The following is a 51,354-nucleotide window of genomic DNA, read 5'->3' on the forward strand; positions in this document are numbered from 1 at the left end:
ACCGTCTTCGCCCGCGACCGGGCGCTGTTGGAAGGGTGAGGGAAGATTAATGCATTGAATAGGAATTCAAAGGGTTTCGATTGAGAGGATGATTTTCCTATGGTTGCAATTGTTCTTGCCGCCATTGATTGCCCTTAATACTATCCTTCTGGGAAGGTGGGGGGATTTAGGAATAAGATTTACAGGAAATTAACTGCGTCATTTTTGCTTTAGATAGTATTATGCGTTGCTCCCGCTATTAATATTGGATTTTGATTCTAGAGTGTAGATCTAGTAAGAATCTAATTGATTGATGCACAAATAGTTTTGCATAGTGCTCAGGTAATTCAACAGATTTTGAATCGTGCTTCGCTGATCTGGAGAACATTATGGACATGGCTGCTGTCGGTTCTGCTCTTAAAGATGCAATCTCTGTGGCAAGAGATGGAGTTGATGTTGTTGCTAATATACTTAGGGTTGGTAGAAATATTCCTGGGTTAATACCAGAAAACTTAATTAATAGAATCGGAGGGGGAGGAGAAATAGATACACATGAAGCTGGAGTAAGTTTTGCTGACACATTGGCAATGGATTCTTATACATTTTTATTAAGAGCCGGCTGGAAGTTTTCTCTTCCTGCCGATTATAGCGTTGTTGATATGGCTATACTTAAATCCAATGTCTGGGATTGGACTTATGCAATGTGTCCACCTGGAAGTCGACATTTGACCGAGGAGACCCGATCAGGGCTAAAGGAGCAATACTGCGATCAAGAAAACAAAAAGATTGTCAAAGGTGGAGTCAATACAAGTGCGCTAAGATTCCTTTGGAGCCCGCTTTCCATTGACTATAATGTTAATTCCGCAGAATTTGATGCAGTATATATTGTTGGGACAATATTAACTGATAAAAAATTCGCCGATATTAACAAATATTCAAAAGTTGTGTTTAGCCCAAGAATCGCACTGATGGTCTCAAAGAATGTTGTAACTCCTGTCCGCGACTACGCAAATGTTGCATCTATATTTGGCGGATTAATGAATGTAATTGATAAAGATAGCAGAGATTCCGGAAGAACCGCACCTGGATTTTGCTATGACGGGGAACCAAAAACAATTGAGGAAAGAATGCTAAGTATAGAGACGCAGGCTCTATTAGGTATACGCTGAGATAAAATGTATAGTGAGTTTTCATCTTGTATGTGCGGTCCAATTAATATTTTTTATTGAGACTGAACTCCGTTGCCAAGCGGGGGAGGAATTCGCACGTTTCTTATCAAAAGCGTTGAGCCGGACCGGCGCATCGTCCATTCTCCGGCCTTTCCGAGGGGGCCGAGGCGGCTCCCGTGATTCCATCGGTCAGGTCAGGCGGCGATGACGGGCGAACGCATTTATCTGTACGACACCACCCTGCGCGACGGGGCGCAGACCCAGGACGTGGATTTCTCGGTCACGGACAAGATCGCGATTGCGCAGGATCTCGACCGGTTGGGTGTCGATTACGTCGAAGGCGGTTGGCCCGGCGCCAACCCCACCGACGACCAGTTTTTCGCCGAGGCCCCGGAGCTGACCCGCGCCACCTTCACCGCTTTTGGCATGACCCGGCGTCCGGGCCGCAGCGCGGCCAACGACCCGCAGCTGACCGCCCTGGTGCAGTCGCGCGCCAAGGCCGTCTGCATGGTCGGCAAGACGTGGGATTTCCACGTCGATGTCGCGTTGGGCATCCCGCGCGACGAGAATCTGGAGCTGATCCGCGACAGCGTCGCCGCCCTCCACGCCGCCAAGGGCGAAGCGCTGTTCGACGCCGAGCATTTCTTTGACGGTTACAAGCGCAACCCGGCCTACGCCGTCCAATGCATCCGCGCCGCGTTCGAGGCGGGGGCGCGCTGGATCGTGCTGTGCGACACCAACGGCGGGACTCTGCCGCACGAGATCGACGCCATCGTCCGCGCCGTGATCGCCGAGCATGGCATCCCCGGCGACCGGCTGGGCATCCATTGCCACAACGACACCGAAAACGCGGTCGCCAACTCGCTGGCCGCCGTGCGGGCGGGGGCGCGCATGGTGCAGGGGACCATCAACGGTCTGGGCGAGCGCTGTGGCAACGCCAACCTCGTGTCCCTGATCCCGTCGCTGATGCTGAAAATGGGCTTCGAAACCGGCATCAAGCCGGAGGATTTGCCCCGTCTGACCCAGTTGAGCCGCTCCTTTGACGAGCGGTTGAACCGCGCGCCCAACCGCCACGCCCCCTATGTCGGGGCCAGCGCCTTCGCCCACAAGGGCGGGCTGCATGTGTCGGCGGTGGAGAAGGACCCGGCCTCCTACGAGCATGTCACGCCGGAGGCCATCGGCAACCGGCGGCAGATCGTCATGTCCGATCAGGCCGGGCGCTCCAACATCATCGCCCGCCTGCGCGACATCGGGCTGGACATCGACCCCAAGGACGAGCGGCTGGCCCGCCTGCTCGATCTGGTCAAGCAGCGCGACGGTGACGGCTACGCCTATGACACCGCCGAGGCCAGCTTTGAACTGCTGGTCCGCCGCGAGCTGGACGGCGTGCCGCGCTTCTTCGAGCTGCTGCGCTTCCACGTCACCGACGAACGCCGCTACAACGCGGTCGGCAAGCTGGTGGTGGAATCCGAAGCGGTGGTGCGCGTGCGCGTCGGCAACGAAATCCGGTTGGAGGTCGCCGATGGCAACGGCCCGGTGCACGCGCTCGACGTCGCCATGCGCAAGGCGCTGGAGCCGGTCTATCCGGCGCTGAAGGGCGTCAGCCTGTCCGATTACCGCGTCCGCATCCTGGCGGCCAAGGAAGGGACCGGGGCGATGCCGCGCGTGCTGATCCGCTCCACCGAACGCGACGGCAGCGAAATGTCCACGCTGGGCGTGTCCACCAACATCATCGAGGCGTCGATGGAGGCGCTGGTGGACAGCTATGTGTTCACCCTGCTGAAGAGCGGGGCGGCCCCGGTGGCGCGAAGCGCTGGTTGACGCACCCGACCGACCAGGAGCCGTGGTCCGCGCGGCCCCCGGTTGGGGCGTGGTGGTCGATCCGGGTCAGCGACCAGTGATCCACCCGCAGCCGCAGCGCGGCGGCGGGGGACAGGTCGAGCGCCAATGCCACCGCCGCGCGGATCGGCCCGCCATGCACCACCGCCACCAGATCGCGCCCGGCGTGGGCGGCGGTCCACCGGGTCAACGCCCCGGCCACCCGGATTGACAGGGCGCTGAAGCTCTCGCCGCCCGGCGGGGCGTTGGTCGCCGGGTCGGCCCAGAAGCGCGCGGCGGCGTCGGGATCGGCGGCGGCGATGGCGTCGTGCGTTTGCCCCTCCCACATGCCGAAATCCTGTTCGGCCAAATCCTGTTCGGCCAAGTCGGGTTCCGTTCCATCAGCGGCGCGCGGCGGGATGCTCTCAGGCCGAAGCGCCCGCGCGGTCTGGCGGCTGCGGCGCAGCGGGCTGGTCAGCCACAGCGCCCCGGTGGGCAGTGCCCCGGCCAGGGCCTGCGCGGTCGCGGCATCGCCGGTGTCGGCCGCCGCGTCGGTCGATCCGATGATGACGCCCGCCGGGTTAACAACAGGGGCGTGGCGGATCAGCCACCAGCGGGTTGTCACCCACTCGGTTGTCACCCTCTTCACGCTCACGCCCCCGTCATCCAGGCGGTCAGGGTCAGCAGGGCGGCGATCTCCGCCACCTGCTGGGCCGCGCCGAACACGTCGCCGGTGTGGCCGCCGATCTGCCGCCGGGCCAGCGCGCCCATCAGCGCCGTCGCCCCGGCGGCGGCCAGCGCGGCGGGCAGAGCGAGCCAACCCACGCCAACAAAGGCCACCCCCAACCCCAGCCCGGCGGCCAGACGCACGGTGGCGCGCGCCGGAGTCCCTTGCGCGGCGGCCAGACCATCGCGGCGGGCGGGGGGCAGATGGGCGGCCAGCGCCGCCAGCCCGGCCCGCGACAGCGCCCCCGCCGCGACCAGCGCGGCAATGGCCGTCCCACCGCCCGCCGCCAGCAGCGCGGCGATGGCCGCCGCCCGCAGCCCGACCGAGAAGACCAGCGCCAGCACGCCATAGCTGCCGACCCGGCTGTCGCGCATGATCTCCAGCTTGCGCGCGGTGTCGCGCCCGCCGCCGAAGCCGTCGGCGACGTCGGCCCCGCCATCCTCGTGCAGCCCGCCGGTCACGGCCACCATCGCCGCCAACCCAAGCAGCGCGGCGGCCAGCGGCGGCAGATGCGCCAGCCCGGCCAGCGCGGCGATCCCCCCGCCGATCCCCCCGACCAGCCCGCCGGCCAGCGGAAACCAGCCCATGGCCCGCGCCGCCGCCCCATCGGCCAGCGGCCCGGCGATGGGCAGCGGCAGGCGGGTGAGGAAGACCAGCGCCAGCGCGGCGTCCTGCCGATGCTGGGCCAGGGACACGGGCGGGACGAAGCGGGGCGGACGGGGCGTGTTCATGGCAACCGACCTACCCCCAACCGGCGCAAACGGCAATGGGTCCGGTGTGGGTTGCGCGGGTGTGGGGGCGATTGGCGCTTGACCCTGGTTATCCACATTGCTGTGGATAATTTTGTGCATAATCCTGTTGAACCACCGGCACCGCCTGTCCGAAACCGTCACAATCGCCGCCGTCCCGGATTCGCGGCCCCGCCACGCTGTTGAGCTTTCATGGTGGCTGGGTCATAGATCGGGGTGTGTTGGCCTCCTGGGGATAAGCATGACCGGACGATGGACCGCCACAGGCCGCCCACGCCGTTCCATCCTGTTGCGGCTCCTGCTGGTCATTCTGATCGCGCTGGCGCTGGCGGTGCTGGCCGAGCGGGTCGGGCTGTTGCCGGCGGGCAGCGTCGAAGCGGTGCTGGGGCAGGAAACCAAGCGCCACCGTTCCACCCGCGCGCCCTCCACCGCCGTGGCGGTGGCCCCGCCCGCCGTTGCCCGCCCGACCGACCGCATCGACGTCGACCACACGCAACGCCTGCTCGACGCCATCCGGGTGGAGCCGGAGAAGCGGCGCGGCTACGCGCGGGAGGATTGGCCGCATTGGCTTTCCACCGACCATTCCTGCCTGAACACCCGCGAACGGGTGCTGATCCGCGATTCGGTCAGCCCGGCGAAGCTGTCGGCGGACGGCTGCACCGTGCGCAAGGGCGAGTGGATCGACCCCTACACCGGGGAGCGGATCACCAACCCCAAGGACATCGACATCGACCACCGGGTGCCGTTGGAGGAAGCCTATGGCAGCGGCGGCCACGGCTGGACCCGCGAGCGGCGCGCGGCCTACGCCAACGATCTGACCGACCCGCGCACCCTGTTGGCGGTCAGCGCCTCGGCAAACCGGGCCAAGGGGGCGAAGGGGCCGGAAGAGTGGTTGCCGCCCAAGCGTGACGGGGTTTGCCTGTACGTCGCCGAATGGATCGCGGTGAAGGCGCGCTGGTCGCTGAGCATGGACGAGCGCGAGCGCGTGACCGTCGGCAACATCCTGTCCGACTGCCGCCCGTCCGCCCGCTGACGCTTTGGCCTTTGGACGCTTTGACTTGGGGGGCGGATGGGTGCAAGGTCGCGCCGAATTTCCGTGCCTTTGTCAGGACCAAACCCCATGAGCAGCCCGCAGCCCGCCGTCACCTTCGAGGAAATCCGCGCCCTCATCCGCAATCTGCCGGGGCCGGATCTCGACGCCGCCACCGCCGCCATGCAGCGCGAACGGCAGCTCACCAAACCGGCGGGGGCGCTGGGGCGGCTGGAGGAGCTGGCGCAGTGGGTCGCCACCTGGCAGGGCCAGCACCCGCCGGAGATCCGCCGCCCGCGCGTGGCGGTGTTCGCCGGAAACCACGGGGTGGCAGCGCGCGGCGTTTCGGCCTATCCGGCGGCGGTGACGGCGCAGATGGTCGCCAATTTCCAGAACGGCGGGGCCGCCGTGAACCAGCTCTGCGAGTCGGCGGACGCCGATCTGCGCGTGTATGAACTGGATCTGGAAAACCCGACCGCCGATTTCACCCAAGGCCCGGCGATGGGCGAGGAGGAATGCTGCCGCACCATGGCCTATGGCATGATGGCGGTGGAAATGGGCGTGCAGTTGATGGCGCTGGGCGAGATGGGGATCGGCAATTCGACCGCCGCCGCCGCGCTGTGTCTGGCCCTGTTCGGTGGCGAGGCCGCCGACTGGACCGGGCGCGGCACCGGGGTGGACGACGAGGGGCTGGCCCGCAAGATCGCGGCGGTGGAGGCCGGTGTCGCCGCCAACCCGCAGGCCAAGGACGACCCGCTGGAGGCGCTGCGCTGCCTGGGCGGTTACGAGCTGGCGGCCATTGCCGGGGCGATCCTGGCGGCGCGGGTGGCCCGCGTGCCGGTGCTGCTCGACGGCTTCGCCTGCACGGCGGCGGCGGCGGTGCTGTACAAGGCCGACCGCCGGGCGCTCGACCATTGCGTCGTTGCCCACCGGTCGGTCGAGCCGGGCCACACCCGCCTGTTGCAGGCGATCGGCAAGGAACCGCTGCTCGATCTGGGCATGCGGTTGGGCGAAGGCTCCGGGGCCGCGCTCGCCATCACCATCGTCAAGTCGGCGGTCGCCTGCCACACCGGCATGGCCACCTTCGCCGACGCGGGCGTCAGCACCCGCGAAGGCTGACCGTCACCCACAACCAAGGCCCCCGCGCGCGGGAAAAGCGCGCGGGGTGTCGGTCAGCGTTGGGTGGCCAGCGCGTGGATCAGGATGGCGGCGGTGGCGGCGACGTTCAGCGATTGCACCCGCCCGCTGCCGGGAATGGTCAGCACCGCTTCGCAGGCGGCCAGCGTCGCCGGGGCCACGCCCTCTTCCTCGTTGCCCAGGATCACGGCGGGCGGGCGCGGGTCGCGCGCGTCGGCCGCCAGCCCCGCCGTGTCGATGGTCGGTCGGCTGGCGTCCAGCGCGGTGCCGATGATGCGGTGCGTGGCCCGCAGCCGCTTCAGGGCCAGCGGCAGCGGATCGGCGCGCAACAGCTCGACCCATTCGAACCCGCCTTCGGCCACGCGATAGGCGGCCTCCGACGGCAGGGCCTGGCCCGGATGGCCGGAGATCAGCACGCGCGGCAGGCCGAAAAAGGCGGCGGTGCGCAGGATGGCCCCCAGATTGTGCGGGTTGCCCACCCCGTCCAGGATCAGCAGCGGCTCGCGCCAGCGGCGGGCGGCGTCGCTGTCAAAGGCCGCGACCGTGCGCGGGGCCATCAGGGCGACCACGCCGCCGTGCAGCACCGTGCCCGCCACCTTCGCCAGCTCCTCCGCCTCCACCATGCGGTAGGGCTTGCGGGCGGCGGCCATGGTCTTGCAGAACGCACCGACCGCCGGTTTCAGCCGTTCGTCGAAGAACAGCCGCTCCACCCGCTGTGGCGCGTTGGTGAACAGCGCCGACACGGCGGACAGACCGGCGACCCGGAACAGCTTGCGCGAGTCCTCCGGCGCGGAAGGGGCGCTGTGGGGCGTGGCCTTGTGCGGGGCGCTGGTTGCCGGGCCGGGTCGTTGACCGCCGCGCGCGGGCGGCTGGCCGGATGGGGCGCGGGGTGTGCGGGGCGGGCGACCGGAGGGCGGCATGGCGGGGGTCCGAACGGCGGGTCAGATCAGCTTGACGACAAGGAAGCCACCGACTAGCAGCACCGCCACCACGCTGGTGACGAGGGTCAGGCGTTCCTCGATGAAGCGGCGGATCGGCTCGCCAAACACCCGCAGCAGCCCGGCAACCAGAAAGAACCGCATGGCCCGTGACAGGATCGACGCCCCGATGAACACCCAGATGTTGAGCTGCGCCACCCCGGCGGTGATGGTCAGCAGCTTGTAGGGGATTGGCGTCATGCCCTTGATGATGAGGATCTCCGCGCCATAGTCCAAAAAGGTCTGGCGCATCGCCTCGAACTTGTCGGTCAGATGGTAGAAATCGATGACCCAGCGGCCGAGCGTCTCGTACAGGAAATAGCCGATGGCGTAGCCGAAGACGCCGCCCAGCACCGACGCCAGCGTGCAGATCGCCGCCAACCGCCACGCCGCCGCGCGGTTGGCGATGACCATGGGAACCAGCAACAGATCGGGCGGCAGCGGGAAAAAGGAGCTTTCGGCGAAGGACACCCCGGCCAGCCAGGCGGTGGCGTTCTTCGACGCCGCCTTGTCCATCGTCCAGTCATACACACGCTTCAACATCGCTGGGCCGCCCTACGGTCACGGGGATAGGATTATGCGCGTGCGGGGGAAATGCCCCCCGCACGCGCACGCTTGTACCCGCAAGCGGGGCGTTTTCGCCAGTGACCTTGCGTGACGGTGATCTCAGCGCGGCGGTGATCGGCAAGGACGGGGGCGGAGACTCAGGCGGCCAGCGCGGTCGGGGCGTCGTTGCCGTTGATCGCCGCGCGGGCGGCGGCGCGGCGGGCGGCGCAGCGCTCACCAATCAGGCGGGCGATGTTCCCGACGGCGGAGCAGACGTCCGACGCGATGGCGAAGGGCGACATCACAAGGATGTTGTGGCTGATCCAGAACAGCCCGGCCCCCAGCAGGAACAGGCGCATCCGCGTGGTGTTGGATTGCCAGCGGGCGGCGGTGGACAGGCTGATGCCGATGCTCGACAGGGCGGAGGGCAGCCCGGCCCAGGTCGCGGCGGCGACCGCCGCGATGCCGGGCAGGGTGGCGGTGAACAGCAGCGACTGCCAGCGCGACCGCTGTTCCGGCAACGACATCAGCACCTGCGTCACCACCAGCCCGCACAGCGCGGCGGCGGTGTAGGCCCCCAGCAGCACATAATGGGTGATGAACAGCAGGTTGGTGATGGCCTGGCCCCACAGCAGCCCCCGGCGTTGCTTCATCAGCGGCCACAGGCAGGACCCGGCGAAGGCGGCGGCCCCAAAGGCGTCGGCGGCGGTGATGGACAGCGAAGACAGGATCATGGTGGGCAACTCGGACGGCGGATGATCAAAACGGGAGGCGCACGAAACCGCGCCCGGACACGGAGGAACCGGGAAGGGGCAGGGTGCGGGGGATGGGGTGTGTGTCGCCAATCGGCAACGCTGCTGCCCAGCGGCAACAGAACGAAAATCTACGCCGCTCCCCAGCGCCGCACCAGAGAAGCTGCCGTCACGCAGGGCTGCGCGGCGCGCATGGACGAAAACACAAACCTGTCGCAAAAAGGAAAGTGTCGCAAAAAGACAGGTGCGCAGCGCCCCTCCCGCCCAGCCCTCCCGCCCAGTCCTCCCACTTGGTCACGCCGCCGGATCCTCCCCGGCGGGCGTGGCGTCCGTTGCGTCGGCGGGCGGCTCTTCGGGCGGCGCGTCGTCGGTCAGCACGCTGTCCAGCCAGACCAGATGCGGCGCGGCGGCGCGGCGCGCCTCCTCCTGCATCGCGCGGTAGCGGGCGACCACCTCCTGCCCCAGCGGGGTCAGCCCGGCCCCGCCGCCCTCGCGCCCGCCGACGTTGGCGCGCACCACCGGCTCGCGGAAGGCGCTGTTCATGGTTTCCACCAGGAACCAGGCGCGGCGGAAGGTCATGCCCAGCGCCCGCGCGGCGGCGGAGATCGACCCGCAGCGGTCAATCGCCTCCAGCAGCGCGATCTTGCCGGGACCGATGGCCCCCGACGGGTGCAGAAAGCGGACGCGGATGTCGGACGCCATGAATGGACTCGCTGTCGGCGGAACGCGCCATTGGAGCGCGGCCCGCGCCGATCCGTCAATTCCGATCCCGCGAGCGCCGTGCTCCACTCAGGACGCGGCGGCCTGAAGGATCAGCCAGCCATTGACCGCCAGATAGGCGATCATGGTCCCGAACCCCATCGCCGCGTTGAACAGGCGGCTGAGGCGGGGAGAGGATTTGTGCAGCCCCTGCAACACCACCACGGTGAAGGCGGCCAGGAAGATGGACGCGAAGCTGGTGGCCTGGATGCCGTCGGCCAGCGTGAAGCTCGACGCCGGGGGCAGCATGTTGTCCACCACATATTTGTTGCCGATGGCCGCGAACACCGCCGCCGCGCACAGCCCGATGCGCGATCCGCCCATCGATTCGAAATTGAGCGGAAAGGTCAGCATCGCCAGCAGGAAGGCCACGCCGAAGCCGATGAAGGTGCTCAACAGCAACCGCAGCCCGTGGCGCTTCATGGTGATGGTGGCGACCACGCGGGAATAGGCGCTGGTCCCCTGCAGGGTGGGGTCGCCATAGCTGGTGTTGTAGACGACTTCGACGTCGCGGACCGCCAGCCCTTCGATGGTCCAGCCCGGCACCTCGACCGACGAATCGATCCGGCTGTTGGCGCTGTCGGCCAGCAGCTTCACCGCGCTGGCGTCGGACTGCGCGTCCTCCAGAACGATGCTCAACTCCTGCCGGTCAAAGGGGAAATGGGTGATGTTCCACGCCTCTTGGATCGTGGCGTTGTATTTCACCTGCTGCCAGTTCACGCCCTTGCTGGTGTCCAGCCCGGCGAATTTTCCTTGGGAGGTTTTGGCGTTGGTGATTTCGATGGTCTGGGTCGGGGCGTATTTCTCGTCATTGTGCAGGAACCACGCCCAGAAGGTGGTCGTGAAACTGCGCTTGGCCATGTCGAAATCATAAAGCTGGGTGATGAACAGCCCGGTTTTGACGGTGATCGGCCCGGCGGGGGCGGGCGGCTCGCTGGGGGCTGCCGCAGACGCGGGCGCGGCCGTTGGGTCCACGGTCGGGGCCGGTGTTGCGGCTTGTGTGGCGGCTTTTGTGGCGTCTGGCGCGGTGGTGGCCGCCTCTGTGGCGCCAGGGGGCGCCGCCTCGGTGGATGCTGTGGCGGGTGGTGCAGCCGGTGCGGCGGGCGGTTCCGTCGTCGGTTGGGCCACGGGGCTGGCGGTTTCGGTGGCTGTTGGCGCTGCTTCGGTCGGGACCGGTGCGGCGGCGGGTGGGATGACCACCGGCAATGGCGACAGACCCGGTTCGCTTTCTGCCTGGGCTGCGTTGCCCAGGCCAAGAACGGCGGGACCGCCGAGACCAAGAACAAGGGCCAACACCAGCGCCCGCAGCCGGTGCCGCAGGCCAAGGGATGGAAAACGGGGTGCAGTGGCCATGGGATGCCTTTCGGACGGCGGGCATGTCCATGCTTGTCGTGGGGGCGTTGTCCGTCAATCAGGACTTCTCCGGGTCTGTGCCCGAATCGCGGGAATCACGGGGGCGGGGGCGCGGTCCTCGCCGGTTCCGGACATTCCGGTGCGAAGACAAGGCGAGTCCTCGCTTGAATGGATGGAAGTCGCCGCGCTGCCGGTGATGCAACGCCAACAGCGCAACGGCGTGAAATTCCCCTGCGGGATCTTGGCCGACAAATGGAAATTGTGACGAAGCCGGGCGTTGACAGGTGGGGGACGCCGCACTATGGTGCGCGCCTTCGATCGAGCCGCCAGAGCGTCCAGGAACCGTATCATGAAAATCGTCAATTCTCTGAAGTCGATGAAGACGCGTCACAAGGCCTGCCGGGTCATCCGCCGCAAGGGCCGCGTCTACGTCATCAACAAGCAGAACCCGCGTTTCAAGGCCCGTCAGGGCTGATCCGGCTGGGCGGCCTGGGAGGGTCCTCCCCGGTCGCTTCGCAAACGGGTTTCTCGCAAGAGCCGCGCCTTCGGGTGCGGCTCTTGCGTTTTGGGGCGGTTTTTCAGCGTCTTGTGTCCCGGTGCGCGCGGATGGTACGTCTTACGGACGGATTGTCAGCCATGGCCCCGATGACAGGAAGGACGCCCGCCGATGAAGATGCCGGTCCCCGACAGCGGTGTCATCGCCCGCCGCCGCGCCATCGTGGACGCCCTGCGCGCCATCGTCCCCGGCGAGGGGGTGATCATCGACGAGGCCGAGCTGCGCGCCTATGAGTGCGACGGGCTGACCGCCTACCGCCAGCTTCCCCTGGTCGCCGTGCTGCCCGAAACGGTGGAGCAAGTGGCGCGCATCCTGAAGACCTGCCAGGAGATGGGGGTCAAGGTCGTGCCGCGCGGGGCCGGAACCTCGCTGTCCGGCGGGGCGCTGCCGCTGGCCGACGGCGTGCTGCTGGGCATGGGCAAGTTCAAGCGCATCCTGGACATCGATTACGCCAACCGCTGCGTCGTCGTGCAGCCCGGCGTCACCAATCTGGGCATTTCCAACGCGGTGGCGGCGGAGGGCTTTTATTACGCCCCCGACCCCAGCAGCCAGATCGCCTGCACCATCGGCGGCAACATCGCCGAAAATTCCGGTGGCGTGCATTGCCTGAAATACGGCCTGACCACCAACAATGTGTTGGGGGTGGAACTGGTGCTGATGGACGGGACCATCGTCCGGCTGGGCGGCAAGCATCTGGACGCGGGCGGCTATGACCTGATGGGGGTTGTCACCGGGTCCGAAGGGCTGCTGGGCGTCGTCACCGAAGTCACCGTCCGGATCCTGAAAAAACCCGCCACGGCGCGGGCGGTGCTGATCGGCTTTCCCACCAGCGAACAGGGGGGCGATTGCGTCGCCGCCATCATCGCGGCGGGCATCATCCCCGGCGGGATGGAGATGATGGACCGCCCGGCCATCCACGCCGCCGAAGCCTTCGTCCACGCCGGATACCCGCTGGACGTCGAGGCGCTGCTGATCGTCGAGCTGGACGGCCCGGCGGCGGAGGTCGATCACCTGATCGGGCGCGTCGCCGCCATCGCCGCCGACAAGGGGGCCGTCTGCACCCGCGTTTCAACCTCCGAAGAGGAGCGTTTGGCCTTTTGGGCCGGGCGCAAGGCCGCCTTCCCGGCGGTGGGGCGCATCAGCCCCGATTACTACTGCATGGACGGGACCATCCCGCGCAAGGCGCTGCCCCTGGTGCTGACGCGGATGACGGAGCTGTCGGCGCGCTATGGCCTGCGCGTGGCCAACGTCTTCCACGCCGGTGACGGCAATCTCCACCCACTCATCCTGTACGACGCCAACCAGCCGGGCGAACTGGAGCGCGCCGAGTCCTTCGGCAACGACATCCTGCGCCTGTGCGTCGAGGTCGGCGGCGTGCTGACCGGCGAACACGGCGTCGGGGTGGAAAAGCGCGACCTGATGACCGACCAGTTCGACGCGGCGGATCTGGAGCAGCAGCAGCGGCTGAAATGCGCCTTCGATCCCGATGGCCTGCTCAACCCCGGCAAGGTCTTTCCCACCCTGCACCGCTGCGCCGAGCTGGGGCGTCTGCACGTCCACAAGGGCGAGCTGCGCTTTCCCGACATCCCGCGTTTTTGAAAGGCGCTCCCGGCCATGACCACCACCATCCTGAAGCCGGAGACCGACGCGCAACTGGTCGACGCCGTGCGCTGGGCGCTGTCGGCGGACGAGCCGTTGGAGTTGCTGGGGCAGGGAACCCGGCGCGGGTTGGGCCGCCCGGTGCGCACCGCCCACGCGCTCGACCTGTCCGGCCTGTCGGGCGTGCTCGCCTATGAACCGGAGGAGCTGGTTTTGACCGCGCGCGCGGGCACGCCGATGGCGGAGATCACCGCGCTGCTGGGCGAACGGGCGCAGCATCTCGCCTTCGAACCGCCCGACGGCGGCACGCTGGGCGGTCTGATCGCCTGCGGTCTGGCCGGTCCCCGCCGGATTGCGGCGGGATCGGCGCGCGACCACACGCTGGGCATCGCCGGGGTCAGCGGCCGGGGGGAACGCTACAAGGGCGGCGGCAAGGTGGTGAAGAACGTCACCGGCTATGACCTGCCCAAGCTGATGGCGGGTTCCTTCGGCACGCTCACCGCCTTCACCGAACTGACGGTCAAGGTGCTGCCCGCGCCCGAGGACACCGCCACCCTGCTGCTGTTCGGCCTGGACGACGCGGCGGCGGTCGGCGTGCTGGACCAGGCGTTGCGCAGCCCCTACGACGTGTCGGGGGCGGCCCATCTGCCCGATGGTCTGGCCGCGCGGTCGGTCGTGCCGACCGTGGCAAGGGCCGGTGGGGCGGTGACGCTGGTGCGGCTGGAGGGCTTCGGCCCGTCGGTCGCCGCGCGGGTGGCGGCGCTGCGGGCCGATCTGCGCGCCGACGCCGTGCTGGACGCCGCCGAGTCGCGCGCCGTCTGGCGGGAACTGCGCGACGCGGCCTGTCTTGGCGGTGTCACCGCGCCGCCCTCTCCCACGCCGCTGTCTCCGGCACCGGATGCGGAGGGGTGGGCTGGTGGCAACGCCAACAAGCTGTGGAAACTGTCGGTTCCCCCGGCCTCCGGCCCGTCGGTGGTGTCGGCGATCCGCCACGCGCTGGGGCCAGCCGGGGCGGCGGTGGAGGCGTTTTACGATTGGGGCGGCGGGCTGGTCTGGCTGCTTGCCCCGCCCGAATCGGCCACGGCCATCCGCCGGGCGGTGGGAACACAGGGTCACGCCACCCTGATCCGTGCCTCGCAGGAGGTGCGGGCGACGGTGGAGGTCTTCCAGCCGCTGCCCGATCCGCTGATGGCGCTGACCCGCCGGGTGAAAAGCAGCTTCGACCCCATGGGAATCCTGAACCCCGGCCGCCTCTATCCGGGCGTGTGAGGAGACGGCACGGATGCAAACGAATTTCACCCTGGCCCAACTGGCCGACCCGGCGATCCGCGACAGCGAAGCGATCCTGCGCGCCTGCGTCCATTGCGGCTTCTGCACCGCCACCTGTCCGACCTACACCATTCTGGGCGACGAGCTGGACAGCCCGCGCGGCCGCATCTACCAGATCAAGGCGATGCTGGAGCAGGGCGGCCCGCCGCCCGCCGCGACGGTCAAGCACATCGACCGCTGCCTGTCCTGCCTGTCCTGCATGACGACCTGTCCGTCGGGCGTCCATTACATGCATCTGGTCGATCACGCCCGCGCCCACATCGAACACACCCACCGCCGCCCGCTGGCCGACCGCGCCACCCGCGCCCTGCTGGCCCGTTTGCTGACCCGCCCGGCGACGCTGCGGGTGGCGATGCTGGGGGCGACCGCCGCCCGACCCTTCCGCGCGCTGCTGCCCAAGCGGCTGCGCGCCATGCTGGCGCTCGCCCCGTCCCATGTGCCCAACCCCAGCGCCAGCGACCGGCCCGGCACCCACACCGTGGCCGGTCCCCGACGCAAACGGGTGGCGCTGCTGCTGGGCTGCGCCCAACGGGTGCTGGCCCCCGCGATCAACGAGGCCACCATCCGCCTGCTGACCCGCCACGGGGTGGAGGTGGTGGTGTCGCGCGCGGCCACCTGCTGCGGCGCGCTGCCCCACCATATGGGGCAGGAGGAGATGGCGCGCGCCCTGGCCAAGGCCACCATCGATGCCTGGATCGCCGAGGTGGCGGGGGAGGGGCTGGACGCGGTCATCGTCAACGCGTCGGGCTGCGGAACCAGCGTGAAGGATTACGGCCATCTCTTCCGCGACGATCCGGCCTACGCCGCCAAGGCCGCCCACATCGCCGGGCTGGCGCGCGACGTCACCGAACTGCTGGCCGAACTGGGCTTGGCCGCCCCGGTGATCCCGACCGGGCAGGCGGTGGCCTATCACGCCGCCTGTTCGATGCAGCACGGGCAAAAGCTGAAGGAGCCGCCGCGCGCCCTGCTGCGCGCCGCCGGATTCGCGGTGAGGGAGATTCCCGACGGGCATCTCTGCTGCGGGTCGGCGGGGACCTACAACATGCTGCAACCCGATCTGGCCGACGAGTTGCGCGCCCGCAAGGTCGCGGCCATCGCCAGCACCGGGGCGGCCATCGTCGCGGCGGGCAATCTCGGTTGCATCACCCAGATCGCCGCCGGGGCCAACCTGCCGGTGGTGCACACGGTGGAGTTGCTGGACTGGGCCACCGGCGGGCCGCCGCCGCAGGCGCTGGCCGGAACCGGGGCGGACAGCGCCGCGCCCGGCGCATAGGCGATTTCCGTCAGCACACGGCATGAGGGATTCCGCAACGCCACAAATCTGTGTTTAACTGCGCGCGTTTGTGTCAAAAAACCGTCTTGCTCCCGCTCCCGACCGCCCGCCGAAACGGAAATCCCGCATGAGTGCCTACGGAATCACCCATCGCCTGTCGGCCTGGGGCGTCCATGTCTTCACCGCCAGCGGGGCGGTGCTGGGGTTGCTGGGGTTGCTGGCCACGGCGGCGGGCGACGCAAAGCTGTGTCTGGCGTGGCTGGGCGTGGCGCTGGTGGTCGATGGCGTCGACGGCACGCTGGCCCGCCGCGCTTCGGTCAAGCAGGTGTTGCCGGGCATCGACGGATCGGTGCTGGATCTGGTGATCGATTACCTGACCTACGTTGTGGTTCCGGCGGTGTTCATGCACCGCTTCGGCCTGTTGCCGGAGGGGCTGGTCAGCGTCGGTCTGGCCGCCTGGGTGCTGCTGACCTCGCTCTACTGCTTTGCCAACGTGCAGATGAAGAGCGGCGACAATTATTTCGTCGGCTTTCCGGCGATCTGGAACGTGGTGGCGCTCTATCTCTGGCTGCTGGGGCTGAATCCCTGGATCAACGCGGCGGTGGTGGTGGCGCTGGGGCTGTTGACCTTCACCACGGTGAAGTTCCTGCACCCGTTCCGCGTCCGCGCCCTGATGCCGCTGAACATCGCTGTCACCACCGTGTGGCTGCTGTGCTGCGGCGCGCTGGTGGTGCTGTCGCCCGATCATCCGGCCTGGCTGTTCGGCCTGTGGCTGGCGTCCTCGGCCTATTACGGCGCGGTGTGCCTGTGGCGGACCTTCCGGGGTCCGTAAGGCCCGGATTTCCTTTTAAAGACAAGCCGTGTGTGCGTTGTTATGCTCGGTCGCCGGATGAAACGGCGATTGGGGCGGCGTCACCATGGAATTCATTGCGCTGATTGTGGTGATCGCGGCGGTCTTCCACCGCGTGGATCGCCGGTTGCGCGATCAGGCCAAAACCATCGCCGACCTGCAACAGGCCGTGGCCCGGCTGAGCGCGCAGACGCTGACCGCCCCGCCGCCGTTGCAGGAACACGCCGCCCAAGCCGCGCCGCCGGACGGCGTTGCGGCCGACACGGTCCCGGCGGACGCGGTTCCCCCTCCCTTTCTCCACGCCCCGGCTGATCTGGTTTTGCCGGACGCCCCCGAATCCGCCGCCGCCCCTGCCGGGCCTCCCGAACCGCCGCCGCCGTCCCGCTCCTTCTGGCGCGATCTGGAGGAGTCCTTTGCCTCGCGCTGGTTGATGTGGCTGGGCGGTGGCACGATGGCGCTGGCGGCGGTCTTCTTCATCAAGCTGTCGATCGAACATGGCTGGCTCGGGGCCGGGGTGCGGGTCACGCTGGGCTTGCTGTCCGGCCTGGGCCTGATCGTGGGCGGGGAGTGGTTGCGCCGCCAGCCCCTGCAACGCGCCATCGCCGCGATCCACCCCCACCACGCGCCGGTTGCCCTGACCGGGGCCGGTCTGTTCGCCGCCTTCGCCAGTGTTTATGGCGGCTACGCCCTGTTCGGGCTGTTCGATCCGCTGATCGCCTTCGCCCTGCTGGCCGGGCTGGCGCTGGGCGGGGTGGCGCTGTCGCTGTTGCAAGGGCCGTTCATCGCCGCACTGGGGCTGCTGGCGGGCTACGTCACGCCGATCCTGGTGTCGTCGGGCAACCCGATGGCCTGGGGGCTGTTTCCCTATCTGCTGGCGCTGAACGGTGCCACCGCCGCGCTGGTGCTGTGGCGCGGCTGGGGCTGGCTGGCCTGGGGGGCCTTGGTCGGTGCGGTGCTGTGGCCGTTCCTGTGGTTCATCGACGCCTGGCGGTTGGACGACACGCTGGTCGTCGGCCTGTACACCGTGCTGTCCGCCGCCCTGTTCCTCTGGCCCGCCCTGGTCAGCCGCTGGATCGACGACACCCCGGACGGCAACTCTGACACTCCGGCACAGGGCTGGCGCGCCGCCCTGCCGCGCTGGCTGTGGAATCGCGCCCCGCGCCACCCCTTCGACCGGTTGGGGCGGACGGCGGCGACGCTGTTCGGGCTGGTCATGCTGGCCATGCTCGTCTGCGACGGTCATCGGGCGTCGGGCTTGACGATGCTGGGTCTGTACGCCGCCGGTGGGCTGGTCGCCGCCCGGCGGGTGGAGCGGCTGGCCGGTCTGGCCTGGACCGCCGGTTTGACGGTGTGGGCCGGCCTGATCGTCTGGGATGTGCCGGAACTGGCCCAGATCGCCCCGCTGATGAACGCGGAAGGCCGTCCGCTGCTTCCCGGCGCGCCGGTCGGCTTTGCCGAGGAGATCGGGCGGGCGCTGTGGAGCATGGCCGGATTCGCCGCGCTGTTCGGTGTTGGCGGTTTCCTCGCCGGGCTGGGCGCGCGGCGGGTGGCGCTGTGGGCGTCGCTGTCGGCGCTGCTGCCGCTGGCGCTGCTGGCCACGCTCTACGCCCATCTCGCCCCGGATCGCGCGATGATGGAATGGCCGGGGGCGGCGCTGGCCCTGGCCGCGCTGCTGGTGGCGGCGACCACGCCGCTCGCCCGCCGACGCGGGACCCGGTCGGACGCCGATCTGGCGCTGGCGGCCTACGCCGCCGGGGCGGTCGGGGCGCTGACGTTGGCCGCCACCATGATCCTGCGCGACGCGTGGCTGACGGTGGCGCTGGCCGCGCAGGTCCCGGTTCTGGCGTGGCTGGAGCGTCATTTCACCCTGCGCGAGCTGCGCCGCGTCGCCTTCCTGGTCGGGCTGGTGGTGCTGACCCGGCTGGCGCTGAACCCGCTGGTGCTGGAGTATCAGGGCGTTGCCTGGATTTTCTACGGCTATGGCCTGCCCGCCCTGTTCTTCCTGATGGCGGCGCGCTGGATGCGGCAAGCCCCCGGTGACAAGGCCGACGACCTGACCGTGATGGTGCTGGAGGCCGGGGCGCTGGTCTTCGCCACCCTGCTGGCCTCGCTGGCGGTCCATCGCTGGATGGCCGACGATCTGAAAAGCGCCCCGTCCACGCTGGTGGAGGCGGCGTTGCACACCCTGTCGTGGCTGGGGCTGGCGTTGCTGCTGGCGGTGGATCGGCGGTGGAGCCTGCGCCCGGTGGCGCGCTGGGGGCGGCGTGTCCTGCTGGGGATGGCGGCGGCGGCCTGCGTGACGCTGCATCTGTTTGGCTTCAACCCGCTGATGACCGGCGAATCGGTGGGGGAATGGCCGGTGGTCAACCGCCTGCTGCTGGCCTATGGCGCGCCCGGTCTGCTGATGGGGCTGATCCTGTGGGTCGATCCGCTGCGCACCGCCGCGCTGCGCCGGGCGGCGGCGGGGTTGGCCGGGCTGCTGCTGGCGGTCAATCTGGCCTTGGAGATCCGCCGTTTCTTCCAGGGGGCGAACCTGATGAGCGGCGGCCTGACCGACGCCGAATGGTACAGCTATTCGGTGGCCTTCCTGCTGGTGGCGGTGCTGCTGCTGGTGGCCGCGCTGCGGTGGGGCTGGGGCGGGCTGCGCCATGTCGGCCTGGCCCTGCTGCTGGCGGTGGTCGCCAAGGTCTTCATCAGCGATATGGAGGGGCTGACCGGCCTGTACCGCGTCGCCTCCTTCCTGGGGTTGGGGGTGTGTTTGATCGGGGTCGGCTTCCTCTATCAGCGGATGCGGCTGCCCGCGCTTCCGCCGGAATCCTCCACCGCAAACAATCCGTTGGACGAACGGACGCATTGACAGCGGCGGCGCGGCGCGCTCCCCTTGGCGCCGGAAACGCCCGATCCGAAGGCGTCCAGACCCAGACCAGGAGCACCCGCGATGGCCCCCGTCACCAACGCCTATCCCATCGTCCCCAACGGCGAGGTCGGCTTCACCGTTGAAGCCGCGCGCATGAAGTTCGGTTCCGGCATGCTGGCGGAGCTGGGCGACGACGCGCGGGCGCTGGGGATGCGGCGGGTGGCGCTGTTCACCGACCCGCGCGTGGCGGCGACCGCCCCCTTTGCCGCTGGTCTGGCCTCGCTGAAGGCGGCGGGTCTGGATGTGGTGGTGTTCGACGCCTGCCGGGTGGAGCCGACCAGCGCGTCGTTCCTGGAGGCCGCCGCCTTCGCCGCCGACGGTGGGTTTGACGGCTATGTCTCCATCGGTGGCGGATCGGTGATCGACACCGCCAAGGCGGCCAACCTCTACGCCACCCACCCGGCCCCGCTGCTGACCTACGTCAACAAGCCGTTGGGGGAGGGGCAACCGGTCCCCGGCCCGGTCAAGCCGCACATCGCCTGTCCGACCACCTGCGGCACCGGCAGCGAAACCACCGGTGTGGCCATCTTCGACCATGTGGAAAAGCAGGTGAAGACCGGCATTTCCTCCCGCCATCTGCGGCCGACGCTGGCGGTGGTCGATCCGCGCACCATCGACAGCCTGCCGCCGGGGGCCATCGCCGCCACCGGGTTCGACGTGCTGACCCACGCCATCGAAAGCCACACGGCGCGGCCCTACCGCACCCGGCCCCGGCCCGAAAACTCGGCCCTGCGCCCGCCCTACCAGGGGGCGAATCCCTGGTCGGACATCGGCAGCCTGCACGCCATCCGGCTGGGCGGGGAGTGGCTGGAGCGCGCCGTCAACGACCCCGCCGACGCCGAAGCCCGCGACGCCCTGATGTTCGCGGCGACGCTGGCCGGTCTGGCCTTTGGCAACGCCGGGGTGCACATCCCGCACGCCATGTCCTATTCGGTCGCCGGGATGAACCACAGCTTCACCGCCACCGGCTATGAGGCGGTCGATCCGATGGTCCCGCACGGCGTTTCGGTGGTTCTGAACGCCCCCGCCGCCTTCCGCTTCACCGGCCCCGCCGCCCCCGCCGCCCATCTGCGCGCCGCCGAAGCCCTGGGGGCCGACACGCGCGGGGCCAGCCCGGAGGACGGCGGCGAACTGCTCGCCACCCGCCTGATCGCCATGATGCGCGCCACCGGCCTGCCCAACGGCCTGTCCGCCCTGGGCTACACCGACGCCGACATCCCCGGCCTGGTGACGGGTGCCGCCGCCCAACAACGCCTGCTGACCATCGCCCCCCGCCCGGTCTCTGACGACGACCTGCGCGGCCTGTACCGCGACGCGATGCGTTACTGGTGAGGGGGTGCATCGAAGATCGAGGGTTTGCAAGAATTTCGTGCGTGTGGGGTGGGTTGGAATTGTGTATTTTCAACCCTTCCTTGCGCTCAGGTCCCTCATGCCCGGCCCGTATTTTCCGTCCCCAGGGTGGCGGCCATTTGTCTTCAATGGCGAAACCTATGGTTTCGAACATCTGAATGAATATGAGTTCGACGTGGTCGATACCGCCAAGGTCTCCCGGCGGATCGTTGTCACGTTTTCGGACCATGTGTTCACGCGGGATGCGGAGTTGGGGGATGACCCTGCATGGGTGTTTCCGGGGTCGTCGCGGGTTCCGCCGGGTTGCTTTTGCCCCAAGCGGTACAGGCATTCGCTGGACATCAAAGCGCTGATTGAATGGGCCGCCGGGGGAAAGGCGTGGACTCTTGATGGCGATGATCGTTACGCGCAGATCCCCACCATCAGCGATGATGGAACCCCGCTGTTGTACAGCATCGTGTTTTCGCTCGATCCCGCGCGCGGTTTGCAGGTTCACCTTCACATGCGCGTTCGTTCGGCCTACCCGTGTGACAAGACCGTGCCGTCGACGTATGGCAGTGTGACCTTTCGGCATTTGGTTCGGCTGCGTGCCGAACACAAACGACCCAACAGGAATTTCAACAAGAGACGCGAGCGCCCAACCCTTGGGCCGGTCCGGCCCATTCGGTCGTAACAGACGCCGCCCGCGCCAATTTCCCAGAGACGGACCTCGCCATGAAGGATGGTCCAGAAGAGGCAATGGCCCCTTTCGGGGCCATCGGGCCTTAAGCCTCGGGGCGAACCACTTCGTCAGATTCCAAGCCTGAGCTTGGTCGTAGACTACCCTCCCATACGGGCAGGACCTGAAAACAGGTGGGGCTGGCTATAGCGACACGCCCAATGTCCAGCGATCTGAGATCAGAGATAGGCCGGTGCATCGGAGGTGTCAAGTTTCCTGGGAAACTGACTCCCCGCGCATCATGAGGTGTGAGAGAAAAAGTCTTTACTATCAATGCTGTGTTTTGGGGCAACGATCTGTTTGCTCTTGCGATGTGCGTGACGCTGGTGCGACAGGGGGCACGTCAAAGATTGCGGATGCTGGGCTTCGGCGGTGTTGATTCTGTGACTGAATCAGTGGAGCCAAACATCCAACCCTCTTCCAACTCAGGAAAGGGAACGCAGCAACCGATTTGTGCCGGTGTGTTGCCGGGGGAGGGGGTATGTTGTAGGAATAACAGCCTAATTCCTTACGGAGATCCCCATGCCCGCCGCTGGTGTTCCGGTCCGTCCCTTCCCCGCGCCCGGTCCGCCTTGGCCGAAGCGCGCGGTGAACCAATGGAACACCCCTCCGAAAAGCGTTTCACGGTGTTTCAAACGTTCCATTCGCCGCCACGCCCGGCCCCTCTCCCCGCTGGACAGAGGGGCCGGGGGGACGGGGTCAGAACTGGTCGTCGTGCAGCGCCAACACGGTGTTGCGGGCGCTGTGGATGGTGGACAGCAGGGCGGGGGACGGGGCCAGGATCTGTTCGGCGTAGAAGCGGGCGACCACCAGCTTGGTTTCCAGGAAGGACGCGTTGGCCCCGGCAGCGCGCAGCCCCTCCAGCGCGGCGATGGCGGAGCGGGCCATCATCCAGCCGCCCGCCACGTTGCCCCACAGCCGCAGATAGGCCACGGCCCCGGCGGCGGCCCCGCGCAGGTCGCCTTCGGCCTGGGTGGCGACGATCCAATCGACCGCCTGGTCCAGCGCGGACAGGCCCGCCGACAGCTCCGCCGCGATCACCGCCGCGTCGTCGCCGGGCAGGGCGGCCAGGGTCGCCGCCGTTGCCCGCATCTCGGCGATCAGCGCGCGGGCCGAGGCCCCCTTGTCGCGCCCGGTCTTGCGGAAGGCCAGATCGTTGGCGTGGATGCCGTTGGTGCCTTCGTAAATCGGGGTGATGCGGGCGTCGCGGTAATGCTGGGCCGCCCCGGTTTCCTCGATGAAGCCCATGCCGCCATGGATCTGCACGCCGGTGGACGCCACGTCGCAGCCGATGTCGGTCGACCACGCCTTGACGATGGGGGTCAGCACATCCACCCGCGCGGTGGCCGCCGCGCGCACGGCGGCGTCGGGGTGGTGGCGGGCGGTGTCGAGCTGGGTTCCGGCGTAGAGCGCCAGGGCGCGCGCCGCTTCGGTCTTGGCCCGCATGTCCAGCAGCATGCGGCGCACGTCGGGGTGCTTGATGATCGCCACCGCCGATCCCTTGGCGTCGGCCAGATCCTTGCTCTGCACGCGGGCCTTGGCGTAATCGCGTGCCTGCTGATAGGCGCGTTCGGCCACCGCCACGCCCTGGATGCCCACGCCCAAACGGGCGTTGTTCATCATGGTGAACATGTATTCGATGCCCCGGTTTTCCTCGCCCACCAGGAAACCGACAGCTCCATCCTCGTCGCCATAGGCCATGACGGCGGTCGGGCTGGCCATGATGCCCAGCTTGTGTTCCAGGCTGGCGCAGCGCAGATCGTTGCGGCGACCCGGCGTGCCATCGGCGTTGGGCAGGAATTTCGGCACGATGAACAGGCTGATGCCCTTGATCCCCGCCGGGGCGTCGGGCAGGCGGGCCAGCACCAGATGGATGATGTTGTCCGTCAGGTCATGCTCGCCATAGGTGATGAAGATCTTCTGGCCGGTGATGCGGTAGGTCCCATCCCCGGCCCGCACCGCGCGGGTGCGCACGGCGGCCAGATCGGATCCGGCCTGCGGCTCCGTCAGGTTCATCGTGCCGGTCCATTCGCCGGAGATCATCTTGGGCAGGTAGAGCGCCTTTTGCGCGGCGCTGGCGTGCTCGCTCAACAGATCGACCGCCCCCTGGTTCAGCAGCGGGCACAGGCCAAAGGACAGGTTGGACGACTGCCACATCTCGTTCACCGCAAAGGCGACGGTCCAGGGCAGGCCCTGGCCGCCATGCTCCGGCTCGAACGGCAGGCTGTTCCAGCCGGATTCGGCGAACTGGCTGTACGCCTCCTTCCAGCCGGTGGGGGTGCGGACGACGCCGTTTTCCAGGCGCGAGCCTTCCTTGTCGCCCACCCGGTTCAGCGGGGCCAGCACGCCGGAGGCGAATTTCCCGGCCTCCTCCAGAATCGCATCGACCAGATCGGGGGCCGCCGATTCGCAATGGGGCAGTGTGGCGATGGCCTCCAGCCCGACCACATGGTTCAGGACAAAGCGCAGGTCGTCGACCGGGGCGGTGTAGGACGTCATGGCGGTGCGGCCTCCCAGGGGCAAAGGAACGGGGCGTTGGTGTCGGTCCGGCGCTGGTGGCCGGTTGATTAACGTATACGTCAACATACACCATCGCACGGCGTTTGGCGAGGGGCGCTGTGGGCCGTGCCCACGCCGTGGCGGTGAGAGAGAAGGCTATGGCGGGGAAGGGTGGGGGGCAAGCGGGTGGCGATGGTCCGCCGGAGCCGCGCACATACGTATAACTTTAATTGAACAAAACAAAAATTTGACGAATCAAAATTGCGAGTGGACGATCAAATACACCCAACGCGGCGAGATGAAATTCCCGCAATGCGTGAGGGGGAAATCCCAGTTCCCAGAGTCCAGTTCCATGACCCAACAGGAGCGTTCAAGCATGACCAGCACCGTCGCCACCGGGTTCGTGCCGGGTTCGCAAATCCTCCTTCAATCGCTGTCGGCGGGGACCTCCCTGCAATCGATCCTGATCGCCCAGCCGACGACCGGCGCGTTGACCATGGCCTCCTCCACCTCGGGGACGGGCAATGGCGGCAGCTGGCTGGTGGCTGACGCCGGGCAATCCGTGACCTACAACGGCCAGACCATCGCCGGGATTTACCTGATCTCGCTGTCCACCCACATGGGCGCGCGTTTCCTGAACGGCGACACCACCACCGCCCTGGTCAGCCTCGCCGCCGCCCCGTCCACCGGCACGCCCGCCGTGTGGTACCCGGTTCCCACCGTGATGGGCGGCTATTGCCTGGCCTGTTCGCCCGGCCCGGCGGCCACCACGTCGGTGTGGCTGACCAACAACAACAACCCCGGCCCCGGCCCGAACCTGTCGCTCTACAGCATCTGCAACCAAGGCTCCGGCGTGACCGACAGCTGGTGGCAGCCGGTTCCGCTGACGTTCGGCGCGTCGCTGTGATCGCCTGACCCGGGTGTGCGGGGAGCGGGCGGGAAACTGGCACGCTCCCTGCATTGATCGCAGCGACCGCGAGAGAGGATCGCCCGATGACCAACCTGACCGCCTTTGGCCTGCCCAGCAACGCCGCCACCCAAGCCGCCAGCGCCCCGCGCGGTCCGGCCAATGTGGAGGCGGCCGTGCGCAACGCCAGCGCCAAGACGGGGGTCGATTTTTCCTACCTGATGGAAAAAGCTGCCGTGGAGAGCGGGTATCGCACGGACGTCAAGTCCTCCTCCTCCTCGGCGACCGGGCTGTACCAGTTCATCGACAGCACATGGCTGCAAACCATGAAGCAGCACGGTGCCGAATATGGCCTGGGCCGCTACGCCAACGCCATCCAGACCCGCAGCGACGGCCGCCCCTACGTCGCCGACCCGGCGATGAAGCAGGAGATCCTGGATCTGCGCAAGGATCCCAACACCTCGGCCCTGATGGCGGCGGCCTTCACCAAGGACAACAAGGACTATCTGCAGGACAACGTCGATGGCACCATCGGCTCGACCGAACTCTACATGGCCCATTTCCTGGGGGCGGGCGGGGCGGCCAAATTCCTCAACGCCATGCAGGACAACCCCAACCGCAGCGCCCGCGACCTGTTCCCGGAGGCCGCCAGCGCCAACGCCAACGTCTTCGTCGACAAGACCACCGGCAAGGCCAAGTCGCTGAAGGAGATCTACGACCGCTTCGCGTCGAAATTCTCCGAAAACCCGATGGCCAGCTTCGCCCCGGCCCAGGCGGCGACCGACGCGGTGCGCAAGCAGGACATGACCGACGGCTTCACCACCCAGGTGCCGACCATGCCCGCCAAGGCGATGAACGGCACGCCGCTGTCGATCTATCAGGTGCTGGCGCTCAACGCGCTGGAAACCCCGGACGAGGTGGACGGCATCAACGGCAAGCAGACCCGCCCGCGCGACAAGGCCAACCGCCGCATGCGCGACGAGCCGGTGCGCACCGATCAGGCGACCGAGGCCGGGGTGGGCGTGGGCTTTGGTCTGGGGCTGGGCCGCATGGTCGGGTCGGAATCGAACCCCGGTCTGGCCACCAGCACCGTGACCGCCGCGACCACCGCGACCTCCTCCGCCACGGCCAAGGCGGCCTGATGGGCCAATTCGGACGGGCAAATCCTGCCGGGGGAACCGCCAGGATTGCCGGGTCAAAAGCGCCGGGTCACGCGGTTGCGGACGCCGCCGCCTGATCGGCCTTCCATTTTGTCATGAAGGCGCGGAACGCCTCGTCCATTTCCGTCCACACGCGTTGCGCAATGGGGTCGTCGGCCACCGTCTCGATGTAGCGCGACAGCTTGGCGTACCGCGACAGGCTGTCGTCGCCGATGTCGGCCAGCTTGTTGCCGTAATAGAGCCACGGAACCAGCACGCAATCGGCCAAGGACAGCTCCGCCCGCGCGGCGTAGCCGGTTGGTTGCAGGAAATGCTCCAGCGCGTTCAGCCCCTTGTTCAGGTTGGCGCGCTCGGCGTCCACATTGACCGAATAGCCGGGATCGGACGCCGCGCGCAGCAGGCTGAACAGGCCGGCGCAATAGAGATCGACCGTGCGCGGGATCAGGCGGGCCAACGCGCGTTCCTGCGGGTTGTGGCCCAGCAGGGTCGGGGTGGGGTGCAGATCCTCCAGATATTCGCAGATGATCAGGCTTTCCGGCAGGATGAAGCCGTTGTGCTCCAGCACCGGCATCTTGCCAATGGGGTTCATCGCCTCGAACTCCGGCGTGCCCAACGCCGCCGGGCGCAGCGTGATGTCGAGACCCTTGGCGTAGCCCTGCATCCGCACGCGGGCGACGTAGGGCGAACCGGCGGAACCATGCAGCACGATCATGATCGGACACTCGCGGTGAAGGATGACACGCCCCGTCTATACCACCGCGCGCCGGGCGGGCGGATGACATTCCGCAAGCGGGTGCCGGGTCTGTGTGCGGTCGTTTCCTTGACCCAGTGCGGCGCTGCACTTAATTTGATGCTTTGCGGTGCGCGCTGTCGCCGCCGCACGCCCCTTCCTTCCTGTTGAGCGCCATGGCCGTCCTTCCGATCCTTGTTGCCCCCCACCCCGTCCTCAAGCGAAAGGCGCAGCCGGTCGCCGCCGTGGACGCGCGCGTCGCCAAGCTGATGGACGACATGGTGGAAACCATGTACGCCGCCAACGGCATCGGGCTGGCCGCCCCGCAGGTGGGCGTGCTGGATCGGGTCGTCGTCGTGGACGTCCATGAAAGGGATGAGCCGCGCAACCCGATCCGCCTCGCCAACCCGGAGATCGTCTGGTCGTCGGAGGACACCGGCCCGTGCGAAGAGGGCTGCCTGTCGGTGCCGGAGCAATACGCCGAGGTCATCCGCCCGCTGTCGGTGCGCGTCCGTTATCTGGACGAAACCAACACGGCGCGTGAGTTGGCGGCGGACGGCATGCTGGCGACCTGCCTGCAACACGAGATCGACCATCTGAACGGCGTGCTGTTCGTCGATCATCTGTCGCTGCTCAAGCGCAACATGATCCTGCGCAAGGTCCAGAAGCAAAAGCAGCAGAAGGCGAGCGCCTGACCCGTCGGGCGCGCGAAACCCGGATGACCCCGCTCCGTCTCGTTTTCATGGGCACGCCGGATTTCGCCGTGCCCAGTCTGGCCGCGTTGGTCGCGGCGGGCCATGAGATCCTGTGCGTCTACAGCCAGCCGCCGCGCCCCGCCGGGCGGGGACAGCAGGTGCAGATTTCCCCCGTCCACCGCTTCGCCGACGATCACGGCATCCCGGTGCGCACCCCCAAAAGCCTGCGCAACGCCGAGGCGCAGGCCGACTTCGCCGCGCTGAACGCCGACGCGGCGGTGGTCGCCGCCTATGGCCTGATTCTGCCGCAAGCGATCCTGGACGCCCCGCGTCTGGGCTGCGTCAACGTCCACGGCTCCCTGCTGCCGCGCTGGCGTGGGGCGGCCCCCATCCAGCGCTCGATCCTGGCGGGGGACACGGAAACCGGCATCACCATCATGCAGATGGACGTTGGTCTGGACACCGGGGCGATGCTGTCGAAAGAGACGGTGGCGATCACCCCGGACACCACGGCCAGCACCCTGCACGACGCGCTCGCTGCGTTGGGTGCGCGGATGATCGGCCCGGCGCTGGCCGGTCTGGCCGACGGCAGCCTGACCGCGCAGCCGCAGCCCGAGGAGGGCGTGACCTACGCCGCCAAGCTGTCGCGCGAGGATGGGCGGCTCGACTGGACCCAGCCCGCCGCCTTTGTGGAACGGCAGGTGCGCGCGCTCACCCCGTGGCCCGGTTGCTGGTTCGATGTGGGGGCCGAGCGCATCAAGGTGCTGGCGGCGGAACCGGCTGGGCCGAGTTCGACCGATTCCGGCACGGCGTTGCCCGGCACCCTGTTGGACGACCGCCTGACGGTGGCCTGTGCCGATGGGGCGGTGCGCCTGACCCGCGTGCAGCGGCCCGGCAAGGCCCCGGTCGATGGCGCGGCCTTCCTGCGTGGCTTCGCCCTGCCGGTCGGCTCCGTGATCGGTGCCGCCTGACATGCAGCGCTGGAAACTGACCGTCGAGTATGACGGTCGGCCCTTCGTCGGCTGGCAGCGGCAGGACAACGGCCCGTCGGTGCAGCAGAGTGTGGAGGAGGCGGTGTTCCGCCTGTCCGGCGAGACGGTGCGCGTCCACGGCTCCGGCCGCACCGACGCGGGCGTCCACGCGCTGGGGCAGGTCTGCCATTTCGATCTGGCGAAGGAATTCACCGGGTTGAAGCTGCGCGACGCGCTGAACTTCCACCTGAAACCCGCCCCCATCGCGGTGCGGGAGGTGGAGGCGGTGGACGAGCGATTCCACGCCCGCCTCACCTCCATCGGGCGCTCCTACATCTACCGCATCGTCAACCGCCGGGCACCGCTGGCGCTCGACGCTGGGCGGGCGTGGCACGTCACCCGCCCGCTGGACGCCGAGGCGATGCACGACGCCGCGCAGGTCCTGGTCGGCCAGCATGATTTCACCAGCTTCCGCGCCGCGCTCTGTCAGGCGAAATCGCCGGTGAAGACGCTCGACCGGCTGGCGGTGGAGCGGGTGGACGAGGAGATCCGCATCCACGCCGCCGCGCGGTCCTTCCTGCACCATCAGGTGCGCAACATGGTGGGATCGCTGGAGCTGGTCGGTTCGGGCAAATGGACCGCCGACGACCTGCGCGCCGCGCTGGAGGCGCGCGACCGCAGCAAGGCCGGGCCGACCTGTCCGCCCGATGGCCTGTATTTCGTCGCGGCGCGCTACTGAGCCGGCTTCTACTGATCCGGCTTCAGGAACGCCGCAAAATCTCTTCGGCCAGCGCCTGCATTTCGGCGGCGGCGACGGTCTTGCGCGCCGCCTCCGTCACCGACAGGCCGCTCATCAGCGTTCCGGCGTAGGCGGTGCGGTTGCCGACCTGGGCGTCGGCCAGCAGCACGGCGGGCGGGTTGGCCAACTCCTGCACCTTGGCGACCAGCTCGTCGGCGATCTTGGCGCGCGGCGGCACGCGGTTCAGCACCAGCAGCAGGCGGCGCTTTTCCTGGCTTGCCAACTCGATGGTCGGGTGGACCGCCCACAGATCCATCGGGCTGGGTTGCACCGGCGCGACCACCAGCGAGGCGGCGCGCACGGCGATCCGCGCCTCCGTCTGGGCGTGGGGCGGGCTGTCGATCACCACGATGGAATGGCTGCGCGCCAGCTTTTCCACCTCGGCCTGCGTGCGCCAGCCGGTGATCTGCACATGGGTGAAGCCGGGCTTGCCGCCGGTGGCCTCCGCCCGCACCGCGTGCCAGCGGGTCAGGCTGCCTTGCGGATCGATGTCCACGGTGGCGACCGAATGGCCAAGCTGCGCCCAGGCGATGGCCAGATGCGCGGCCAGCGTGGTCTTGCCCGCACCGCCCTTCTGCTGCGCCACGGTGAAGACCTTGCCCGCCATGCCCGCACCCATTGTTTGTTGTTGTGGTCGCTTGGTGTTGCGGCGTGAGTCGTCGCCCTTGCACCCGTCATAACCTTGCCATGCGGCGGGCGCAACCCGTGCGAATTGACACAGCCCCGTGAGCGGCTACAAAGACCCTGTGACCGACCAAGCCCCCACCACGCCCGATTCCGCCGCCGACCCCGCTGAAAAGCGCCCGGCCCTGCTGCCCACCACCCCCGCCGGGATCGCCCGCGCGGGCGAGTTGCTGCGCGCGGGCGCGCTGGTCGCCTTTCCGACCGAAACGGTCTATGGGCTGGGGGGCGACGCCACCGACGACTGCGCGGTCGCCGCGATCTTCGCCGCCAAGGGTCGCCCGCAATTCAACCCGCTGATCGCCCACGTCGCCGATGTGGCGACGGCGCAGGCCTGGGCGCGTTTCGACGACCGCGCGCTGGAGCTGGCGCATCAGTTCTGGCCCGGCCCGCTGACCCTGGTGCTGCCGCGCCCGGCGGATTCGCCGCTGTCGCTGCTGGTCAGCGCCGGTTTGGACAGCGTGGCCATCCGCGTGCCCGGCCATCCGGTGGCCCAAGCGCTGCTGCGCGCGGCGGGGCGGCCCATCGCGGCCCCCAGCGCCAACCGCTCCGGTGCCGTCAGCCCGACCACGCCCTATCACGTGCTGGAAAGCCTGGGCGACCGGGTGGACGCGGTGGTGGCGGGCGGCAAATGCGCCGTCGGCGTGGAATCAACCGTCATCGACCTGACCGGGCCGGAGCCGGTGCTGCTGCGCCCCGGTGCGGTGCTGCCCGACGAGATGGAGCGGCTGATCGGGCCGATCCGCCTGTCGCAAGGCGACCCGACCGCGCCGAAATCGCCCGGCCAGTTGGAAAGCCACTACGCCCCCAACGCGGCGGTGCGCCTCAACGCGTCCTCGGCGGAGTCCGACGAGGCGTTTCTGACCTTCGGCCCCGACCGCTTCGTCTTTGGCGGGGCGTCGCGCCTCAACCTCAGCCCGCAAGGCGATCTGAACGAGGCGGCGGCGAACCTGTTCAGCCATCTGCGCCAGCTCGACCAGAGCGGGGCCGGCCGCATCGCCGTGATGCCGATCCCCGACGAAGGGTTGGGCGTGGCGATCAACGACCGTCTGCGCCGCGCTGCGGCCCCCCGCCCGTAACCGTTCCCACCCCATCACCATCGCCGGATCCCGCGCCATGACCAGCATCCCCGCCGCCGCTCTTCAGGACGTTCTGGACCGCATCCGCGCGGTTGTCGGCCCGACCGGTCTCATCACCGACGCGTCGGACATGGCCCCCTATCTGGCGGAATGGCGCGGGCGCTTCAAGGGCAACAGCCCGGCGGTGGTCCGCCCGGCCAACACGGAAGAGGTGGCCGCCGTCGTCGCCATCTGCGCGGAGGCGGGCATCCCCATCGTGCCGCAGGGCGGCAACACCAGCCTCGTCGGCGGCTCCATCCCCTATGAGGAGGGGCGCGAGATCGTGCTCAGCCTGTCGCGGATGAACCGCATTCGCGAGATCGACGCCCTGAACTACACGATGACGGTCGAGGCTGGGGTGGTCCTGACCACCGTGCAGAACGCGGCGGCCGAGGTGGACCGCCTGTTCCCCCTCAGCCTTGGCGCGGAGGGCACCGCGCAGATGGGCGGCCTGATCTCCACCAACGCCGGGGGCATCAACGTCCTGCGCTATGGCAACACCCGCGATCTGGTGCTGGGGCTGGAAGTGGTGCTGGCCGATGGCCGGGTGTGGAACGGGCTGCGCCGCCTGCGCAAGAACAACACCGGCTATGACCTGAAAAACCTGTTCATCGGCGCGGAAGGCACGCTGGGCATCGTCACCGCCGCCGTGCTGAAGCTGTTCCCGCGCCCGCGCCAGTCGATCACCGCCTTCGTCGCCGTGCCCAGCCCGGCCGCCGCCATCGAACTGCTCGCCCGCCTGCGCACCGCCTCGGGCGACGCGGTGTCGGCGTTCGAGCTGATGTCGCGCCGTTGCCTGGAGTTCGCGCTGAAGCATGTGGCCGGGACCATCGACCCGCTGTCGGACGTCTCGCCCTGGTACGTCATCACCGAACTGACGGCGGGGACCCGGTCCGACGCCTTCCAGGAGAGCATTGAAACCGCGCTGGGCGAGGCGTTCGAAGCCGAACTGGCGACCGACGCGACCATCGCCCAATCGGACAGCCAGGCCAAGCAGCTCTGGTTCATCCGCGAAGCCATCGTCGAGGCGCAGAAGTTCGAAGGCGGCTCGATCAAGAACGACGTGTCGGTGCCGGTGTCGCGCGTGGCGGAGTTCATCGAACGCGCCGAAGCGGCGGTGGCCGAGGCCTGCCCCGGCATCCGCCCGACCCCCTTCGGCCATGTCGGCGACGGCAACATCCACTTCAACCTCAGCCAGCCCGAAGGGGCCGACACCGCCGCCTATCTCGCCCGCTGGGACGAGATTTGCCATGTGGTGAACGAGGTGATCTTCGCCCTCGACGGCTCGATTTCCGCCGAACACGGCGTCGGCCGCTTCAAGAAGGACGAAATGCCCGCCATCAAAGGGCCGGTCGAATTCGGCCTGCTGCGCGCGGTCAAGACCGCGCTGGACCCGGCGGGGCTGCTCAACCCGGGCAAGATGCTGCCCTGAGGTCGCCCTCGGCGTCACAATCTTGCGGAGGACAGGCTTGCGGCGAAAGACGGACAGCCGCGCTTGTCCCCACCGCGACACAACGCTATTGTGCGGCCTTCCAAGGTTCCGCGCCTGTTCGTTCCGCGAGAGAGAGTTTTTCCGATGTCCAAGCCGCGCACTCTGTTCGACAAGATTTGGGACAGCCACGTCGTGCATCGCCAGGATGACGGCACCTGCATCCTCTACATCGACCGCCATCTGGTGCACGAAGTCACCAGCCCGCAGGCGTTCGAGGGGCTGCGCGTGGCCGGTCGCCCGGTGCGCAGCCCGATGGCCACCCTCGCGGTTCCCGATCACAACGTGCCGACCACGGACCGTTCGAAGGGCATCACCGAAGAGGAAAGCCGGATCCAGGTCGAAACGCTGGACAAGAACGCCCGCGATTTCGGCATCCGTTACTTCCCGATGGACGACGTGCGTCAGGGCATCGTCCACATCGTCGGGCCGGAACAGGGCTTCACGCTGCCGGGTGCCACCATCGTCTGCGGCGACAGCCACACCGCCACCCACGGCGCGTTCGGCGCACTGGCCTTCGGCATCGGCACGTCCGAGGTTGAGCATGTGCTCGCCACCCAGACGCTGTTGCAGAAGCCGGCCAAGAACATGCTGGTGCGCGTCGATGGTTCGCTGAATCCGGGCGTGACCGCCAAGGACATCGTGCTGGCCATCATCGGCAAGATCGGCACGGCGGGCGGCACCGGCTACGTCATCGAATTCGCGGGTCAGGCGATCCGCGAGCTGTCGATGGAAGGCCGCATGACCGTCTGCAACATGGCGATCGAGGGCGGTGCCCGCGCCGGGCTGATCGCCCCGGACGAAAAGACCTACGCCTATGTCCAGGGCCGCGCGCTGGCCCCGAAGGCCGGTGCGTTCGAGCAGGCCGTCGCCTATTGGAAGACGCTGCCGTCGGACGAGGGGGCGGTCTATGACGCCACCGTCGTGCTGAACGCCGCCGACATTGCCCCGCAAGTCACCTGGGGGACCAGCCCGGAAGACGTGCTGCCGATCACCGCGACCGTGCCGAACCCGGCGGACATCGCCGACGAGGGCAAGCGCGCCGCCGTCGAACGCTCGCTGGCCTATATGGGCCTGACCCCCGGTCAGCCGCTCAGCGAGGTGAAGATCGACACGGTGTTCATCGGCTCCTGCACCAACGGCCGCATCGAGGATCTGCGCGCCGCCGCCGAACTGGCCAAGGGCCGCAAGGTGGCCGACGGCGTCCGCGCCCTGGTCGTTCCCGGTTCGGGTCTGGTCAAGGAGCAGGCCGAGGAAGAGGGTCTGGACAAGATCTTCGTCGAGGCCGGGTTCGAATGGCGTGAGCCGGGCTGCTCGATGTGTCTGGCGATGAACGCCGACCGTCTGGCTCCGGGCGAGCGCAGCGCCTCGACGTCCAACCGCAACTTCGAAGGCCGTCAGGGCCGTGGTGGCCGCACCCACCTCGTCAGCCCCGGCATGGCCGTGGCGGCGGCGGTGACGGGCCATCTGGCCGACGTGCGCGCGCTGTAAGGTCCACTCACCCTTTCGGTCGGTTTGACCGGTTTGTGTGAGTGGTGTGTTTGAGCGGGCGGGGGTGGCGACATCCCCGCCCGCTCTGCGTTTGGGCGCGGGCAGAACGGAAAGGGGAGCGTCATGCGGGTTTTGGCGGTGTCCGGCAGCTTGCGCGCGGCGTCCACCAACCGTGCGCTGCTGCAAGCGGCGGTGGCGTCGGCGCGCGACGGTGTGGCGGTGACGCTGTTCGCGGGGGGGGACGGGCGCGGAGTCGGTGGGCTGCCGCTGTTCAACCCGGACGAGGATGGCGACCCGGCCCACCTGGCGGTGCAGGCGTGGCGCGCGGCGCTGACCCAGGCCGACGCGGTGGTGATCGCCTGCCCGGAATACGCCCATGGCGTGCCCGGCGCGCTGAAAAACGCCCTGGACTGGGTGGTGGCGAGCGGGGAACTGGTGGACAAGCCGGTGGCGCTGCTGCACGCCTCCCCCCGGTCTGGCTACGCGCGGGCGGCGTTGGCCGAGATTCTGACGGTGATGTCCACCCGTTTGGTGTACGAGGCCAGCGTCACCATCCCCCTGATGGGTAAGACGCCGGAGGAGACCGCCGCGATCCTGGCCCAACCGGAGCATCGCGTAGCGCTTGGGGACGCGCTGGCGCGCTTGTCGGCGGCGGTTCGCGCCGGAGAATGAAGAATCAGGGCATGTCGGGCGGGCGGGTGATCGCCGCCGACAGGATCATCAGATCATCAGAGACATGGTCGCCGAAGCGTTCCGCGAAACGGTCGCCCAAACGTTGCGCCAGCTGGTCGAGCGGCGGGTTTTCCTGCGCAATCATCGCCATCGCCCAAAGGCGGAAGGCGTCGGCGTCGGCGGGCGCGTCGGGGTGGTCGGCGATTTCGACCACCGCGTCGCTGAACAGCACCAGGGCGTCGCCGGGGACCAACGGGCGCACACGGACGCTGCGCGGCATGTCGGGCACCAAGCCAAAGGGAAGGCCGGACAAAGGCACGGATTCGGACGATCCGTCGGCGCGCCGGATGAAGCCATCGCGGAAGCCGCCGCCGACATAGGCGAGAACCCCGTCCACCGGGTCCAGAATCCCGATCACCCCGGCCACGAAATGCCGACTGCCCTGGAACGCCTGGTGGATGCGGCGGTCCAGATGGGCGGCCAACAGCACCGGATCCTCGGCGAAGGTCGGGGGCGGGACAAGAAGGGAATGCAGCAGGAAGGCGCGCAACGCCGCCGACACGCCATGGCCGGAGACATCGCCCGCGAAAAAGCCGACGCGGCCATCTTCGAACGGCCAAGCCGTCCAATAATCGCCACCGATGGCGGAGGACGGGCGCAAGTGGTCGTTGAAGGCGATGCCCAGGGCGCGGAATTCCTCCAACCGTTCGGTGTCCGGGGGCAGGGCGGCCATCAGGCCCTGCGCCTCTTCCAACTCCGCTTCCATCCGGTGATGGTATTCTTCCAGGCGGGCGGTCATCATGCGGTTGGCGGTGTGAACGCTGACGCGGGCGATCAGTTCATAGGCTTCGAGGGGTTTGACCAAGACGTCGGTTGCCCCGGCGCGGAAGGCGTTCTGTCGGTCCTTCGCTCCGTCCAGCGCCGTCTGGATGATGACCGGGACCCCGGCGGTGCGGGGCGTCGCGCGGATGTGCCGACACACCTCGAACCCGTCGATTCCCGGCATCACCACGTCCAGCAGGACGCAATCCGGCGTGATCCCGCTCAGAATCGTCAGGGCCTCCTCGCCGCTGCGGGCGGTCAGGATTGAGGCAAAACCGCCTCGCCGCAGGACCGATTCCATCATCATGCGGCTGACGTCGTCGTCATCGACGACCAGAATGGTTCCTTGGCGGCGGGGTGGCTCAGGCATCGCAGCGGAACCCCACGCTGAGGCAACGGCCGCCCTGGGAATGGCGGGTGCGGTCGGCGATGGATCGGATCAAACGCAGGCCGTTTCCCGACACGGTCGGTCCGACGGCGGGTGGGAGCGGACTGGCAAAGCCGTTGCCCCCGTCGCGCACATGCAACGTCAACAGGCGTCCACCGGAGCGCCAGGCGAACAGAACCGGGCGGGTGGCGCGGTCCGGGCAAGCCAGCGCCTCGTCCATGGCGGACAGATAGGCGTCCAGATCCCCGCCGAATCCCTGCAGGCCAGGCAAGCCAAGATTGCCGTGCACGGTGGCGTTGACGGCGGCCTCGCGAATCAAGGTCGCCACCAGTTCTGTGGGGGGAACCAGACGATGCCGGGTTGTTGCCCAACGGGCCAACCCCAACGCCACCGACGGGTCCAGCGCCCGGCGGGACGACAGCACAACCCGCACACCGTTCGCACGGACATATGGGGGCTTTCCAACCGCAACCGCCGGGTCGATCACCAGACCGGTGGCCTGGGCAAGCGCCTCCTCCAGCGCGGTGCCGCTCAGATCGTTGGGCAGTGGGGTGGGCGTGTCGTTCACGGCAGGATGGTGAACAGTTTTTTGAAATCCACCACTTCCAGAATGCGTTCGATCTGGGAGGGTGGACGGCACAGGGTGATGTGCGTTCCCGATTTCATGAGGCGATCACGCAGCAGCACCAGCATGCTGAGACCGGCCGAATCCAGAAGCCGCAATCCGGACAGATCAACGAACACGGCGTTGGGCTTGGCCGCCGTCACATCCTCCACCACACGGCGGAAGCTGCCATTTTCGGCGAAGGTGAAATCCCCGGTCAAGGCCACGGTCAGGCCGCGCGCGTCGGTGGTCAGGGTGTGGGTTAATGCCATTGCAAGGGGTCCTGTTCCTATTGTCGGCGGATGCTGGTGAGGAAGGCGTCAGAGGCGTCGGACAAGCGGTGCGAGGCCTCCTTCAGTCCTTCGGCCGACCACAGCACATCGATCGCCCCGGCTCCGGAGCGAATTGATCCCATGGTCACGTCGGTGATGCTGGTGGACACCTCCTGCATGTCCTTGGTCACGCCGACGACGCTGCGGGTCATTTCCTTGGTGACGGCGCTTTGCTCCTCGATGGCGGCGGCGATGTTTCCGGCAATTTCATCGACCGTGCCGATCACACCACGCACGCGTGAGAATCCGTTCACCGCCGCGTCGGTTTCGTTCTGGATCGCGTCGATCCGTCGGGCGATTTCGTCGGTGGCCCTTGCGGTCTGGTTGGCCAGCGCCTTGACCTCGCTGGCCACCACGGCAAAGCCCTTTCCGGCTTCGCCCGCGCGGGCGGCTTCGATCGTGGCGTTCAGGGCCAGCAGGTTGGTTTGTCCGGCAATGTCGTTGATGAGTTGAACAACCGTGCCGATTTCGCTGGCCGCTGTTTTCAGGCGGGTGATCTGCTCGGCCACAGCGTCCACGTTCGTCACCCCCTCGCGCGTGGTGGCTGAGGCGGTGGCGACCTGGCGCCCGATCTCGTCGATGGAGCTGGACAGCTCTTCGGCTGCCGCCGCGAGGCTGTTGATGTCCCGGTTCGTCGACTCGGCGGCGTCGGCCACGGAAATGGAGCGTGACGCGCCGGTTTCCTGGCGATTGGCCATGTCGTGGGTGATTTTTGCGATCTTGTCGGCTTCTTCGGTCAACTCGGCAACGACCGATCCGATTTCCGCTTCGAACCGCGCGGCCATCTGGGCTTGGGCGGTCACGAGGGACCAGTTCAACAGCGGACCGGCGTAACCCCCGTCACGGTTGTGGATGGCGGACACCCGCAATTCGAAGCTCTCCGGTCCGACCTGGATCCGCGCGGTGTGCGGCAGCAGAGCCGGATTCGACAGGACACGCCGGGGACCGGCGGGCTTGGTGTGGAACAGATCGACCGACTGGCCGACCATCTCCTCCGCCTTGCAGGGAAGATGCGGTTGCAACGCGCGCAGCATCTCCAACGCGGCCTTGTTCATGTAGGTGATGGTCAGCCCCTGGCTTTCCGCCATCATCACTGGGGCGGCCATCTGCTCCAGCATCTGGCTTTGGCGAAAGGCTTGGGCGACGGTTGCTTGCAAAGCCTGGATCGATCGCCACAAGGTCGGAATTTCACCGCGTCCGTTGGTGTCCTCCACCGTCGAGTCGTCGCGCCCCTGGGCCAGATCGGCCAGGGTCCGAGTCGCGCGAGCCACGGGCCGCGCCACGGTGATGTGCAGCAACAGGAAGGCGATGGCCAGAACGGCGAAGGCGGCGATGGCCACCGTCAGGGTCAGGCGGTTGATCCCCTCAACCCGGCTGGCGGTGTCGGTTTCGGTCTTGGTCAATTGGGCGTTGGCGCGGGTCACAATGGCGTCGATGGCGCGCCGGTGGTCGCCATAGGCCGCACTCAGTCGTTTGTAAGCCGTCGCAGCATCGCCCTTGCCCTGGATCAGGGACGGAATCAGCTCGTTCTCGGCAATCGTGAAGAAGCTGCGCGCGTTGCGATCCGAGTCACCAAAAAACAAGGCGGCGATGTCGGGCGGAAGTGTCTGTCCTTTCCAGTAATCGAAGCGATCCTGATATTCCTTTTTCAACGTCTGAAAGCGGTTCACCAAGGCCTTGCGGTCGGCGTCGCTCGCCGCATCCTTCAGCAGGGTCAGCGTCAGGTAGGATTCGATCACATAGCTGGGGGGTGGCAGGATGTCCGCCAGCAGATCCTTGTCCCGGACGATGGTTCTGTAAACCGGTCCGTTCACCTGGAATTCGTCGAACGCGCGGGAGTTGACAACGATCACCGCCAGAAACATGGCGGTGACGGCCATTGACACCACCGCCAGAAAGACGGCAAGGGGCAAGGACTTGATCAATCGGGTCAGCATCGGCACTCTCGCCCGTGGTCGGCAGACGAGATCAGACTAGCAAAGTTTTCCAAACCGCCGCAGGTGGTTTTTCCAGGGAAAACCCTGATCTGGACTTGAAGGGCGCAAGCCACTGCGCATTAGGGCGCGCTAATCATTTTATCCTGCTGGGCGGCAAGCTGCTTTTTTTTGGTGGGTTGGGCGACTCAACCCAAGACCAAAGGATTGGTCTGGGTTGAGTTTTTAATCGTTACTGCCTGAATTGGCCTGCTTGCTCTCAGGCTTTTTTGACGAATTCGGACTTCAGATCCATCGCGCCGATGCCGTCGATCTTGCAGGCGATGTTGTGGCCGTTGGCCCCGTCGGTCAAGCGGATGCTCTTGACCTTGGTCCCGCCCTTGATGACCAGGGAGGAACCCTTGACCTTGAGATCCTTGATGACGGTCACGCTGTCGCCGTCGGCCAGAACGTTGCCGTTGGCGTCGCGGACCACCGAATCGTCGTCCGTGGCGGCGCTGGCCGCCGTGTCCGGGTTCCATTCATGCCCGCATTCCGGGCAGATCCACAGGCTGCCGTCGTGATAGGCGTGTTCGGATTGGCATTGCGGGCAGCTCATGGCGTCGGACATCCGGCGTTCCTTCGTGTCTTTGGGGCGTGGGGGCGGGTGGCGAAGGAGGCACCCTATAGAGCAACGCCGGGCGGATCGGAATACCAAGTTTCACGGTGTGGGTATTCGAAAAAACGGTGCTCGGGCCTCAATCCCCCCGCCCGCGCGGTTGCCCCAACAGCCCCTGCGGGCGGTAAATCAGGAACAGCGTCAGCAGGGCGAAGGCGACGATGTCCTTGTAGGCGATGGCAAAATAGCCCGACCAGAAGGTTTCCACCAGCCCCAGCAACGCCCCGCCCAGCATGGCCCCCGGCACCGATCCGATGCCGCCGACCACCGCCGCCGCCAGCGCCTTGAAGCCGATCAGCGAACCGGTGAAGAAGCTGACCCCGCCGTAATAGAAGGCGATCACCGACCCGGCGGCGGCGGCCAGCGCCCCGCCCAGGGTGAAGGTGATGGCGATGGTGCGGTTCACATCCACCCCGACCAGCTCCGCCGCCGCCAGATCGTCGGTGCAGGCGCGGTGCGCGCGGCCATAGGGGGTTTTCCAGATGATCGCCCACAGCAGGAGATACAGCCCGGCGGTCAGCCCCAGAATCGCCAGTTGGGAGGTGAGCGCGGTGACGGTGAAGGCCCCGTCGCCGATCAGGTCATGGCGGTCGGCCAGCGCCGGGGTCGGCCACCAGTCGCGGGCACCGTGCAGCAGCCGCACCCCCTCCTGATAGGCGACCGACATCCCGACGGCGATGATGAGCGGGGTGTGGGAACGCACGCCGCGCAGCCGACGGAACACCAGCCGGTGCATGGTCCAGCCCTGCGCGGCGGTGAAGCCCATCGCCAGCACCAGCACGGCGAACAGCGCGGGCGGCCAGGTGGCCAGCCCGAACAGGCCCAACCCGGCGGCGGCCATGGCGGTCATCATCGCGCCCAGCATGGTCAACTCGCCCATCGCCAGATTGATCTGGCCGATGATGGCGTAAACCAGGGTGTAACCCAGCGCCAGCAGCCCATAGACACAGGCCACGGTCGCCGCGTTGACGATCTGTTGCAGCAGGAACAGCCAGGGCGTCCACGCCGTGTGCGCGCCGGGCAGAAAGCGGGCCTCCGGCGCGGCGTCGTTGCGGGGCGGCTTGATGCGGATCCATTGCTCCAGCATCGCAAAGCGCATCTCGCCCAGCCAGCCGCTGCGGTCGGTCGCCACCCCGGTCAATTGAAGCCGCCCGGCCTCGGTCGCGGTTCCGGCGAAGCGGCAGGCGATCCAGCGGGCTTGCCCGCCGGATCGGTAATCCAGCCGCACCACCCGCGCGTCGTCGGCCAGCGGGCGGGCCGACACGGCGCTGTAGCTGTCCTCCTCGAAGGCGGGGATCAGCTTGCGGCACAACAGCTCCTGGTCGGCGTCCACGCCGCACCCGGACAACAGGGCCAGACAGGCAAACAGCAGCAGCAGGGTACGGCGCACGGGTCAACCCGGTCGTGACGGGGTGGTCAGCCTATCGGCATTCCACCCGCTTGTCATGGGCCGGGTTGAACAGAAAACGGGCCGGACCTCTCCCCGCTTGCGGGGGAAGGAGGGCCGGCCCGGTCGATCCAAGCGGGGCGTTACAGCGCCTTCACCGCCTTCAGCACGGCGGCGACGTGGCCCGTCACCTTCACCTTGCGCCAGACGTTGCGCACGGTCCCGTCGGCGCCGATCAGGAAGGTGGCGCGCTCCAACCCCATATACTTGCGGCCGTACATGCTCTTTTCGACCCAAACGCCGTAGGCCTCCGACACGCTGCCGTCGGTGTCCGACGCCAGGGTGAAGGGCAGCTCGTATTTGGCCTTGAACTTGTCGTGGCTGGCAACGCTGTCCTTCGACACGCCGATCACCACCGCGTCGACGGCGGAAAAGTCCGGCAACTGGTCGCGGAAGCCGCAAGCCTCGGAGGTGCAGCCCGAGGTGTCGTCCTTCGGGTAGAAATACAGCACCACCGGCTTGCCGCGCAGGGCCGACAGGGTGACGCTGCCGCCCCCATCGGTGGGCATGGTGAAGTCCGGGGCGATGGTTCCGACGTCAACGCTCATGGCAAGCTCAGATCCTGTTGGGAAGCGGGCGGGGTGAGGTGGGACGCCGGTTCCTCGACCAACGCCACATAATGGGCGTGGGCGCGGGCGGCGATGGACCGGATAGTGGTGTCCAGTTCGGCGAAGTCAACCGTTGCCGGGTCACGATCCGGGAAGGCGGCGCGGGCCAGCCCGGCCAACAGGGTGGGCGACACCTGATCGGGATCGAGCACCCCGGCGGTGGTCAGGCGCAGGAAGCCCTGCACCCGCCGCCACAGGCGCAGGGTCGATTCCAGCTCCGCCGCGATGGCGGGATCGAGCGCGCCGGTGCGGGCGGCGTTGCGCAGCGCCTTGGCGGTCCCGATGTGCAGGATCTCCGGGCGCTCGTGGCCGTGGCGCAGTTGCAGATATTGCGCGGTGAATTCGATGTCGATCAGGCCGCCGCGCGCGTATTTGATGTTCCAGGGGTTCTTGGTGCCGAACTCCTTGTCGATCCGGCGGCGCATGTCGGCGACGTCCCACAGCAGCTTGTCGGGGTCGCGCGGGGCGGTCAGCACGTTGCGGATGGCGGTGGCCACCCGTTCGGCCAGGGCGGGATCGCCGCCGATCACGCGGGCGCGGGTCAGGGCCATCTGTTCCCAGGTCCAGGCGTCGGTCTTCTGGTACTGAAGGAAGGCGTCGAGCGCGGTGGCCAGCGGTCCGGCGTTGCCCGACGGGCGCAGCCGCATGTCCACCTCGTACAGCCGCCCGTCGGCCATCGGGGCGGTGATGGCGTTGGTCAGGCGCTGGGTCAGCTTGATGTAATACTCGTTCGGCGACAGCGGCTTCGGCCCATCGGACATGCGGGCGTCGCCCTGCACGTCGTAGATCACGATCAGGTCGATGTCCGACGTGATGGTCAGTTGGCGGCTGCCCAGCTTGCCCATCGCCACCACGACCCAGGCCCCGCCGGGGATCCGGCCATGGCGGGTGGCGAACTCCGCCTCCACCCGCGCGGCCAGATCGGGAACCACGATGTCGGCCAGATCGGCGAGGAAGGCGCCGCAGCGGTCGCCGTCGGTGATGCCGCGCAGGATGTGGGTTCCGGCGCGGAACCGCTGGTCGTTGGTCCAGCGCCGCGACAGGGTCAGCGCGTCCTCGAAATCGCGGGCGGCGGCCAGGGCGCGGGCGTGGTCGGCGGCCAACCCGCTGTCCGTGCCGGGCAGGGTGTCAAAGAAGTCGGGCGAGATCACGGCGTCGAGCAGCGAGGGGTTGCGCGACAGTGTGGCGGCCAATTGGGGGGCGGTCCCCAGGATCTCGGCGGCCAGCTCCATCAGCCAGGGGTTGGCGACGAACAGCGAGAACAGCCCGACCCCGGCGGGCAGCTTTTCCAGGAAGCTGTCAAAATTCATCAGTGCGGCGTCGGGGGCCGGGGTCTTGGCCAACTGCGTCAGCAGGGTGGGGGTCAGTTCGGTCAACAGCTCCCGCGCGCGGCCCGACCGGGTGGCGCGATACCGGCCCCGGTGCCAGGAGGACACCACGGCGATCACCCGGCTGGGATCCTGGAATCCCATGCCGCTCAGCGTCTTGACCGTGCCGGGGTCATCGTCGGTCCCGGTGAAGACCAGATTGCCGGGGCCGGACAGCGACGGCGCTTCCTCGAACAGTTCGGCGTAACGGTCCTCCACCCGGCCCAATTGGGTCAGCAGATCGGCGCGGAAGTTCGCGGGATCGTCATAACCCAGGAAGGTGGCGAGATGGGCCACGCCCGCGTCATCCTCCGGGATGCGGTGGGTCTGCTGGTCGTTGGTCATCTGGATGCGGTGTTCGACCCGGCGCAGGAAGTTGTAAGCCTCCTCCAACTCATCCACCGTCGCCAGCGGAACCCGCCCGATCTCGCACAGGGCGCGGTTGGCGCGCAGCGTCGGGGCGATGCGCACGCGGGTGTCGCGCCCGCCGAAGATCAATTGCTGGGTCTGGGCGAAAAACTCGATCTCGCGGATGCCGCCGCGCCCGACCTTGATGTCGTGGCCGTTGACCGTCACCTCGCGGTGGCCCTTGTGGGCGTTGATCTGGCGCTTGATCGAATGGATGTCCTGGATCGCGGCGAAGTCCAGGTTGCGCCGCCAGATGAAGGGTTCCAGATAGCGCAGGAAATTCGCCCCCGCCTCCAGATCGCCCGCCACCGCGCGGGCCTTGATCATCGCCGCGCGCTCCCAATTCTGGCCGACGCTGGCGTAATAGATTTCGGCGGCGGAGACCGACACCGCCAGCGGCGTGGCCCCCGGATCGGGGCGCAGGCGCAAATCGGTGCGGAAGACGTAGCCGTCCTTGGTGTGTTCATCCATAATGCGGACAAGATCCCGCGCGATACGGATGAACGTCCGCGCGAGGTTGTCCGGCTGGGGCGTCTGCACAACGGCGTCGTCGTACAGGACGATCAGGTCGATATCGCTGGAATAGTTGAGTTCGCGCCCGCCCATCTTGCCCATGCCCAACACGATCAGGCCCGAGCCAACCCATGGACGCTGCGGATCCGGCAGCGTCACCGTCCCCGCCTCCCCGGCGCGCCGCAGCAGATGGGCGGCGGCCAGCCGCACGGCGGTTTCGGCGGTGTCGGTCAACGCCCCCGTGACCTGTTCCAGCGTCCACAGCCCGGCGATGTCGGCCAGCGCGATCAGCAGCGCCGCCCGCCGTTTGGCCACGCGCAGCCCGGTCATCAGCCGGTCGATGGCGCGCTCCTGCCCGTATTCCTTCTCCAGCGACGCCATCAGCGCGGCAAAGGTGGCGTCCACGCCATCCTCGACGATGCGGCGGACAAAGGCCAATTCGCGGGTCAGGCTCTGGCGCAGATACTGGCTGTTGCCGCACACGGCGTCGATCAGCGCCCGGCCCATGGCCGACGCGGCAAAGCCCTCCGCCCACTCCTTCAACCCGGGGTCGGTGGCGGCGGCGGCCTGTTGGAGCCAGCGCTCCCGGCCCAACGCCGCCTGTTCCGGGTCGAACGGGCGGGGAAAGGATGCGGTGGCCAGCGTGACGGCGGGGAGGTCGGACGGCATGGGTGGCGGCTTTCCTGCTCAAATCATGGGCAAAAACCTGCACGGCTTGCCGGGACGCGTCAATCGGGCGTTTGCCGCTTCGACGGTTGGTGCCGTGACGCGCGGGATCGTGGCGGCCGGGCGGTGGTCCGCGTGATCCGGCGGACGGCCAAGATTCTGGGGCTGTGCGCCGCCGGAACCACGGTGGTTGGCGCGGCGGCGGTCGGGCTGTTCCTGTGGCGGTTGGCGCAGGGGCCGATTCCGCTCGACCCCTTCATTCCGATGATCGAGGAGGTGTTGCGCGATCCCGATGGCCGCTTCACCGCCGAGGTCGGCGAACTGGTGCTGTCGTTGGAATCGGAGGAGGCGGTCGGCGAGGTTGGGGCCGGGCCGCGCCGGATCGATCTGCGCGCCCGGCGGGTGCGGGCGGTCAACGCCGACGGGGTGGAACTGGCGGCTGCGCCGGAGATGGGCATCGGCTTTTCCATTCCCGGTCTGTTTCTCGGCAAGCTGGTGCCGACCCGGCTTGATCTGGTCCGCCCACGTGTCCAGGTGCTGCGGCGGGCCGATGGCAACCTGACCTTTGACGTGCGCTCCACCCCCGCCGTCCCCTCCGAGCCAGTGGACGTGGCGGACCCGAATCGCCCCGATCCGTTGCAGGAGCTGTTGGAAAGCCTGCGCGGCGCGCCCGATCTGAACCGCCCGATGGGGGCGTTGCGCCGCCTGTCGGTGACGGGGGCAGACCTGACGGTCGACAACCGCATGTTGGGCCTGTCCTGGCACGCCAAACGCGCCGACATCGTGCTGACACGCGATGGGCAGGGCACCGAAGGCCGGGCGCGGTTGGCGCTGGATTTGTCCCCGCAGGAGGGCGACCGCCCGGTGACGCTGAACATCAGCGGGCATTACCGCAACGGTGATGCCGCCACCGATCTGGTCATGACCGTCGACGCGTTCAACCCGGCGGCGCTGGCGGCCATCGGCCCGGCGTTGGCTCCGCTGGCGGCGGTCGATCTGCCCGTCAGTGGCCGGACGGAGGCCCGACTCGATGGCCAGTTCCGCCCCACCCGCGTCGTCTTCGATCTCAAGGCCGGCGCTGGGCGGGTGATGATCCCGGAGTTGCGGCCCCAACCCTATGCCGTGACCGGGATGAGCGCGCGTGGGCAACTCGACCTGTCCAATGGCGGGCGGGCGCTGACGTTTGACGGGGTGACGGTGGCCCTGGGGGGGGACCAACCGGCCAGCCTGGTGGCGCAGGGAACGGTGACGGAGCGGGACGGGCGGCGCAGCGGTTCGGGCACCCTGTCGTTGACGGTGGACGGACGCACCGCTGGCCTGAGCGCGACAGCCGAACCGGTGGGCGACGGCACCCTGCGCGCCTCGGCACGCTGGGCCGATCTGCGGCCCGATGCGCTGGCTGGTTTGGCCCCGGTGCTCGCTCCATTGGCGGCTGCGACGGTGCCGTTGGCGGGTGCGCTGGAGGTGACTCTCGATCCCGACCTCCGCCCGATGAGCGGTGTTGCGACGCTGACCGCTGGCACGGGGCGGATCACGCGACCGGACCTGTTCGACCGTCCCCTGCCGGTGGCATCGGCGGAATTGCGCGTGGCGGGGGAGCGCGGGGCGGACGGTGCCAACCGGTTGCGGGTGGAGCGGCTGGCTCTTGGGCTTGGCGATCTGGCCAACGGTCCACGCATTGAGGGAACGGCGGCGGTGGAGGAGCGCGGTGGAACCGCGCGCGTCACCACCGACGTGTCCGCGCGCGGTGTACCGTTGGACGATCTGCGCCATTATTGGCCAACCCCTGTGGCGATCAACGCGCGCGGTTGGGTGACGGAGAATGTCACCGCCGGTGTGGCGACGGTGGCCACCGCCAGCGCCGACCTGACCCTGCCGTTGAGCAATCCGGCGGCGGCGGTCATGAACCGGTTTCGCGCCGAACTGCGCGGTGAAAACGCCAGCGTCCGTTATTTCCGCCACCTGCCGCCCGCCACCGGCGTGGCGATGGAGGCGGTGGCCGATGGCAAGACCTTCGCCATCCAGACCAAGGGCGGTCGGGTCGGCGAGATCGAGGTCGGCGATGGGACGGTGCTGATCGATGGGTTGGACATTGGCAAAGAGACCATCGACATCCGCGTGCCGGTGTCGGGCGGCGTGCGCCCCATCCTGACTCTGCTCGACACCCCACCGCTGGGTTATCCCAGCAAGTTGGAGTTGGACCCCAAACGCACCCAGGGCACGGTGGAGGCGATGCTGCATTTCGCCTTCCCGCTCCTGGCCGACCTGACCTTTGACCACATCGCGCTTGATGTGGCCGGAACCATGCGTGGCGTGGGGGTGGAGAAGGTTGCGGCGGGGATGAACGCCACGGACGGAAACCTTTCGCTCGCCCTTGATCTGAAAGCCATGGCGATCAAAGGCACCACCAAGCTGGACGGCATCCCGGTCAGCGTCGATTGGAAGGAATCCTTCGAATCGCAGGGGACCGGCCCGCGCACCCGCATCGCGGTCAAGGGCATGGTGGACGCCAACGATCTGCGCAGCCACGGCATCGATCTGGAGGAGCGGGTGGTGGGGCCGATGGGGGCCGACATCCTGTTCACGGTGGACCGCCGCCACAAGCTGGCGCTGACCGCCGCGATGAATCTGGAAAAGACCCGCCTGTCCATCGCCGAACTGGGGTGGGAAAAACCGCCCGGCCAGCCCGGAACCGGCAAGCTGGCGCTGGAGTTCGACAAGGACCGTCCTACCCGCATCAGCGGCTTGACGGTGGACGCGGGCGGGTTGAAGGCGCAAGCCAATCTCGAATTGGCCGACGGGGGCCGCCGCGTGGCCCGTGTCGTGGTGCCGTCGCTGAAGGTCGGACAGACCGATCTGCGCGCCGACGTGACCGTGCGGCCCAAAAGCGGCTCCACCCCGGTCGGTTACGCCGGAACCATCAGCGGCGAGAGCCTGTACGCCCGCAAGCTGATGGGCAAGGGCGAGCCGGGCGAACCGCCGCCGCCGCCCGAACCGCCGGACGCAAAGAAAAACCCACTGGATTTGGATCTGAAGTTCAATTCCGTGGTGTTTGGCGACGGTCGGCGATTGCGGCAGGTCGCCGGAACCGTGCGGCGCGACGCCAACGCCTGGACCCTGCTCGACATCACCGCGCGCAGCGGCACCGGGGCAACGCGCAGCGGCAACGGCGGGGCGGTGTCGCTGTCCTACAAACCCGGTCCAAAGGGCCTGTATGACGTGGCGATCCGCGCCGACGATCTGGGGGCCGCCCTCAGCGCCATGGACATCAACGACCGCGTGCGCGGCGGACAACTGGCCATCACCGGGCGGACGACGGAGCCGCGCGCCGATTCGGCGATCGAGGGCCACGCCGAGATTCTGAACTACAGCCTGATCGACGTGCCGGTTCTGGCCCGCCTGCTCAACGCCATCTCGCCATCGGGCTTTGCCGAGTTGCTGGAGGGCGGCAAGGGGGTGAATTTTGGGCGCATGGTGGCCGATTTCCGCAAGAAAGGCCCGGCGCTGACTTTGGTCGATCTGCGCACCACCGGGTCCGCTCTGGGCCTGACCTTGGAAGGCGACGTCGATCTGGACCGGGAAACCGCCAACCTGCGCGGGACCATCGTGCCGATCTATGGGTTGAACCGATTGGTTGGGCAAATCCCGCTGCTGGGCGATCTGTTGAGCGGCGGGGAAGGGCAGGGCATCTTTTCCGCCACCTGGCGGGTGCGCGGGCGGCTGTCCGACCCGGACGTGACGGTCAACCCGTTGGCCATCCTCGCCCCCGGCTTTCTGCGCAACCTGTTCTTCCTGGGTGAAGGCGAACCGGCGGTGCCGCCCGCCGCGTCCTCAGCCAAGCCGGAAGCGCCCGCGTCGGGCCTGCACGAGCGGTGATCCGTACCTTTTGACCGGCCCCCTGATCAGGAGGGGGCGGTCGGCTCACAGAAGGCTGTCGGCGATGTCGGTGATCATGGCGGACAGGAACAGGTCGATCATCACCAGCGCGGCGACGCCCAGGCCCGGCAGCTCCAACGCGGTGCGCAGCACGAACCATTGGTAGGTCAGCATCGCCATCATAACGCCCAGCACCAGCCCCTCAGTGAAAAAGGCGGGAAGCAGGCCGCTGGCCGACAGCAGCGTGGCGGGCAGATAGACCGCCATCTGAATGACCGCCGACCAGTTGTAGGCGGTGAGAGCGCCCGGAAACCGCTCGTCCTTCCCCATCAGGGTCAGGATGCGGTGCAGGGTCAGCGGGAACGCGGTCCAACTGACGACGTAGGCGATGGCTTCGACGATGACCAGCTGGGGCAGCGGCGTGTCGTCCACCTGCCCCGACAGCCGCAGCAGCAACAGCAGTGCATAGGCGGGCAGCACCAGCAGGGCGGCGAAGAAGGAGGCCACGGCCCCGTCCGGGCTGCGGTCCAGAACGGCGAAGCCGCTGGCGTCGAAACGGGCCAGCCGGTAGACGCCGGTCAGCGCGGTGAGGATCGCGGTGGGGCTGGGCGGCATCGCCGACGCCCTCCGTTCAGGCCGCCGCGCCGGTGCCGGGCAGGCGGGTGAACACGCGCTCCAGGATCGTTTCGTAGATCGCCGACAGGCCATGCAGATCGGCGACGGCGGTGTGCTCGTCCACCTTGTGCATGGTCTGGCCGACCAGACCGAATTCGACCACCGGGCAGAAATTCTTGATGAAGCGGGCATCGGAGGTGCCGCCGGTGGTGGAGTAGTCCGGGCGGCGTCCGGTCGCTCCCTCCACCGCGTCGGCGACCAGTTCGGTCAGCGGGCCGGGGGCGGTGAGGAAGGATTCGCCCGAGCATTGGATGGTCAGGTCATAGGCCCCGCCGACGGCATCGAAGCAGCCGCGCAGCCACGCTTCGATGCTGGCCGGGGTGTGGGCGTCGTTGAAGCGGATGTTGAAGGTGGCCTTGCCCTGCGCCGGGATCACGTTGTTGGCCGGGTTGCCGACGTCGATGGTGGTCAAGGCCAGGGTGGAGGGCTGGAAATGCTCCGTCCCCTCATCCATCGGTTTTTCGGTGATCGCGGCCAGCATCCGCACCAGCCGGGGCAGCGGGTTGTCGGCCAGGTGGGGATAGGCGGTGTGGCCCTGCGCGCCATAGACGGTCAGATAACCGGTCAGGCTGCCGCGCCGACCGATCTTGATCATGTCGCCCAGTGCCTTGGGGTTGGTGGGTTCGCCGACGACGCAGGCGTCCAGCCGCTCGCCACGCTCCGCCAGCCAATCCAGCACCTTCTTGGTGCCGTTGATCGCCACGCCCTCTTCATCGCCGGTGATGAGAAGGCTGATCGACCCGGCGGGCGGCCCACCGGCGGCCAGACGGCGCGACACGGCGGCGACAAAGGCGGCGATGGCCCCCTTCATGTCCACGGCACCGCGTCCATACAGCTTGCCGTTGTGGATTTCAGCGGCGAAGGGATCGATCGACCAGCCCTTCAACTCACCGGGCGGGACGACGTCGGTGTGCCCGGCAAAGCAGAAGTTCGGCCCCGCCGTGCCCAGCCGGGCGTAGAGATTGTCCACCGGGGCCGTGCCCTCCTGCTCGAACCGCAGGCGGTGGCAGGTGAAGCCCAGCGGCGTTAGCGCCGCTTCCAGCACGCCCAGCGCGCCGTCGTCGCGCGGGGTGACGCTGGGGCAGCGGATCAGATCCTGGGCGAGGGCGACGGCGTCGATGGTCATGATGGGTCCGGTTGGGCAGAGGCGGGAAAGGCGCAGGCGGTCAAACCGTGTTCCCGCACCCGTCCGCCACGGGCGGGGAGCGGGGGGCGGAGGGAACGGGAACGCGGGGAACGATCAGTCGCGCAGCAGGTCGTTGATCGCGGTCTTGGCGCGGGTCTTTTCGTCCACGCGCTTGATGATGACGCAGCAATACAGGCTCGGCCCCGGGGTGCCGTCGGGCAGCGGCTTGCCGGGCAGAGAGCCGGGAACCACGACCGAATAGGCCGGAACGCGGCCGACGAAGACCTCGCCGGTGTGGCGGTCGATGATCTTGGTGGAGGCCCCGATGTAGCAGCCCATCGACACCACCGCCCCGGTCTCGACGATCACGCCCTCGACGATTTCGGAGCGCGCGCCGATGAAGCAGTTGTCCTCGATGATGACCGGATCGGCCTGCAACGGCTCCAGCACGCCGCCGATGCCCACACCGCCCGACAGATGGACGTTCTTGCCGATCTGGGCGCAGGACCCGACCGTCACCCAGGTGTCGACCATGGTCCCGCTGTCGACATAGGCACCGACGTTGACGAAGCTGGGCATCAGGATGACGCCGGGGGCGACGTAGGAGGAGCGGCGGGCGATGGCGCCGGGCAGGGCGCGGAACCCGGCGGCCTGGAACTGGCCTTCGCTCCAGCCTTCGAACTTCGGCGGAACCTTGTCGTACCAGGAGGAGCCGCCGGGGCCGCCGGGGATCATCTCGTTGGCGTTCAGGCGGAAGGACAGCAGGACCGCCTTCTTCAGCCACTGGTTCACCGTCCAACCGGTTTCCGTCTTTTCCGCGACGCGCAGGTCGCCGGAATCGAGGGCGGACAGCGCCGCGTCCACGGCGTCACGCACCTCGCCGGTGGTGGCGGTGCTCAGGGTGTCGCGGTTGTCCCAAGCGGCATCGATGATGGCTTGCAGATTGGCGTTGCTCATGGCGCGGTCGTTCGGCTGTCGAAATTGGCAGGGACCGGCACCATGGGGCCGGTCCGTGCGCGTGTCAACCGACCGGCGGCGCGTTCCCAGGGCTATCGCATTTGGCCGAGGATGGCTCTGGCGTATTCGTCGGACCAACCTGCCCGCTTTCGCCTGGCTCGGATTGAGTCGGT

General features: G+C 67.9%; 44 protein-coding genes (1 of these 44 cut by a window edge). 23 read left to right on the forward strand and 21 right to left on the reverse strand.

Annotated elements, in window-relative coordinates; translation table 11 throughout:
• From EJ903_RS18640 to cimA, 3 genes are all read left to right on the forward strand, one after another.
• Positions 1–39: the 3' portion of a LysR family transcriptional regulator gene (locus tag EJ903_RS18640; protein WP_126618255.1), read on the forward strand. 804 nt of this gene lie to the left of the window's left edge; the window shows 39 of its 843 coding nt (coding positions 805–843); its start codon lies off the left edge, out of view; the stop codon is at positions 37–39.
• A 329-nt stretch (positions 40–368) separates the two neighbouring features.
• Positions 369–1,148, forward strand: coding sequence for a hypothetical protein (locus tag EJ903_RS18645; protein ID WP_126618257.1), 780 nt, complete (start codon positions 369–371; stop codon positions 1,146–1,148).
• A 204-nt stretch (positions 1,149–1,352) separates the two neighbouring features.
• The gene (gene cimA, locus EJ903_RS18650; RefSeq protein ID WP_126618259.1) at positions 1,353–2,969 is read left to right on the forward strand and encodes a citramalate synthase; all 1,617 of its coding nucleotides are present in this window, start codon (positions 1,353–1,355) and stop codon (positions 2,967–2,969) included.
• On the opposite strand, the gene EJ903_RS18655 is transcribed toward cimA, so the two are convergent.
• A complete protein-coding gene (locus tag EJ903_RS18655; protein ID WP_246015736.1) occupies positions 2,920–3,621 on the reverse strand; it encodes a histidine phosphatase family protein in 702 nt (233 codons plus the stop codon). The two genes, cimA and EJ903_RS18655, sit on opposite strands and share 50 nt — an antisense overlap.
• Positions 3,618–4,424 carry an adenosylcobinamide-GDP ribazoletransferase gene (cobS, locus tag EJ903_RS18660; RefSeq protein ID WP_126618261.1) on the reverse strand — a complete coding sequence of 269 codons (807 nt, stop codon included), beginning with the start codon at positions 4,422–4,424 and terminating at the stop codon, positions 3,618–3,620. Before cobS ends, EJ903_RS18655 begins: the two co-directional genes overlap by 4 nt.
• Positions 4,425–4,683: 259 nt before the next feature.
• Between cobS and EJ903_RS18665 the strand changes: the two genes are divergently transcribed.
• Positions 4,684–5,475, forward strand: coding sequence for an HNH endonuclease family protein (locus EJ903_RS18665; RefSeq protein ID WP_126618263.1), 792 nt, complete (start codon positions 4,684–4,686; stop codon positions 5,473–5,475).
• 87 nt (positions 5,476–5,562) lie between these two features.
• Positions 5,563–6,591, forward strand: coding sequence for a nicotinate-nucleotide--dimethylbenzimidazole phosphoribosyltransferase (gene cobT / locus EJ903_RS18670; protein ID WP_126618265.1), 1,029 nt, complete (start codon positions 5,563–5,565; stop codon positions 6,589–6,591).
• 53 nt (positions 6,592–6,644) lie between these two features.
• Here the strand turns inward: cobT and EJ903_RS18675 are convergent, their stop codons facing one another.
• The 5 genes from EJ903_RS18675 to EJ903_RS18695 all read right to left on the reverse strand — a co-directional run bounded on the left by EJ903_RS18675 (position 6,645) and on the right by EJ903_RS18695 (position 10,996).
• Positions 6,645–7,529, reverse strand: a complete 885-nt coding sequence (locus EJ903_RS18675) for a TrmH family RNA methyltransferase (RefSeq protein ID WP_126618267.1) — start codon at positions 7,527–7,529, stop codon at positions 6,645–6,647.
• 21 nt (positions 7,530–7,550) lie between these two features.
• Positions 7,551–8,129, reverse strand: a complete 579-nt coding sequence (locus tag EJ903_RS18680; protein WP_126618269.1) for a YqaA family protein — start codon at positions 8,127–8,129, stop codon at positions 7,551–7,553.
• 161 nt (positions 8,130–8,290) lie between these two features.
• Complete coding sequence (locus EJ903_RS18685) at positions 8,291–8,866, reverse strand: YgjV family protein (protein ID WP_126618271.1); 576 nt, start codon at positions 8,864–8,866, stop codon at positions 8,291–8,293.
• Between the two features lie 312 nt (positions 8,867–9,178).
• A complete protein-coding gene (locus tag EJ903_RS18690; RefSeq protein ID WP_126618273.1) occupies positions 9,179–9,586 on the reverse strand; it encodes a winged helix-turn-helix domain-containing protein in 408 nt (135 codons plus the stop codon).
• Between the two features lie 87 nt (positions 9,587–9,673).
• Positions 9,674–10,996, reverse strand: a complete 1,323-nt coding sequence (locus EJ903_RS18695) for a ligand-gated ion channel (protein WP_126618275.1) — start codon at positions 10,994–10,996, stop codon at positions 9,674–9,676.
• 349 nt (positions 10,997–11,345) lie between these two features.
• Here EJ903_RS18695 and ykgO point away from each other — a divergent pair, with 349 nt between their 5' ends.
• The 8 genes from ykgO (at position 11,346) to EJ903_RS18735 (ending at position 21,543) form a co-directional block, all read left to right on the forward strand.
• Positions 11,346–11,471, forward strand: coding sequence for a type B 50S ribosomal protein L36 (gene ykgO, locus EJ903_RS18700; protein WP_012973122.1), 126 nt, complete (start codon positions 11,346–11,348; stop codon positions 11,469–11,471).
• 192 nt (positions 11,472–11,663) lie between these two features.
• A complete protein-coding gene (locus EJ903_RS18705; protein ID WP_126618277.1) occupies positions 11,664–13,151 on the forward strand; it encodes an FAD-linked oxidase C-terminal domain-containing protein in 1,488 nt (495 codons plus the stop codon).
• Between the two features lie 15 nt (positions 13,152–13,166).
• Complete coding sequence (locus tag EJ903_RS18710; RefSeq protein WP_126618279.1) at positions 13,167–14,420, forward strand: FAD-binding protein; 1,254 nt, start codon at positions 13,167–13,169, stop codon at positions 14,418–14,420.
• Between the two features lie 13 nt (positions 14,421–14,433).
• Positions 14,434–15,753, forward strand: coding sequence for a glycolate oxidase subunit GlcF (glcF, locus tag EJ903_RS18715; protein ID WP_126618281.1), 1,320 nt, complete (start codon positions 14,434–14,436; stop codon positions 15,751–15,753).
• Positions 15,754–15,880: 127 nt separating this feature from the next.
• Positions 15,881–16,585, forward strand: a complete 705-nt coding sequence (gene pcsA / locus EJ903_RS18720; protein WP_126618283.1) for a phosphatidylcholine synthase — start codon at positions 15,881–15,883, stop codon at positions 16,583–16,585.
• An 85-nt stretch (positions 16,586–16,670) separates the two neighbouring features.
• Positions 16,671–19,460 carry a DUF2339 domain-containing protein gene (locus tag EJ903_RS18725; RefSeq protein WP_126618285.1) on the forward strand — a complete coding sequence of 930 codons (2,790 nt, stop codon included), beginning with the start codon at positions 16,671–16,673 and terminating at the stop codon, positions 19,458–19,460.
• 81 nt (positions 19,461–19,541) lie between these two features.
• Positions 19,542–20,852, forward strand: a complete 1,311-nt coding sequence (locus EJ903_RS18730; RefSeq protein ID WP_126618287.1) for a hydroxyacid-oxoacid transhydrogenase — start codon at positions 19,542–19,544, stop codon at positions 20,850–20,852.
• Positions 20,853–20,949: 97 nt separating this feature from the next.
• Positions 20,950–21,543, forward strand: coding sequence for a hypothetical protein (locus EJ903_RS18735; protein ID WP_126618289.1), 594 nt, complete (start codon positions 20,950–20,952; stop codon positions 21,541–21,543).
• A 744-nt stretch (positions 21,544–22,287) separates the two neighbouring features.
• On the opposite strand, the gene EJ903_RS18740 is transcribed toward EJ903_RS18735, so the two are convergent.
• Complete coding sequence (locus EJ903_RS18740; RefSeq protein WP_126618291.1) at positions 22,288–24,087, reverse strand: acyl-CoA dehydrogenase; 1,800 nt, start codon at positions 24,085–24,087, stop codon at positions 22,288–22,290.
• A gap of 376 nt (positions 24,088–24,463) precedes the next feature.
• On the opposite strand from EJ903_RS18740, the gene EJ903_RS18745 reads away from it, so the two are divergent.
• On the forward strand, positions 24,464–24,994 hold the full coding sequence (locus EJ903_RS18745; RefSeq protein WP_126618293.1) for a hypothetical protein: 531 nt from the start codon (positions 24,464–24,466) through the stop codon (positions 24,992–24,994).
• An 86-nt stretch (positions 24,995–25,080) separates the two neighbouring features.
• Complete coding sequence (locus EJ903_RS18750) at positions 25,081–26,136, forward strand: transglycosylase SLT domain-containing protein (protein WP_126618295.1); 1,056 nt, start codon at positions 25,081–25,083, stop codon at positions 26,134–26,136.
• 67 nt (positions 26,137–26,203) lie between these two features.
• On the opposite strand, the gene EJ903_RS18755 is transcribed toward EJ903_RS18750, so the two are convergent.
• Positions 26,204–26,866, reverse strand: coding sequence for a glutathione S-transferase family protein (locus tag EJ903_RS18755; protein ID WP_126618297.1), 663 nt, complete (start codon positions 26,864–26,866; stop codon positions 26,204–26,206).
• 194 nt (positions 26,867–27,060) lie between these two features.
• On the opposite strand from EJ903_RS18755, the gene def reads away from it, so the two are divergent.
• From def to truA, 3 genes are read left to right on the forward strand one after another with little or no spacing between them, the layout of a single operon-like run.
• Positions 27,061–27,579 (forward strand): peptide deformylase, encoded by a 519-nt coding sequence (def, locus tag EJ903_RS18760; protein WP_126618299.1) that lies wholly within the window; start codon positions 27,061–27,063, stop codon positions 27,577–27,579.
• A 23-nt stretch (positions 27,580–27,602) separates the two neighbouring features.
• Positions 27,603–28,550 carry a methionyl-tRNA formyltransferase gene (gene fmt / locus EJ903_RS18765; protein WP_126618301.1) on the forward strand — a complete coding sequence of 316 codons (948 nt, stop codon included), beginning with the start codon at positions 27,603–27,605 and terminating at the stop codon, positions 28,548–28,550.
• Position 28,551: 1 nt separating this feature from the next.
• Positions 28,552–29,289 (forward strand): tRNA pseudouridine(38-40) synthase TruA, encoded by a 738-nt coding sequence (truA, locus tag EJ903_RS18770; RefSeq protein WP_126618303.1) that lies wholly within the window; start codon positions 28,552–28,554, stop codon positions 29,287–29,289.
• 22 nt (positions 29,290–29,311) lie between these two features.
• Here the strand turns inward: truA and parA are convergent, their stop codons facing one another.
• Complete coding sequence (gene parA, locus EJ903_RS18775) at positions 29,312–29,956, reverse strand: ParA family partition ATPase (protein WP_126618305.1); 645 nt, start codon at positions 29,954–29,956, stop codon at positions 29,312–29,314.
• Positions 29,957–30,158: 202 nt separating this feature from the next.
• On the opposite strand from parA, the gene EJ903_RS18780 reads away from it, so the two are divergent.
• The 4 genes from EJ903_RS18780 (at position 30,159) to EJ903_RS18795 (ending at position 34,800) form a co-directional block, all read left to right on the forward strand.
• On the forward strand, positions 30,159–31,109 hold the full coding sequence (locus EJ903_RS18780; protein WP_246015740.1) for an L-threonylcarbamoyladenylate synthase: 951 nt from the start codon (positions 30,159–30,161) through the stop codon (positions 31,107–31,109).
• Positions 31,110–31,146: 37 nt separating this feature from the next.
• Positions 31,147–32,580: an FAD-binding oxidoreductase gene (locus EJ903_RS18785; RefSeq protein ID WP_126618307.1), complete on the forward strand. Its 1,434-nt coding sequence runs from the start codon at positions 31,147–31,149 to the stop codon at positions 32,578–32,580.
• Positions 32,581–32,724: 144 nt separating this feature from the next.
• Positions 32,725–34,128, forward strand: coding sequence for a 3-isopropylmalate dehydratase large subunit (leuC, locus tag EJ903_RS18790; protein ID WP_126618309.1), 1,404 nt, complete (start codon positions 32,725–32,727; stop codon positions 34,126–34,128).
• A gap of 123 nt (positions 34,129–34,251) precedes the next feature.
• Positions 34,252–34,800, forward strand: a complete 549-nt coding sequence (locus EJ903_RS18795; RefSeq protein WP_126618311.1) for an NADPH-dependent FMN reductase — start codon at positions 34,252–34,254, stop codon at positions 34,798–34,800.
• A 4-nt stretch (positions 34,801–34,804) separates the two neighbouring features.
• Here EJ903_RS18795 and EJ903_RS18800 read toward each other — a convergent pair whose 3' ends face one another.
• The 8 genes from EJ903_RS18800 to EJ903_RS18835 all read right to left on the reverse strand — a co-directional run bounded on the left by EJ903_RS18800 (position 34,805) and on the right by EJ903_RS18835 (position 44,550).
• The gene (locus EJ903_RS18800) at positions 34,805–35,992 is read right to left on the reverse strand and encodes a PP2C family protein-serine/threonine phosphatase (protein WP_126618313.1); all 1,188 of its coding nucleotides are present in this window, start codon (positions 35,990–35,992) and stop codon (positions 34,805–34,807) included.
• Positions 35,985–36,578 carry an ATP-binding protein gene (locus tag EJ903_RS18805; protein ID WP_126618315.1) on the reverse strand — a complete coding sequence of 198 codons (594 nt, stop codon included), beginning with the start codon at positions 36,576–36,578 and terminating at the stop codon, positions 35,985–35,987. Before EJ903_RS18805 ends, EJ903_RS18800 begins: the two co-directional genes overlap by 8 nt.
• On the reverse strand, positions 36,575–36,886 hold the full coding sequence (locus EJ903_RS18810) for an STAS domain-containing protein (protein ID WP_126618317.1): 312 nt from the start codon (positions 36,884–36,886) through the stop codon (positions 36,575–36,577). The genes EJ903_RS18805 and EJ903_RS18810 overlap by 4 nt, the downstream gene beginning before the upstream one ends.
• Before the next feature lie 17 nt (positions 36,887–36,903).
• A complete protein-coding gene (locus EJ903_RS28065) occupies positions 36,904–38,883 on the reverse strand; it encodes a methyl-accepting chemotaxis protein (protein WP_126618319.1) in 1,980 nt (659 codons plus the stop codon).
• A gap of 256 nt (positions 38,884–39,139) precedes the next feature.
• Positions 39,140–39,490, reverse strand: coding sequence for a zinc ribbon domain-containing protein YjdM (locus EJ903_RS18820; RefSeq protein WP_126618321.1), 351 nt, complete (start codon positions 39,488–39,490; stop codon positions 39,140–39,142).
• Between the two features lie 127 nt (positions 39,491–39,617).
• On the reverse strand, positions 39,618–40,928 hold the full coding sequence (locus EJ903_RS18825; RefSeq protein WP_174237330.1) for a branched-chain amino acid ABC transporter permease: 1,311 nt from the start codon (positions 40,926–40,928) through the stop codon (positions 39,618–39,620).
• A gap of 140 nt (positions 40,929–41,068) precedes the next feature.
• Positions 41,069–41,533: a thioredoxin-dependent thiol peroxidase gene (gene bcp / locus EJ903_RS18830; RefSeq protein ID WP_126618323.1), complete on the reverse strand. Its 465-nt coding sequence runs from the start codon at positions 41,531–41,533 to the stop codon at positions 41,069–41,071.
• Complete coding sequence (locus tag EJ903_RS18835) at positions 41,530–44,550, reverse strand: bifunctional [glutamine synthetase] adenylyltransferase/[glutamine synthetase]-adenylyl-L-tyrosine phosphorylase (protein ID WP_126618325.1); 3,021 nt, start codon at positions 44,548–44,550, stop codon at positions 41,530–41,532. The genes bcp and EJ903_RS18835 overlap by 4 nt, the downstream gene beginning before the upstream one ends.
• A 132-nt stretch (positions 44,551–44,682) precedes the next feature.
• Between EJ903_RS18835 and EJ903_RS18840 the strand changes: the two genes are divergently transcribed.
• Positions 44,683–48,423 (forward strand): DUF3971 domain-containing protein, encoded by a 3,741-nt coding sequence (locus EJ903_RS18840; protein ID WP_126618327.1) that lies wholly within the window; start codon positions 44,683–44,685, stop codon positions 48,421–48,423.
• A 45-nt stretch (positions 48,424–48,468) separates the two neighbouring features.
• Here the strand turns inward: EJ903_RS18840 and EJ903_RS18845 are convergent, their stop codons facing one another.
• The 3 genes from EJ903_RS18845 to dapD form a co-directional block, all read right to left on the reverse strand.
• The gene (locus EJ903_RS18845; protein ID WP_126618329.1) at positions 48,469–49,038 is read right to left on the reverse strand and encodes a hypothetical protein; all 570 of its coding nucleotides are present in this window, start codon (positions 49,036–49,038) and stop codon (positions 48,469–48,471) included.
• Positions 49,039–49,054: 16 nt separating this feature from the next.
• Positions 49,055–50,224, reverse strand: a complete 1,170-nt coding sequence (gene dapE, locus EJ903_RS18850; RefSeq protein ID WP_126618331.1) for a succinyl-diaminopimelate desuccinylase — start codon at positions 50,222–50,224, stop codon at positions 49,055–49,057.
• 114 nt (positions 50,225–50,338) lie between these two features.
• Positions 50,339–51,181: a 2,3,4,5-tetrahydropyridine-2,6-dicarboxylate N-succinyltransferase gene (dapD, locus tag EJ903_RS18855; RefSeq protein WP_126618333.1), complete on the reverse strand. Its 843-nt coding sequence runs from the start codon at positions 51,179–51,181 to the stop codon at positions 50,339–50,341.
• Positions 51,182–51,354 lie beyond the last annotated feature (173 nt).

This window comes from Azospirillum griseum (assembly GCF_003966125.1).
Lineage (GTDB): Bacteria > Pseudomonadota > Alphaproteobacteria > Azospirillales > Azospirillaceae > Azospirillum > Azospirillum griseum.

Excerpts from the sequence above, each read along its gene's own strand:
- EJ903_RS18645 (WP_126618257.1), top strand. The coding sequence starts at position 369 with ATGGACATGGCTGCTGTCGGTTCTGCTCTTAAAGATGCAATCTCTGTG.
- cimA (WP_126618259.1), top strand. The coding sequence starts at position 1,353 with ATGACGGGCGAACGCATTTATCTGTACGACACCACCCTGCGCGACGGG.
- cobS (WP_126618261.1), bottom strand. The coding sequence starts at position 4,424 with ATGAACACGCCCCGTCCGCCCCGCTTCGTCCCGCCCGTGTCCCTGGCC.
- EJ903_RS18665 (WP_126618263.1), top strand. The coding sequence starts at position 4,684 with ATGACCGGACGATGGACCGCCACAGGCCGCCCACGCCGTTCCATCCTG.
- cobT (WP_126618265.1), top strand. The coding sequence starts at position 5,563 with ATGAGCAGCCCGCAGCCCGCCGTCACCTTCGAGGAAATCCGCGCCCTC.
- EJ903_RS18675 (WP_126618267.1), bottom strand. The coding sequence starts at position 7,529 with ATGCCGCCCTCCGGTCGCCCGCCCCGCACACCCCGCGCCCCATCCGGC.
- EJ903_RS18680 (WP_126618269.1), bottom strand. The coding sequence starts at position 8,129 with ATGTTGAAGCGTGTGTATGACTGGACGATGGACAAGGCGGCGTCGAAG.
- EJ903_RS18685 (WP_126618271.1), bottom strand. The coding sequence starts at position 8,866 with ATGATCCTGTCTTCGCTGTCCATCACCGCCGCCGACGCCTTTGGGGCC.
- EJ903_RS18690 (WP_126618273.1), bottom strand. The coding sequence starts at position 9,586 with ATGGCGTCCGACATCCGCGTCCGCTTTCTGCACCCGTCGGGGGCCATC.
- EJ903_RS18695 (WP_126618275.1), bottom strand. The coding sequence starts at position 10,996 with ATGGCCACTGCACCCCGTTTTCCATCCCTTGGCCTGCGGCACCGGCTG.
- ykgO (WP_012973122.1), top strand. The coding sequence starts at position 11,346 with ATGAAAATCGTCAATTCTCTGAAGTCGATGAAGACGCGTCACAAGGCC.
- EJ903_RS18705 (WP_126618277.1), top strand. The coding sequence starts at position 11,664 with ATGAAGATGCCGGTCCCCGACAGCGGTGTCATCGCCCGCCGCCGCGCC.
- EJ903_RS18710 (WP_126618279.1), top strand. The coding sequence starts at position 13,167 with ATGACCACCACCATCCTGAAGCCGGAGACCGACGCGCAACTGGTCGAC.
- glcF (WP_126618281.1), top strand. The coding sequence starts at position 14,434 with ATGCAAACGAATTTCACCCTGGCCCAACTGGCCGACCCGGCGATCCGC.
- pcsA (WP_126618283.1), top strand. The coding sequence starts at position 15,881 with ATGAGTGCCTACGGAATCACCCATCGCCTGTCGGCCTGGGGCGTCCAT.
- EJ903_RS18725 (WP_126618285.1), top strand. The coding sequence starts at position 16,671 with ATGGAATTCATTGCGCTGATTGTGGTGATCGCGGCGGTCTTCCACCGC.
- EJ903_RS18730 (WP_126618287.1), top strand. The coding sequence starts at position 19,542 with ATGGCCCCCGTCACCAACGCCTATCCCATCGTCCCCAACGGCGAGGTC.
- EJ903_RS18735 (WP_126618289.1), top strand. The coding sequence starts at position 20,950 with ATGCCCGGCCCGTATTTTCCGTCCCCAGGGTGGCGGCCATTTGTCTTC.
- EJ903_RS18740 (WP_126618291.1), bottom strand. The coding sequence starts at position 24,087 with ATGACGTCCTACACCGCCCCGGTCGACGACCTGCGCTTTGTCCTGAAC.
- EJ903_RS18745 (WP_126618293.1), top strand. The coding sequence starts at position 24,464 with ATGACCAGCACCGTCGCCACCGGGTTCGTGCCGGGTTCGCAAATCCTC.
- EJ903_RS18750 (WP_126618295.1), top strand. The coding sequence starts at position 25,081 with ATGACCAACCTGACCGCCTTTGGCCTGCCCAGCAACGCCGCCACCCAA.
- EJ903_RS18755 (WP_126618297.1), bottom strand. The coding sequence starts at position 26,866 with ATGATCGTGCTGCATGGTTCCGCCGGTTCGCCCTACGTCGCCCGCGTG.
- def (WP_126618299.1), top strand. The coding sequence starts at position 27,061 with ATGGCCGTCCTTCCGATCCTTGTTGCCCCCCACCCCGTCCTCAAGCGA.
- fmt (WP_126618301.1), top strand. The coding sequence starts at position 27,603 with ATGACCCCGCTCCGTCTCGTTTTCATGGGCACGCCGGATTTCGCCGTG.
- truA (WP_126618303.1), top strand. The coding sequence starts at position 28,552 with ATGCAGCGCTGGAAACTGACCGTCGAGTATGACGGTCGGCCCTTCGTC.
- parA (WP_126618305.1), bottom strand. The coding sequence starts at position 29,956 with ATGGCGGGCAAGGTCTTCACCGTGGCGCAGCAGAAGGGCGGTGCGGGC.
- EJ903_RS18785 (WP_126618307.1), top strand. The coding sequence starts at position 31,147 with ATGACCAGCATCCCCGCCGCCGCTCTTCAGGACGTTCTGGACCGCATC.
- leuC (WP_126618309.1), top strand. The coding sequence starts at position 32,725 with ATGTCCAAGCCGCGCACTCTGTTCGACAAGATTTGGGACAGCCACGTC.
- EJ903_RS18795 (WP_126618311.1), top strand. The coding sequence starts at position 34,252 with ATGCGGGTTTTGGCGGTGTCCGGCAGCTTGCGCGCGGCGTCCACCAAC.
- EJ903_RS18800 (WP_126618313.1), bottom strand. The coding sequence starts at position 35,992 with ATGCCTGAGCCACCCCGCCGCCAAGGAACCATTCTGGTCGTCGATGAC.
- EJ903_RS18810 (WP_126618317.1), bottom strand. The coding sequence starts at position 36,886 with ATGGCATTAACCCACACCCTGACCACCGACGCGCGCGGCCTGACCGTG.
- EJ903_RS28065 (WP_126618319.1), bottom strand. The coding sequence starts at position 38,883 with ATGCTGACCCGATTGATCAAGTCCTTGCCCCTTGCCGTCTTTCTGGCG.
- EJ903_RS18820 (WP_126618321.1), bottom strand. The coding sequence starts at position 39,490 with ATGTCCGACGCCATGAGCTGCCCGCAATGCCAATCCGAACACGCCTAT.
- bcp (WP_126618323.1), bottom strand. The coding sequence starts at position 41,533 with ATGAGCGTTGACGTCGGAACCATCGCCCCGGACTTCACCATGCCCACC.
- EJ903_RS18835 (WP_126618325.1), bottom strand. The coding sequence starts at position 44,550 with ATGCCGTCCGACCTCCCCGCCGTCACGCTGGCCACCGCATCCTTTCCC.
- EJ903_RS18845 (WP_126618329.1), bottom strand. The coding sequence starts at position 49,038 with ATGCCGCCCAGCCCCACCGCGATCCTCACCGCGCTGACCGGCGTCTAC.
- dapE (WP_126618331.1), bottom strand. The coding sequence starts at position 50,224 with ATGACCATCGACGCCGTCGCCCTCGCCCAGGATCTGATCCGCTGCCCC.
- dapD (WP_126618333.1), bottom strand. The coding sequence starts at position 51,181 with ATGAGCAACGCCAATCTGCAAGCCATCATCGATGCCGCTTGGGACAAC.